This is a genomic window from Floridaenema aerugineum BLCC-F46, assembly GCF_041929345.1.
GTDB lineage: Bacteria > Cyanobacteriota > Cyanobacteriia > Cyanobacteriales > Aerosakkonemataceae > Floridanema > Floridanema aerugineum.
Window position 1 is genome coordinate 57,672 of record NZ_JBHFNQ010000108.1, and the last position, 55,487, is coordinate 113,158.

Annotated in this window: 39 protein-coding genes (1 of these 39 only partly in view); 12 read left to right on the top strand and 27 right to left on the bottom strand. The window is 39.0% G+C overall.

Annotated elements, in window-relative coordinates:
* Both ACE1CC_RS14160 and ACE1CC_RS14165 read right to left on the bottom strand, forming a co-directional pair.
* Window positions 1-794, bottom strand: partial view of a metallophosphoesterase gene (locus ACE1CC_RS14160; protein WP_413271076.1) — the 5' portion only. It extends 43 nt beyond the left edge of the window; only the first 794 of its 837 coding nucleotides appear in the window; its start codon is at window positions 792-794; its stop codon lies off the left edge, out of view.
* A gap of 70 nt (window positions 795-864) precedes the next feature.
* Entirely contained in the window at window positions 865-1,971 is a 1,107-nt protein-coding gene (locus tag ACE1CC_RS14165) for an RNA-guided endonuclease InsQ/TnpB family protein (protein WP_413271077.1), read from the bottom strand.
* Between the two features lie 67 nt (window positions 1,972-2,038).
* On the opposite strand from ACE1CC_RS14165, the gene tnpA reads away from it, so the two are divergent.
* From tnpA to ACE1CC_RS14180, 3 genes are all read left to right on the top strand, one after another.
* On the top strand, window positions 2,039-2,440 hold the full coding sequence (gene tnpA, locus ACE1CC_RS14170) for an IS200/IS605 family transposase (protein WP_459563844.1): 402 nt from the start codon (window positions 2,039-2,041) through the stop codon (window positions 2,438-2,440).
* Window positions 2,441-2,622: 182 nt separating this feature from the next.
* A complete protein-coding gene (locus tag ACE1CC_RS14175; RefSeq protein ID WP_413271079.1) occupies window positions 2,623-3,438 on the top strand; it encodes a pentapeptide repeat-containing protein in 816 nt (271 codons plus the stop codon).
* 231 nt (window positions 3,439-3,669) lie between these two features.
* On the top strand, window positions 3,670-3,861 hold the full coding sequence (locus tag ACE1CC_RS14180) for a hypothetical protein (RefSeq protein WP_413271080.1): 192 nt from the start codon (window positions 3,670-3,672) through the stop codon (window positions 3,859-3,861).
* A gap of 2 nt (window positions 3,862-3,863) precedes the next feature.
* Here ACE1CC_RS14180 and ACE1CC_RS14185 read toward each other — a convergent pair whose 3' ends face one another.
* From ACE1CC_RS14185 to ACE1CC_RS14245, 13 genes are all read right to left on the bottom strand, one after another.
* On the bottom strand, window positions 3,864-5,882 hold the full coding sequence (locus tag ACE1CC_RS14185) for an adenylate/guanylate cyclase domain-containing protein (RefSeq protein WP_413271081.1): 2,019 nt from the start codon (window positions 5,880-5,882) through the stop codon (window positions 3,864-3,866).
* An 83-nt stretch (window positions 5,883-5,965) separates the two neighbouring features.
* Window positions 5,966-7,498: a diguanylate cyclase domain-containing protein gene (locus ACE1CC_RS14190; RefSeq protein WP_413271082.1), complete on the bottom strand. Its 1,533-nt coding sequence runs from the start codon at window positions 7,496-7,498 to the stop codon at window positions 5,966-5,968.
* Window positions 7,491-11,948: a PAS domain S-box protein gene (locus tag ACE1CC_RS14195; RefSeq protein WP_413271083.1), complete on the bottom strand. Its 4,458-nt coding sequence runs from the start codon at window positions 11,946-11,948 to the stop codon at window positions 7,491-7,493. Before ACE1CC_RS14195 ends, ACE1CC_RS14190 begins: the two co-directional genes overlap by 8 nt.
* Window positions 11,949-11,957: 9 nt before the next feature.
* Window positions 11,958-13,934, bottom strand: a complete 1,977-nt coding sequence (locus ACE1CC_RS14200) for a response regulator (RefSeq protein ID WP_413271084.1) — start codon at window positions 13,932-13,934, stop codon at window positions 11,958-11,960.
* A 53-nt stretch (window positions 13,935-13,987) separates the two neighbouring features.
* Window positions 13,988-16,342 carry a response regulator gene (locus ACE1CC_RS14205; RefSeq protein WP_413271085.1) on the bottom strand — a complete coding sequence of 785 codons (2,355 nt, stop codon included), beginning with the start codon at window positions 16,340-16,342 and terminating at the stop codon, window positions 13,988-13,990.
* Window positions 16,343-16,418: 76 nt separating this feature from the next.
* Window positions 16,419-16,814 (bottom strand): response regulator, encoded by a 396-nt coding sequence (locus tag ACE1CC_RS14210; RefSeq protein ID WP_413271086.1) that lies wholly within the window; start codon window positions 16,812-16,814, stop codon window positions 16,419-16,421.
* 24 nt (window positions 16,815-16,838) lie between these two features.
* Window positions 16,839-18,275 (bottom strand): sensor histidine kinase, encoded by a 1,437-nt coding sequence (locus tag ACE1CC_RS14215; RefSeq protein WP_413271087.1) that lies wholly within the window; start codon window positions 18,273-18,275, stop codon window positions 16,839-16,841.
* Between the two features lie 18 nt (window positions 18,276-18,293).
* Window positions 18,294-21,071, bottom strand: a complete 2,778-nt coding sequence (locus tag ACE1CC_RS14220; protein ID WP_413271088.1) for an ATP-binding protein — start codon at window positions 21,069-21,071, stop codon at window positions 18,294-18,296.
* Window positions 21,072-21,316: 245 nt separating this feature from the next.
* Entirely contained in the window at window positions 21,317-21,991 is a 675-nt protein-coding gene (locus tag ACE1CC_RS14225) for a response regulator transcription factor (protein WP_413271089.1), read from the bottom strand.
* Window positions 21,958-22,824: a S1C family serine protease gene (locus ACE1CC_RS14230; protein ID WP_413271090.1), complete on the bottom strand. Its 867-nt coding sequence runs from the start codon at window positions 22,822-22,824 to the stop codon at window positions 21,958-21,960. Before ACE1CC_RS14230 ends, ACE1CC_RS14225 begins: the two co-directional genes overlap by 34 nt.
* 75 nt (window positions 22,825-22,899) lie before the next feature.
* Window positions 22,900-23,823: a S1C family serine protease gene (locus ACE1CC_RS14235; RefSeq protein ID WP_413271091.1), complete on the bottom strand. Its 924-nt coding sequence runs from the start codon at window positions 23,821-23,823 to the stop codon at window positions 22,900-22,902.
* A gap of 365 nt (window positions 23,824-24,188) precedes the next feature.
* On the bottom strand, window positions 24,189-24,809 hold the full coding sequence (locus tag ACE1CC_RS14240; RefSeq protein WP_413271092.1) for a DNA-3-methyladenine glycosylase family protein: 621 nt from the start codon (window positions 24,807-24,809) through the stop codon (window positions 24,189-24,191).
* A 178-nt stretch (window positions 24,810-24,987) separates the two neighbouring features.
* A complete protein-coding gene (locus tag ACE1CC_RS14245) occupies window positions 24,988-25,338 on the bottom strand; it encodes a DUF4342 domain-containing protein (protein ID WP_413271093.1) in 351 nt (116 codons plus the stop codon).
* A gap of 587 nt (window positions 25,339-25,925) precedes the next feature.
* On the opposite strand from ACE1CC_RS14245, the gene ACE1CC_RS14250 reads away from it, so the two are divergent.
* Together ACE1CC_RS14250 and ACE1CC_RS14255 are read left to right on the top strand one after the other, a co-directional pair.
* Window positions 25,926-30,032, top strand: coding sequence for a DUF4912 domain-containing protein (locus ACE1CC_RS14250; RefSeq protein ID WP_413271094.1), 4,107 nt, complete (start codon window positions 25,926-25,928; stop codon window positions 30,030-30,032).
* Window positions 30,033-30,417: 385 nt separating this feature from the next.
* Window positions 30,418-30,951 carry a hypothetical protein gene (locus ACE1CC_RS14255; RefSeq protein ID WP_413271095.1) on the top strand — a complete coding sequence of 178 codons (534 nt, stop codon included), beginning with the start codon at window positions 30,418-30,420 and terminating at the stop codon, window positions 30,949-30,951.
* A gap of 216 nt (window positions 30,952-31,167) precedes the next feature.
* Here ACE1CC_RS14255 and petJ read toward each other — a convergent pair whose 3' ends face one another.
* From petJ to ACE1CC_RS14275, 4 genes are all read right to left on the bottom strand, one after another.
* On the bottom strand, window positions 31,168-31,530 hold the full coding sequence (petJ, locus tag ACE1CC_RS14260; protein ID WP_413271096.1) for a cytochrome c6 PetJ: 363 nt from the start codon (window positions 31,528-31,530) through the stop codon (window positions 31,168-31,170).
* A gap of 40 nt (window positions 31,531-31,570) precedes the next feature.
* Entirely contained in the window at window positions 31,571-32,194 is a 624-nt protein-coding gene (locus tag ACE1CC_RS14265) for a hypothetical protein (RefSeq protein ID WP_413271097.1), read from the bottom strand.
* Between the two features lie 111 nt (window positions 32,195-32,305).
* Window positions 32,306-33,076: an HAD family hydrolase gene (locus ACE1CC_RS14270; RefSeq protein WP_413271098.1), complete on the bottom strand. Its 771-nt coding sequence runs from the start codon at window positions 33,074-33,076 to the stop codon at window positions 32,306-32,308.
* Between the two features lie 96 nt (window positions 33,077-33,172).
* Window positions 33,173-33,562, bottom strand: a complete 390-nt coding sequence (locus ACE1CC_RS14275; protein WP_413271099.1) for a 6-pyruvoyl trahydropterin synthase family protein — start codon at window positions 33,560-33,562, stop codon at window positions 33,173-33,175.
* 144 nt (window positions 33,563-33,706) lie between these two features.
* Here ACE1CC_RS14275 and ACE1CC_RS14280 point away from each other — a divergent pair, with 144 nt between their 5' ends.
* Entirely contained in the window at window positions 33,707-34,333 is a 627-nt protein-coding gene (locus ACE1CC_RS14280; RefSeq protein ID WP_413271100.1) for a TenA family protein, read from the top strand.
* A gap of 12 nt (window positions 34,334-34,345) precedes the next feature.
* On the opposite strand, the gene ACE1CC_RS14285 is transcribed toward ACE1CC_RS14280, so the two are convergent.
* The 5 genes from ACE1CC_RS14285 to ACE1CC_RS14305 form a co-directional block, all read right to left on the bottom strand.
* Window positions 34,346-37,708 carry a PAS domain S-box protein gene (locus tag ACE1CC_RS14285; RefSeq protein ID WP_413271101.1) on the bottom strand — a complete coding sequence of 1,121 codons (3,363 nt, stop codon included), beginning with the start codon at window positions 37,706-37,708 and terminating at the stop codon, window positions 34,346-34,348.
* Between the two features lie 272 nt (window positions 37,709-37,980).
* A complete protein-coding gene (locus ACE1CC_RS14290; RefSeq protein WP_413271102.1) occupies window positions 37,981-39,381 on the bottom strand; it encodes a sensor histidine kinase in 1,401 nt (466 codons plus the stop codon).
* Window positions 39,382-39,519: 138 nt separating this feature from the next.
* On the bottom strand, window positions 39,520-40,866 hold the full coding sequence (locus tag ACE1CC_RS14295; RefSeq protein WP_413271103.1) for a sensor histidine kinase: 1,347 nt from the start codon (window positions 40,864-40,866) through the stop codon (window positions 39,520-39,522).
* Window positions 40,867-41,079: 213 nt separating this feature from the next.
* Window positions 41,080-42,108, bottom strand: a complete 1,029-nt coding sequence (locus ACE1CC_RS14300) for a diguanylate cyclase domain-containing protein (RefSeq protein ID WP_413271104.1) — start codon at window positions 42,106-42,108, stop codon at window positions 41,080-41,082.
* Between the two features lie 184 nt (window positions 42,109-42,292).
* Entirely contained in the window at window positions 42,293-42,769 is a 477-nt protein-coding gene (locus ACE1CC_RS14305; protein WP_413271105.1) for a hypothetical protein, read from the bottom strand.
* A 360-nt stretch (window positions 42,770-43,129) separates the two neighbouring features.
* Between ACE1CC_RS14305 and ACE1CC_RS14310 the strand changes: the two genes are divergently transcribed.
* The 4 genes from ACE1CC_RS14310 (at window position 43,130) to ACE1CC_RS14325 (ending at window position 48,704) form a co-directional block, all read left to right on the top strand.
* On the top strand, window positions 43,130-44,170 hold the full coding sequence (locus tag ACE1CC_RS14310; protein WP_413271106.1) for a permease: 1,041 nt from the start codon (window positions 43,130-43,132) through the stop codon (window positions 44,168-44,170).
* Between the two features lie 77 nt (window positions 44,171-44,247).
* The gene (locus ACE1CC_RS14315) at window positions 44,248-45,045 is read left to right on the top strand and encodes a TIGR03943 family putative permease subunit (protein ID WP_413271107.1); all 798 of its coding nucleotides are present in this window, start codon (window positions 44,248-44,250) and stop codon (window positions 45,043-45,045) included.
* Between the two features lie 146 nt (window positions 45,046-45,191).
* A complete protein-coding gene (locus tag ACE1CC_RS14320; RefSeq protein ID WP_413271108.1) occupies window positions 45,192-46,703 on the top strand; it encodes a hypothetical protein in 1,512 nt (503 codons plus the stop codon).
* 264 nt (window positions 46,704-46,967) lie between these two features.
* Window positions 46,968-48,704, top strand: coding sequence for a pentapeptide repeat-containing protein (locus ACE1CC_RS14325; RefSeq protein ID WP_413271109.1), 1,737 nt, complete (start codon window positions 46,968-46,970; stop codon window positions 48,702-48,704).
* A 6-nt stretch (window positions 48,705-48,710) separates the two neighbouring features.
* Here ACE1CC_RS14325 and wecB read toward each other — a convergent pair whose 3' ends face one another.
* A complete protein-coding gene (gene wecB, locus ACE1CC_RS14330; protein WP_413271110.1) occupies window positions 48,711-49,856 on the bottom strand; it encodes a non-hydrolyzing UDP-N-acetylglucosamine 2-epimerase in 1,146 nt (381 codons plus the stop codon).
* A gap of 351 nt (window positions 49,857-50,207) precedes the next feature.
* Window positions 50,208-50,588: a hypothetical protein gene (locus ACE1CC_RS14335; RefSeq protein ID WP_413261695.1), complete on the bottom strand. Its 381-nt coding sequence runs from the start codon at window positions 50,586-50,588 to the stop codon at window positions 50,208-50,210.
* Window positions 50,589-51,531: 943 nt separating this feature from the next.
* Between ACE1CC_RS14335 and ACE1CC_RS14340 the strand changes: the two genes are divergently transcribed.
* Complete coding sequence (locus ACE1CC_RS14340; protein WP_413271114.1) at window positions 51,532-52,770, top strand: type IV pilus twitching motility protein PilT; 1,239 nt, start codon at window positions 51,532-51,534, stop codon at window positions 52,768-52,770.
* An 88-nt stretch (window positions 52,771-52,858) separates the two neighbouring features.
* Window positions 52,859-53,617, top strand: coding sequence for a circadian clock KaiB family protein (locus ACE1CC_RS14345; protein ID WP_413271111.1), 759 nt, complete (start codon window positions 52,859-52,861; stop codon window positions 53,615-53,617).
* A 55-nt stretch (window positions 53,618-53,672) separates the two neighbouring features.
* On the opposite strand, the gene ACE1CC_RS14350 is transcribed toward ACE1CC_RS14345, so the two are convergent.
* Window positions 53,673-55,199, bottom strand: a complete 1,527-nt coding sequence (locus ACE1CC_RS14350) for a thioredoxin-like domain-containing protein (RefSeq protein ID WP_413271112.1) — start codon at window positions 55,197-55,199, stop codon at window positions 53,673-53,675.
* Between the last annotated feature and the right edge of the window lie 288 nt (window positions 55,200-55,487).

Below are 55,487 nucleotides of genomic sequence, written 5' to 3' on the forward strand. Positions count from 1 at the left end.
CAAAACAATCGCCCAGGTAAGTAAGTTCCTAAACCTCGATTGACATAAAGCAAATTTTTTCCTACTTGGTGTAAGCCTTGTGACCATTCCCAATGTTGAAAAACTTTGTAGCATTTTTTCCTGGCGTAAGGCAAATTTTGCCGCAAAGGTTGAGGGACGAAACGATAGATTTCTGGTAATAGTCCGGGAAGTGGGCCGATTTTAGGGATAATAACTTGACCGCCATGAGTATGACCAGACAATTGTAAATCGACGCGCCAAGATTGTAATTGCTCCGCAGTATCGGGATTATGAGATAAGACAATGCGAGGAATTTTAGAATCGATTTGCGGCATGACTGCGCCTGGGTTAAATTGATGAGAACGGAGATCGGCAAATCCGACTATGGCTAATTCCGAGCCGAGAGGATAAACAATTTGATTCCAAAGAACCTGAATATCAATACTAGCTAAAGCTCGAATAATGGTAGTTTTTGAGTGGGAATGATAAAGATCGTGGTTGCCTAAAACGGCGTAGATACCAAAGCGAGTTGTTAAATGTTTAAGTCGGAGTACTAACTTATGAATTGGGGCAGGATCGCTGGTAACATAGTCGCCTGTGAGAAATACTAAATCGGGTTGAATTTGATTACTCTTCGCGATCGCTTCGTTTAGCAAATTGTCTGACAAGCGGATACCATCATAGTGAAAATCCGAAAGTTGGACGATTTTAATCCCTTGCCAGGATTGGGGTAAATTAGCGATCGGCACTGTTAATTTTTCTAGCTTTAACCTTCCGGTAAGTAATTGGTGCATAAATTTATCTCTTTTATAATTAGGTGTAACATAGTCAACCGCCCCACGCACGAGGGGATGGGGCTTGTAACTAACCAGAAAAACTGGCTGAAACATAAGGGTTATTGACTGAGCCCTGCTCCTCGGTCCCTTGGGTAGAGGAGAGAAAATAATCGTCGCGAATGTTCCAAGCGGCGTTCAAATCGGCATGAGTTTTGTGTCCACAATTTTTGCAGTGGAACCTAGACTTATGCCGATTTGTTTTTTTTATATGCTTACAAATATTGCACTTTTGGGAAGTATAACTAGGAGCGACATGAACTACTTTTTTACCCAATGCAATAGATTTGTAAGTTAAAAATTGTTCCTGCTGATAGAAAGGCCAACTACCCAACCATTTATTTACTTTTTTGCCTCGATTTTGTGTCCGAATACTAGACAAATCTTCAAGCACAAAAACTGTCACATTTGGCTGGTTAGCTAACTTTTTACTTATACAATGATTCGTGTCCCGCATGAACCGCTTCTCACGACCAGACATCGATTTTAATCGACGTTTAGCACTGCGAGTGCCTTTTTGCTGGAGTTGACGACGATTGTATAAGTAACGTCTTTGCACTTCTCTAATCTTAGAAGAACTAAAGAATTGACTATCAGAAGTAACAGCTTGATGGTACAAACCTCGGTCAATTCCTTGAGTTTTTCCATTAATATGTTGTGGACTTGCTGTTTCAAAAACTAAACGTACCCAAAACTGCTTAGTGTGTTTAGTGTAGGTAACAGTTGCACCGCAGAAATCCCAAGTTTCAAACACTTCTTGAAAATATTCTGGGATATCAAGAATTAAACTGACTCGCTTCCCAATGCAACTAAGAGTTAATTGTTTACCTCTTAATGTCATTGTTCGTTTGTCATATCTTAATCCTGACGTGGGTTTCTTCCTGGGAGTGCGCTTAAACTTAGTAGCTTTAACAGCCTCTAATGCGTTATCTCTAACAGTTTGCACCAAAGCAGAAGGCACTTCATGAAATTGCTCTCTCAATGAGCGATACAAATCCTTGTGTGCCTTGTTTTTGTTATAAGTTTTGTTAGCTAATGACCAGTCAATATGAGCATTAAATATTTCTGCACACTGATTCATTAGCGGCAAAAATCTATCGCTTGGTAAATTAACTGGGATGCTAACAGTCCTTTTCATTGCGTTAAACGTTTGTGACGAAAATATGGGATCAAAGTTTATATGTCTTGTCAACACACACCAAATTATGCAAATATTGTCTTCATCACACGCCAAGCACTGCTTAGGCTATCACATTATATTCTGCCCAAAGTACCGTCATCAAGTACTTGAAGGTGCTATTGAGGTAGAGCTAAAGCGGATTATTGGCGAAATTTGTAAACAGTACGAATGGATAATCCATGCACTAGAGATAATGCCCGATCATGTTCATATTTTTGTTCAGACAGACCACACCACTGCCCCAGTAGAAATTGCTAAGACTATGAAATCTATTTCTGCGGTGCATCTTTTCCAGACTTTTAAAGATTTGAAAAAACGCCGTTTTTGGGGTTCTGGTATGTGGAGTTATAGCACTTTTTATTCTTCTGTTGGTGGCGCTTCTTCTGAAGCTGTTAAGCGATATATTGATTCCCAAAAACAACGCTAATTGTTAAAGGAGGGGGTATCGAACCCCCTCCTTTAACCGCGCTTTCATCCCCACCCACAAGGGGATGGGGTTTTACGCACGTTCAATAAATCCTCTACACAAAGGCGCGTTTCGCCGGAAAAAGCTAAATTTACTTGGGGCAAAGACTTGTGTTAATCGCCTTGATTGAGCAAAATTCTGTTATGCAAAAAAGATCCCATAACGTCGCGATCGATAAGCTTATGAAATTCACGCCCATAGCTAGCGCCACTTTACTAACCACATTTACTCTGGCAAATCCCGTACTTGCGGCTAATCCTGAACATACCAGACAGCTACTTGCCACCAGAAAATGTTCTCAATGCGATTTAACTGACGCTGGATTAGTAATGGCTAATCTAGTAGGTGCCGATTTGACTGGTGCTGATTTAAGTCGGGCAAATCTCAGCCGTGCTAACTTGATGGGTGCCGATCTCAGGGGTGCTAACCTGATGGGTGCCAGTCTGCATGGTGCTAATCTTACAGGTGCTAACCTTAGCGGTGCTAATCTCACTGCGGCGGATTTAAGAGGTGCTTATTTATCTCAGGCAAATTTAGTCGGGACAAATTTAGTGAATGCTAATTTGCTGGGTGCCGTTGGACTACCAAATTATACGGGTGGTGCCGAAGATTTTTATCGTTGGGGAATGGCAGAAGCTGAGAGAGATAATCACCAAAGGGCGCTGGAACTGCTTAATCAAGCTTTGGTGATGAAACCTGATTATGCCAATGCTTACTTAGGTAGGGGGATGGTACAGTTTAATCAGGGCGATCGCCTAGCCGCACTCGCTGATACCAAAAAAGCAGCTGAACTCTTCACTGCTCAAGGTAATCAAGATGGTGCTAAAGCAGCAGAACAGGTAATTGCCGGAATTGAACAACTTAATAACCCCAAAGAGCGCCGTCCTAATTTTGGCCTCAATCTGCTGGGCCTGCTTCAAGGTTTAGCAGGTTTAGCCCTTCAGTCTGGACTCTTATAAGTAGTGTTACTGAGGGAACAAAGAACAAATAATTTTTCTTCTTGTTGTCTTTTATTTCCTGTTCTCTTAATTGCTCAGCTTACTACCTAAGTGTGACTTCAATCACTTAATTCTTTGAAAAGAGTCACACTTTTTTAGCGAGTTGAATCACTCAATCTAACCCTGAAAGAACAGATAGTATTACTATCAGCATTAGAGCGGTCTTTTAACCACTCTTGGGGGGAGTTAGAGATGTTAGAAAGACTTTTATTAGCAGCCACAGTTACTTTCGCGATACATTTTCTTTTACCAGCACATTCATCAGGTATTGCTCAGACAGATTGGCAAGTTTTATCGGCAAGAAAGACAACAACAGCACAAACAAATTTAGTAGATAAACAATTGCTAGCTGAAATTTGGCAACCAACAGATTCTCGGCGCTAATTTTACTTTTTACCTGTGAGCAGATAAGTTACCATTTCTCCTTTACCTTTAATAGGGATAGAACCCCGCTTAGTTAACTTGTACTTACCTTTTAACAATTGGTATGTAGTATTACTAACTTGAATAGTACCAGGAATACCTTGAGATTCCATGCGGCTAGCCGTGTTAACTGTATCACCCCATAAATCGTAACTAAATTTTTTAATTCCTATTACACCAGCTACAACTGGGCCTGTATTCATGCCAATTCTGAGGCTAAAACTTGTACCAGTTTTGCTATTAAATTCGGCAATTTTTATTAGCATTCCTAATGCCATTTCAGCTGCGGCTTCTGCATGATCGGGCCGAGAAGTAGGTAATCCAGCAACAGCCATGTAAGCATCACCAATGGTTTTAATTTTTTCTAAACCATACTGTTCGGCTAAGAGATCAAATTCTGAGAATACTATATTTAAGTTTTCTACTAGTTGCTGAGGAGATGTGTTAGCTGACAATTCGGTGAAACCTACTAAGTCTGCAAATAAAACTGTGACATTTTCAAAGCTATCAGCGATCGTATTTTGTTCTATTTTTAATCTCTGGGCAATCGGTTCGGGAAGGATATTGAGCAATAGTTTTTCGGCTTGTTCTTGTTGGTAACGTAGAGCTTCTTGCGCGACTTTACGCACTGTAATATCAGAAACCGTACCTTCATAGTAGAGCAAGTTTCCTGTGGAATCGCGCACTGCCCGTGCATTTTCACTAATCCAAATTACTTTGCCATCTTTACGCCGAATTAATGATTCAAACCCATAAACAGCATGATCTTTTTCCATTTTAGAAACAAACTCTTGGCGGCGATCGGGATCGAGATAAAGTTGATGGGAAATATCACTCAAAACAGAGATTAATTCCGCTGGCGAATCATAACCGTAAATTTTCGCTAAAGCAGGATTAGCGCTGAGATAACGTCCTGAAGGTGTAGTTTGAAAAATTCCATCTACTGCGTTTTCGACAATGCTGTGATATCTTTGTTCAGCTAATCTTAAGGCTTCTTCTGCACGTTTACGTTGAATTAGTGAACCTAATTGTGTAGCCACAGCATTAACTAGTTCTAGTAAATTTGGTTCGATTTTGGTGGGAGTTTTCTTGAAGAAAACTAAAATTGCTAATACTTCATTGGCAAGTACAATCGGAACGCCAAAACAACAATTTAATCCGGCAGCAACAACAATTTCTTGGCGGGAAAAAGTTGAAATTGATTCAGATCTAAGATCTTCGATCCATTCTGGCTGTCGATGTATGCGAATTCTTCCAGGTAATCCGACGTTGTAAGGAAATGTAAAATTGAGGCTTTTTTGTCTAAATATTTCTAAACTTGGTTCACTAGCATACCAAGCGGGAGAACATTCTAAGACTTGGCGATGTTCATTAGGAATCCAAGCTTCGCCAAAATCCCAGCCAATTGTTTTGCAGATTAAATGTAAAATTACTTCGATCGCACTGTCAAAGTTTTCGGCGCGACTAATGGCTTGAGTTGCTGCTAGTAAGAGACGGATTTTGACTTCGGCTTTTTTGCGATCGCTAATTTCCGCTTGTAACTGCTGATTTTTATATTCTAGTTGTTCTGATAATTTCTTTTGATTTAATTGATTGTTAATTCTTGCCAAAACTTCTTCTAGTTGAAATGGTTTAGTAATATAATCCACTCCTCCTACTTCAAAGGCTTTAATTTTATCTATTACCTGATCCAAAGCACTAATAAAAATCACAGGTATTTTAGAACTTTTCGGATTGGCTTTTAAAGCAAGACATACTTCATAACCGTTCATCAACGGCATATTCACATCCAGTAAAATTAAATCTGGGGGAGACATTTCGGCTGCTTTTAAAGCTATTTGTCCGTTAATTGCTTTTCGCACATAATACCCTTGCCCAGCCAGCATAGTAGATAACAGTCGTAAGTTATCCGGGGTATCATCAACGATCAGGATATTAGCTGTTGTTTCTGGAATTGATTGTGGTTCTTGTTGCTGATTCATCAGAAGCGATCGCTTATTCTTAAGTTACTAAGTGGGGAGTATTAACTATTCACCTAAATCTGCCCCTGATCGGAAAACTTTCTTTAACTTTTTTCAACTAAATTTTCTAAAACAATCCGATTTCTTCCTTGCTGTTTAGCCGCATAGAGTGCTTTATCAGTTATGGCAATTAAAATGTCGGGATTAATTTCTGGATTAGGAATAACAGTGGTAACTCCTAAACTTAGGGTAACAAATTCGCTGACACTAGAGGTCGTATGGGTAATTTTAAGAGCTTGAACTTTCTGTCTAATTGATTCTGCTACTTTTAGCGCACCCTTAGCATCAGTGTTGGGCAAAATCACGGCAAATTCTTCACCTCCATATCTGGCTACTAAGTCTGTTGGACGTTTAATACAATTATTAATTGTTGCTGCTACTTGCTGTAAACAAAAGTCTCCTACAAGATGTCCATAAGTATCGTTGTAAAGTTTGAAAAAATCTACATCACATAAAATTAAAGATAAGGGTAATTGTTCCCGATACATCTGTAACCATTCTATCCCTAAATATTCATCAAATAAACGACGATTAGCAACTCCTGTTAAACCATCTTGAGTAGCAAGTCGCTCTAGTTCTTGATTAGCTTTCACTAAAGCTGCTTCGGTTCTTTTTAGCTGAATTAGGGAAGCTAATTGGGTAGCTACAGTATTAACCAAATCAACCAACCTTTGTTCCGGTTGGCTTAATTGTTTTTTATAAAAAACCAGAATAGTCAAAACTTGGTCATTAGCTAAAATGGGAATACCAAAAGCTGTTTTTAACCCAACTTCTCCAGCATCTTTTTGTCTAATAAAGTTTGGTTTATTTTCCGCTGAAATATCTTCTACCCACTCAATTTTTTGGGAAGTCCAAATTCTTCCCGGTAATCCATGATTGGGAGCTAATGTTAAAGACTTACTTTTTTCTATAAACTTTTCCAGGCTTTTTTCACTAGTAAACCAACCAGTACTATATTCTAATTTACTAATTTTATTATTAGGAACCCAAGCTTCTCCCAAATCCCAATTTATGGCAAGGCAAAGTTGTTTAAGTGTAACTTTTAAAGCATCATTAAAATCTCCTGACTTACTAATTAGTTGAGTAGTCGTAAATAAAAATCTAATTTCTTCTTCCACTTTTTGTTTTTCAAAAATTTCTAACTGTAGTTGAGCATTTTGCTGATAAAGTTGCTTTTGCAGTTGATGAATAGTTAATTGATTTTCAACCCGAGCTAATACTTCTTCCACTTGAAAAGGCTTAGTAATATAGTCTACTCCTCCGACTTGAAAAGCTTTGACTTTATCTAAAGTTTCATCTAAAGCACTAATAAAAATCACAGGAATATGACGAGTTTTTTCTCCAGATTTCAGTTGTTTGCAAACTTCATAACCGTTGATTTCTGGCATATTTATATCTAGCAATATCAGGTCTGGTTGGCTTACTTCCACTCCTTTTAAAGCTAACTGACCATTGATTGCTTTTCTTACTTGATAACCTTGGGACATGAGCATATTGGACAAAAGCCGTAAGTTGTCCGGGGTGTCATCAACAATTAAGATATCTGCTTTATACTCTGTTGATTTTGATTTACTCATCAGGGCATTCTCTGCTTAGTTCGATAATTATATCCATCCGAAAGTTATCCACTAATTCTACTAGACCCTGAATTAGCTCGGACTGAGTTGCAGGTATTTTTTGAATCAGTTGAGTTACTTCTTGGTCGTTGATAGCGAGTGCTGCTTTGTGTAGTTTTGTTAACCATTCTTTTGGCATGATGCGTAAGTGATTGGGGTTAATGATTTTTGCTGGTAGTGGATGAATAGCGGTAGTAGATGATGAATCTGCTTGATAAAGATAACGCAATCCTAAATGTTTAGCCATTTTTTCCAATAACATTTCTTCCCGAAAAGGTTTGGGTAGAAAGTCGTCACATCCGGCTTTTAAGATATCTGATTGTTGCTCTTGGAAGGCGCTAGCAGTGAGAGCAATTATTACGGTATCATGACCTTGGGATTGAGATTTAATGTATTTAGTGGCTTCATAGCCGTCCATGATTGGCATTTGCATATCCATCCAAATTAAATGGGGGTGCCAATTTTCCCATAAGGTAATTGCTTGTTGACCGTTTTCTGCTTCGCGGATTTCAAATCCCAAAGGTGTGAGTAATTTTACTACTAATTGTCGATTTTCTTTAAGATCTTCAACTATGAGGATACGGTAGATGGGTTGATTGGGTTCTAAACCAATAATTTGCTTTGTGGAAGAGATGGTATTTTGCTCAAGATGTGAAACTACATGAGCAAAAATGTGGAAGGTGAAAGTAGTTCCTTGACTAAGTTGGCTGCAAACTGTTATGTCTCCTCCCATTAATTTGATGAATTGTTGACTAATGGGTAAACCTAAACCTGTTCCTTGTCCTGTCTGGCGACCTGTTTGGGTTTGGACGAAGGGTTGAAATAAATATGAAAGTTCGTTTGGTGCAATTCCTGGGCCTGTATCTTGGACTATGAAGACTATTTTAGTTTGCGGGGTAGAAGAAGAGTGATGAGTAGTTTCTGTTTCGTCTAAAAGAACTTGCAATTTGACAATGCCAGTGTGGGTAAATTTGATGGCGTTGCCTAGTAGGTTCAGGAGAACTTGTCGTAATTTACTTTCATCTGTTTGGATATATTGCGGTACTTGGGGAGCAATTTCAAATAGTAGTCGTAAACCTTTGGCATTTGCTTTGAGTCGCAGCAGTTCCTCAATTGAATTGAGCAATTCATGGAGGTTAAAAGGATTTTCGTTTAAGGTAACTTTTCCGGCTTCAATTTTTGCCATCGATAAAATATCGTTGATTAAATCGAGCAAGTGTTCGCCGCTGCGATTAATAATTTCTATGTATTCTTGCTGTTCTAAAGAGAGTGAAGGAGAACGAGCCAGGAGTTGACTAAATCCCAGGATGGCATTTAAAGGAGTACGCAATTCGTGGCTCATTTTAGCGAGGAATTGGCTTTTGGCTTTGTTAGCAGCGTCGGCGGCTTCTTTGGCTTTTCTTAATTCTAATGATTGTCTTTGGGTTTGTTCCAATAATTCTGCTTGCTGTAAGGCAACTGCTAGTTGGGTACCAATTTGTACTACTATGTCAATTTCTGCTTCTTGCCATTGTCGAGGGCTAGAACTTTGATAGTTGGCGAGTAATCCCCAAAGTTTATTGCCACGAAAAATAGGTACGGTGAGATAAGCTTTAGCTTGAAATTGTTCTAAAAGATTGATGTAGCATTGAGGAAAGTTGGCTTGATATATATCTGCTACTGCTAGATAGCTAGCACCACGAGTGTAAGCGCCGCCTTGGGTATCTTGTAAGTAGGTGTCTTTGATGATATCTTCGGGAGTATCCCAGGTTTTGATAACGCATCTATCGGATTCTAATGAATTAGTCATCATGTCGGGTTTTCCTTGATTTGATGTGATTAAAGAAACCGAATTACTAGTTACAGATTCAGCAACAAATTCTCCACTCCAGTCAGGGTTAAAGCGGTAAATGGCGACACGATCGCAGTTAAGAACTTGCCTTAGTTCTGAGGTGGTGGCTTTAAATATTGTTTCTAAGTTTAAGGTTTGGCGGATTCTTTCGATGGCTTTGGCGATCGCTTTAGAACGTTCGGCACTTTCTCGTAAGGCGGCTTCTGATTGCTGGCGTTCTGTGATATCAATTGCCATTGCTGCACCACCAATTACTTGACTGTGGTTGTCTACTAAAACTGTGTTATACCATTGGCAAATGATTCGTTTACCATCTTTAGTTAGATTTTCATTAATGTTAGTTTTTTCGCTACCTTCTTGCATTAATTTTTCTAAAAAATCACTAACATTTTCCCGTTGCTCTGGCGGTACTAATAATTCGATCGCATTAAGGTTTTTAATTTCTTCGGCTTGATATCCAAAAATCGCTTCTGCTGCTGGATTCCAGGCGACTATTTCAAAGTTTTTATTCCATTCAATGATGGCTACGGGGGTTTGCTGAACAAAGAATGATAGCCTTTTTTGTGATTCTCTGAGTTTGGAAGAGGAGAGTTTGCGATCGGTAATGTCAAACATTAAACCATGCCAAATAATATCTCCGTTTGGGTGACTTTCTGGTTTAGCAGCTGCTTCTATCCATTTAATTCCTGATGAGGTAACTATTCTACCTTCCCAGCGCCAAGGTTCTAAGGTTTGGGTACAAAGTTGGATGGTTTGATCGTGAATTTTGCGATCGTCGGGATGAATTTTATTGCAAGCTAATTCTAAATTATTTTGAATTTGCTCTGGTTCTAATTCGTAAATTTCTCGGCAAGCCGAACTAATATAAGTTAAATTAAAAGTTCCATCCGGGTTTTGAATGATTTCATAAATTATTCCTGGTACGTTGTCTGCTAATTTTTGGAATCTAGCTTCGCTTTGCTTTAAGGCTGCTTCTGTGGTTTTGCGATCGCTAATATCGGTGGCTGCACCAAGAATTTGTTCCGGCTTACCATCGGGGGTTCTACTGAAGACAATTTCTCGACTAAATAGCCAACGCCATTGGTTGTTTTTGTGGCGAATCCGGTACTCAAAATCAATGGCTTCCCCATCTTTAATTGTTTCCAGTTTGGTAAACCGTTCTCGCATCATTTGGCGATCGTCTGGGTGAATCAGATTCAACCAATCTTTGCTTTGTAAATGTTGTAATTCTTCTGGTGTATAACCAAGTATTCTCACTACTTCTGCGTTAGTGTAAATACTGCTGATTTCAGGTAAGGTATAAATATACAAAAGATTTGGATTAGCATCTGTTATTGCTTGCAACCAACGTTGACTTTTTTGCAATGCTTCTTCTATTTCTTTGCGTTGGGAAATATCTTCAATTATCCCGATAAAATACTGAGGATTTCCTTGGCAATCTCGCACTAATGAAGTACTAATATTTACCCACTTTATTTGACCATCTTTGCGAATTAAACGTTTTTCTCCCGAATAATTGTGAATTTTTCCTGCTAAAAGTTGATTTATATAATTTAAGCATCGAGGTATTTCTTCTGCCAGAGTCCAGTCTTGCCAACACAGTTGTAATAATTCGGGTTCTGGATATCCACTAATTTGACAAAACTGTTTGTTGACTCGGAGAAATTGACCAGTGAGAGATACCTGAGTCATTCCTACCGCAGCTTGCTCAAATATGGCGCGGAAACGCTCTTCGCTTTCTCTGAGTGCTTCTTGTGCTTGTTTTTCTGAGGTAATATCGCGGAAAGTTATAGCTAAACCATCAGCTAATTTAACAGCAGTAATTTGCAACCAGCTTTGGATATTTTCGTGGTTATAATAAATTTTTATATTCAGAGTTTCGCCTGTTTCTACTACTTTTACATAAGCCTCAAACAGTCCGCTTTCTTGATGACCAGGAAATTCTTTTAATAGGTATTTTCCTACCAAATAATCCCCTGGACAATGCTTAATTTTTTCGGCGGCTTTATTTAGTAAAATATATTTGAAATCTATAATATTTCCTTGAGAATCGCGGACAGAAGCTAAGGCAGTTATTCCATCTAAAGAACTGTTTAATATACTAGCTATAAGAGATTGGGTTTCTTGGAGATGTTGATTTTGTGTTTGGAGTTGTTTTTGTAAGTTTTTAATAGTAAGTTGATTTTCGATGCGAGCTAATACTTCTTCTACTTGAAATGGTTTAGTAATATAATCTGTGCCACCAACGCGAAACGCTTTAACTTTTTCAGAAACTTGGTCTAATACACTTAAGAAAATTACTGGTACATCTTTAGTTTGGTAATTTTCTTTAAGTTTCCGACAGACTTCATAGCCATTAATCTCTGGCATCATGATATCTAAAAGTATTAAGTCTGGTGGAGAGGCGATCGCATATTTTAAAGCCAATTCTCCTGAAATAGCTCTTTTAACGCTGTATCCTTTTTGATTGAGAACATCTGACAAGAATCTTAGGTTACTAGGTTGATCGTCAACTATTAAGATTTTTGTCTTGGCATTTTCAGTTTTTCTGTGGTTATACTTATTTTCTGATGGCAACATACCTTTAAACTACTTTATAGCTGAGTTTGTTATACGAACTATTATGTCAAGCCTAAAATCATTAAGCAAATCCCTTAAAGCATCGGCGAGGGTAGCAGACTCAACTGGCAATTGCTCAATTAGCTGAAAAATTAACTCTTCGTTAAGTTCATTAGCTGCTTGATGCAACTGCACTATCCAATTTTGAGGTACTTTAGCCAGTAAGGGTAAAAAGAATGAATCCGATCTTTGGTTAACAGAATAACGCTTGCGATAAAAAACGTTATTTATTTGAGGTAAATCTTCATAAACATATAGGATTCCTAAGTATTCTGAAATCTTGGCAAAGATTACTTCTTCTTGAAACGGTTTGCGGACAAAATCATCACAACCAATTGCTAAAAAATCTTCTTGTTTTTCTTCAAAAGCACTAGCAGTTAAAGCAATAATTATTGTATGAGGTACACAAAATAAAGTATCAAAGATGGAGAATTGGCGATCGCCCATTTCTAGTTGCGTCTCGATTTTTCTCCTTTGGTTTTCTTTGCTTCTAATAGCTTTAGTAGCTTGTAAACCATTCATCACAGGCATTCGTGTATCCATCCAAATTAAGTGCGGTTGCCAACTTGACCACAGGCTAATTGCTTGTTGACCATTTTCTGCTTCTTGCACTTCAAAACCGATCGGTTGTAGTAATTTAACTAACAACAAACGGTTCTCTCTATTATCATCAACCACTAAAATTCGACAAGGTGTTTGTTCTTTCTCTAATCCAATTACTCTTTGCCTTGTTTGCGGCATAATTTCCCCAGCATTCGCCAGCGAAACTTTAATATCAAATTTAAAAATTGTTCCTTTGCCTAAAACACTACTAACAGTAATATTTCCCCCTAATAATTGCACAAATTTGCGAGTAATTGTTAAACCTAAACCTGTTCCTTCAGCACTTTTTCTTCCCGATTCTGTTTGAATAAAAGCATCAAATAACCTATCAATTTCTTCTGGGGCAATGCCTACTCCAGTATCTTCAATTTCAAACTCAAGCCTGCATGATTGATGATTTAACCTAGACTCATTCTCACTAACTAAATTGACGCGCAGAGTAATACTTCCAGATTGGGTAAATTTAATAGCATTACTGAGCAAGTTAATTAAACAGCTGCGTAATTTCTTCTCATCAGTTCTAATATATTGAGGAATTTCTGGTGGTATTATTAAGATCATTTTTAATTTCTTTCTTTCAGCTTTGATTTGAAACATTTCTTCCAAACCATCTAAAAGCCTATAAAAATCAAAGCTGTTTTCATCGATTGAAACCACTCCTGATTCTATTTTGGATAATTCCAAAACATCATTAATCAATTCCAATAAATGTGTACCACTACGATTAATAATTCTCAGGTTTTCTGCCTGATCGCTACTCAGCATACTATCGCGCATCATTACTTGAGCGAAACCTAAAATTGCATTCAGGGGAGTACGCAACTCATGACTCATATTAGCAAGAAACTCAGTTTTAGCTTTAGAAGCGGCGGCGGCGGCTTCTTCTGCCTTTTTGCGTTCAACTATTTCTTCTTGTAATTGCTGATTTTGGGCAATTAGTTGTTTTTGTAATCTACGAATTGTTAGTTGATGTTCAACTCTGGCTAAAACTTCTTCTACTTGAAATGGCTTGGTGACATAATCTACACCCCCAACTTGAAAAGCTTTAACTTTATCTAATACTTCATCAGAAGCACTAATAAAAATTACGGGTATTTCCCAAGTTGAAGAATCAATTTTAAGTTGTTCGCACACTTGATAGCCATTCATATCTGGCATTCTAATATCAAGTAAAATTAGGTCTGGTTGGGCCGATCGCGCTGCTCTTATTGCCATTTTTCCATTAATTACTCCCCGAACTTTATATCCAGAATCGGTTAAAGTTGCTGAGAGAACTTGTAGGTTTTCTGGCGTATCGTCAACAATCAAAATATTTCCTTTATGAAAGTTGTTATTGCTATCCATTAGTTTTAAATTGTTAGTTGCCAACCAAATATTAACTTGTTAATTTTGCTGAATTACTTTCTTTGTTCTTCGATTAAATCGATGATTTTATCACAACGGAAATTGTGAGCTAAATCAGCAATTAATCGACTAATATGGGCAGATTCTGGGGGTACTTGTTGCAGCAAGAGAAAAATTTGTTCATTATCCACAGAATCAGCCGCCTGATATAGCTCATTAATCCATTCGGGAGGCATTACTTGTAAACAGAAAGGCTCAAGATTATGTGATGAACCTATGTTTCCATTTGAACTTTCTTGCCCAATTAATGAAAAACCTGCGGCCTGGTTTTCTTCACTATTTAATGATGAAATTGGTTGCTCATAAATATAACGCACCCCTAAATATTGAGCCATTTTTTCTAAAATTACCTGTTCGCGAAATGGTTTAGCGACAAAATCATCGCAGCCTACTGATAGGATAACAGAACGTTCTTCTTCAAAAGCACTTGCTGTTAAAGCAATTATTACGGTTGCTTGACCTTTTAAATGAGTTTTGATGTATTTAGTAGCTTCATAACCATCCATTACAGGCATTCGCATATCCATCCAAATTAAGTGCGGTTCCCAAGTTGACCATAATTCCACCGCTCGCTGACCATTTTCTGCTTCCTGCACAGCAAAGCCAAGGGATGCTAATAGTTTTACTAATAAAAGACGGCTTTCTAAGCGATCGTCAACTACGAGGATACGATACTCAGGTTGTCCAGGTTCTATTGCTACTACTCTACGGGTTTCTTGAGTAGTTTGGATCTGACTTTGCTCGACAATATTAATGGCAATATGAAATTTAAAAATAGTACCTTTACCCAAGATGCTGCTAACAGTAATGTCTCCTCCCATAAGTTGAACAAATTGGCGGCTTATTGGTAAACCTAAACCAGTTCCTTCTTGCGATCGCCGCCCAGTTTCAGTTTGCATGAATGGTTTAAACAAATTCTCGATTTCTGGCAAAGAAATTCCGGCTCCTGTATCTTCAACTTCAAAAAATAAATAATTTAGTGAATGCTCATTTTCTTTATTTCCAGTTTCATCTGCCAATTTGACTCGCAATGTTACCCCACCTTCGGCAGTAAATTTAATCGCGTTTGCCAGAAGGTTAATTAACACTTGTCGCAATTTACCTTCATCAGTTTCTATATATTGAGGCAGATTTGGAGCGCCATCAAAAATTAATTGTAAGCCTTTTTTCTTAGCCTGTAGTTCCAACATTTCATCTAGGCTCTTTAACAGGTGATACAGGTCAAAAGTATTTTTATCTACTGTTACCCGTCCCACTTCAATTTTAGACATTTGTAAAATATTGTTGATTAGTTGAAGTAAATGTTCTCCACTGCGGTTAATAATTCCTAATTGTTCTTGTTGCTGAGGTTTTAAAGATAAATCGCGCAATAATAATTGAGTAAAGCCTAAAATCGCGTTCAACGGAGTCCGTAATTCATGACTCATATTGGAGAGAAATTCGCTTTTAGCACGGTTCGCTCGATCGGCTGCTTCTTTTGCTTGTTGTAATGCTAATTCGGCTTGTTTGCGATCGGTAATATCTTGGCTAACAGAAATTACGCAAGTTTCCCCACTTATTTCGATGATTTCTGCTGCTAGTAATGCAGTTTTAATATCTCCATCTTTGGTGCGAAAATCAAATTCAAAGTTGCGAATTCTGCTGTTACCAGTTAACAACTGAAACAAGCGGACGCGATCGGATAAATTCACCCATAAATTTAAGTCGAGCGCCGTACTACCTATGATATCTTTGTTGCTGTAACCAATCATTTGGCAAAAAGCATCATTTACTTCAATATGACGACCATCACTGAGTCTGGTAATAGTAATTGGATTTGGAGAGGAGCGAAAAGCTTTGGCAAACTTTTCCTCAGAAAGACGCAATGCTGCTGTACGTTCTTCGACAATACTTTCTAACTTTTGATTCATCCGCTGGAGTTGAGCATTTTGCTCTGCCAGCTGTTGTTCTAAAAAGTAGCTATGTACGGCTTCTTTAACAGTTAGTTTTAAATCTTCGCTTTGCCAAGGTTTAGCGATATAACGATACAATCGAGCATATTTAATAGCATTTCCCACTGCTTCCAAATCTGCTTGACCAGTGAGCATAATCTTGAGAGTTTTAGGAATTAGTTGATGAATCTGCTTTAATAATTCATCTCCTTTTATATCGGGCATGATATAATCACAAATAACCAAAGGAATGTGATAGTTATCTGCTGATAATTCTGCAATTAACTCTAAAGCCTCAGCGCCATTTTCCGCAGTTTCAATCAAATAATCATTGCCTAATATTGCCTTGAGTTCTATTTTTAAACTATCTCGGATCGTTGCTTCATCATCAACACAGAGGACGAGCGGTTTTTTCATAGTTGCTCCCATTTATAAATTTGCTTTATTTATCTGATTTTTTGAAACTATCCAAATAATTTTTTACTAACTCAGCTTATACTCGTTTCAAACCAGATTTAATAGTGTCAATTAATTCATCACTACTCCAAGGTTTGTGTAAGCAATTGTGTAATGCTGCTTTTTCTTTAGCACGTTGAATAGCTGTTTCATCAGCTTGTCCAGTCAGCATAACTTTAATGATGTTGGGATATTTATCATGCACACGAATCAAAAATTCATCGCCTTTAATCCCTGGCATTAACCAATCAGAAACAATCACTAAAATATCCGTTTCTTCTGATTGTAATTCTTCGATAATTTCTAAGGCTTCATCGGCACTTTCGGCTACTTCATAAGTATAAGCATCGCCAAATTCTTTTTTTAGTTGAATTTTTAAGCTGTTTAATACTACTGCTTCATCATCAACACACAAAATTGCTGGTTTAGACATTATTATTTGCTCCTTAATTTTGGTTTAGTCGTTAGTATTGAATGGTAAATTTACAGTGAAAGTGGTTTTTCCTGGCACACTTTCTACTAAAATTTTTCCCTCATGCTTTTGAACTATTTTTTGCACAATGTCCAATCCTAAACCGCTACCTTCTCCGGGTGGTTTAGTAGTGAAAAATGGTTCAAAGATCCTTGGCATTACTTCGGGAGCAATTCCCTTGCCACTATCAGTTATACTAACTACTAAGCTATCACCTTGATGAGTGACGCTAATAGTTAAAGAACCTTTGTAGTCCATTGCTTGAATTGCGTTATGAATTAAATTTGTCCACACTTGGTTTAATTCATCGGGGTAACATAGCAAAGATGGTAAATTAGATTCATAGTTTCTGGTGACTTCTATGCCCTGTTTTAGCTGGTTATTATAAAGAGTTAAAACTGTTTCTATGCCTTCGGTAATTTGCGATCGCACTTTTTCTCCTGAATGATCGTAACGAGCGTAATTTTTTAAAGCAAATACAACCTTGGCGGCTTTTTCAGTCGCTGTTCTAATTGTATCTGTACTTTTTTGAATACTCCCGACTTGGTAAGCTTTTTCTAATATTTGCGCTCCATTTTCATCTTTTAGGAGAGGAACTAGGGGTGAGATGCGATCGTAAATCCCTAAATCAACTAAAGTATCGGCAATAGTATCAGCGTTGCTAATTTCCTCTGTTTCTAATTCTCGGATCAAAAATTTTTTTAATTGGCGCTTCTCTTTACTAGATAAACTAGTTCTTTGCTGACTCGATCTTTGTAATAACTCTAAGAAATATTGCTGAAATTCCGGCGTTAAAGAGTGGAAAAAATCGGGGAATTTCAACAAGTTTTCTTTCAAAAAATCAGCAATATTTTCTACTGATGAACGGATGGCACCCAAAGGAGTATTAATTTCATGTGCTATTCCCGCCACAAGTTGTCCTAAAGCCGCCATTTTTTCTGATTGAATTAACTGTTCCTGAGTATTTCGTAGTTGTTGGACAATTACTTCTAAATCGTGATTTTTAATGGTCAGACTTTTTTGCAATTCACGAATTGCTAAATGGGTTTCAACTCTGGCTAAAACTTCTTCTACTTGAAATGGTTTAGTGACATAATCTATTCCCCCAACTTGAAAGGCTTGTACTTTATCTAACGCATCATCTAAAGCACTAATAAATATTACTGGTATTTCCCTTGTTAATTCATCTTCTTTTAATTTTTGACAGACTTCATAGCCGTTCATTTTCGGCATATTAATATCCAGTAAAATCAAGTCTGGAGGCATAGCTTTAGCGCCTGTTAATGCTAGTTCACCATCCATAACCGGACGAACTTTATAACCTTTTTCGGTTAACATTCCTACTAAAAGACGCAGATTAGCTGGAGTGTCATCAACAACTAAAATGTTAGCCTGATACGGTTTGTTTAATTCATGATTCATCGTTACTTATATTTCTCCTTAACCTGCTGTTAATACATCCAAGATTTTTTCATACTCGAAATTTTCCATATAATGCTTGATTGAGCTTGCTACACTGGGATTATACTGAGAAATTTCTGCAATTATACTGATAGCCGAATCTAGATCAATACTAATTATTGCTTGCTTTAAATTGGCGAGTAATGGCTTAGGTATATTCTCTAAATCATTGGCTGTCAGTACATGATTAGTAACCTCTGATAATGAAGGTGAATCCTCACTCCGATCCTCATAAATATAGCGTACTCCGATATGACGATTCATGATTTCAAAAATTTCTGCTTCCCGGAATGGTTTACGCAGAAAGTCATCGCAACCTGCGGATAACACCACAGTTCTTTCTTCTTCAAAAACGCTAGCAGTTACAGCAATAATAGCGGTAGCTTGACCTTTTGTGGTTGCTTTAATATGCTTGGTAGCAGTGTAGCCATCCATGACTGGCATTCGCATATCCATCCAAATTAAATGCGGTTCCCATTTTTCCCAGATGGCGATCGCTTCCTCACCATTACAAGCTTCCCGCAATGCAAAACCCAGCGGATTTAACAATTTAACTAAAAGTTGGCGATTTAACGCTTTATCATCAACAATTAAAATTCGATAACAGGGTTGATTTGGTGCCAAACCAATAACTTGGCGACTAGACTTATAAGTTGGAACTTCTGCACTATCAACAACTTGAGCTTGGACATAAAATTTAAAAATTGTCCCTTGATTGATTACAGAATTAACGCTGATTTTTCCACCCATTAATTGCACGAATTGTTGGCTAATAACTAAACCTAACCCCGTTCCTTCTTGAGAATCTTTTCCAGTTTTAGTTTGCACAAAAGCCGCAAATAAATTCTCTAATTCCTCTGGTGCAATACCAGAACCAGTATCTTCAACTTCAAAGTAAATCTTTATTTTACCCCCGTTATCACTGGTTGTTTTTTGTGCAACAGATTGCCAATTACTATTATCTAATGACACCCTGACTGACACACCACCCTCTTGAGTGAATTTGAGTGCATTATTCAGCAAGTTAATTAAAATTTGCCGTAACTTGACTTCATCAGTACAAATATACTGTGGTACATTGGGATGAACTTCAAACACTAACTGTAAATTTTTATCGTCAGCCTTTAGATAAAACATATCTTCCAAATCGTTAAGCAGACGATGAAGATCGAAGCTTTTTTCGTTTAAAGCGGTTCGTCCTGCTTCAATTTTAGATAAGTCTAAGATATTATTAATTAGAGTTAATAAATGCTCTCCACTCCGCATAATAATACCAATGTTTTCTCTTTGTTCTGGGGTCAAAGTTTTCTGGCGACTGATAATTTGGGAAAATCCTAAAATTGCATTTAAAGGTGTCCTTAACTCATGACTCATATTAGCCAGAAATGTACTTTTTGCTTGATTCGCCACTTCAGCTGCTTCTTTCGCTTTAACTAATTCTGTTGTCCGTTCTGCCACTCGTTGTTCTAAGTTTGTAAATGATTCTTGTAGTTGTTCTGCCATTGAATTAAAAGATTTAGCTAATTCCCCTAATTCATCAGAACGTTTTACTTCTATGGTTTTTTCCCAATCACCTTTAGCAATATCTTTAGCTGCTGTATTTAAGCGCAAAATTGGTTTAGTCACCCAACGAGCAGTTAAAATCCCAGTAATTATGGCTAATCCTAAAGCTGCTAAACATAACATAATTGTCATGCGGTTATTAGCATCAATTCGTTCCGTAAAATCTGCTTCGGGAACGACTACCACAATCAACCAATCTAAACCATTTCCATCTTGAAAGGGCAAAATTTTTACGAATTGCTGCTTACCATTGACAATAAAGTTTACTTGTTGAGGCAATTGGATTTGGTTTGATTTTTGCAAATTGCTGAATAAATATTGAGCCGTTGCTTTAGTTAATAGGTTACTGCTATCTTCGGCTCTGATTAATTTTCTAGTTTTGTCTGGCTCAATCCGAAAAGGTTTTTCTGCGGTAGAAGTTGCTAGGAGTGTGCCATTTCTTTCGATAATAAATGCTTGTCCAGTTTTACCAATTTTTAAACTATTCAGAAAGTCGCCAACATGATCTAAACGTAAAGCAGTATGTACTACTCCTTGTAATTCATTTCCTTGGGGGTTGTAAACTGGTTCAGTGCCACTAATTAGTAAGGTTGGTTCTAAAATAGAAATAAAAACATCACTCCATGTTGGTTTACCTGCTTTGACTGCGTTTTGATACCAAAACCAAGTGCGGGGATCAAAATCTCCCTTAGTCATTGCCGCAACAGAAGTCCGATCGCCCAATTCATTAGTATGATAAGAAATGAAATCATTATTAACCTTAGTTCCTGCTATATTCATCATTAAATCACCATTAGACATTCTTTCCCCAGAACGATATTCTCCTTTCGCATTAGCTACAGCAGTAAAATTAATGTAAGGATATAATTGAACTTGATGCCAAAGGAACTTTTCCCACGCATCCATTTCTGTCATATTCAAGTAGCCCATTTTAATCATATTGAGCTTATTTTTATTGATAATATGCGGAGTTTCTACGTAAACTTGGAGATTTTGCTTAACTCGATCGCCAACCTCATTCATTAATTGACTAGCTAAATCATTTACTGCTCGTTGACTATTTCTGAAAGAAAGATATCCTACTATTCCTACTGTTCCGAGAATTTGCAACACAAAAGGAACTATTAATACAGTCCTTAAAGGAACTCTTCCCGCAGCTTTGCTCGTCCAGCGATCGATCGATTTGATTATCATACTTTGTTATCTGCTCTTTGATTTATCAATAATAAATGCAACTTCCCCCGATCTCAAATTGGCATTAGTTTCTCTTTTTTAGGTCAAGAGAAACTAAAAACTTAGTCAAATTATATTGTACTTAATTTTCGTTAAAGTTAGGTAAATAAAATTTTGTTTTCCATTCGATTAGATAATACCAAATATATAACACCAAAAAAACTTACCTTTTGCTGCTTTAGGGAACTATTCATTAATATGGTAACTTACAATAAAATTAGCCCTTGACGAGCGCCCAAAATTACTGCCTCAGTGCGGCTAGAGGCATTGAGCTTACTAAAGATTGAGGCAATGTGAAATTTCACTGTATGCTCAGAAATCCCTAGCCGACGGGCAATAGTTTTATTACCCAAACCTTCAGCCAGCATAGTTAAAACTTCAATCTCGCGACTAGTTAAAGCATGATTTAATTTAGTAGGTATAGGTCGAGTATTGCTAGGTAAAACTGATACTAAAGAATCTACCATATCTGGATGTAAAACTGTTAAACCAGTTGCCGTTGCCATAATTGCCTGAATAATTTCCTGGGCCGTCGCTTCAATGGGTAAAACGCCACGTACCCCAAAACGCAAAATTTCCGCCAAAGATACAATTTGCCCATTATTTACTAACAGAACGATCGCCAAATTAGCCAATTCCGGTTCCAAAGAAAATAGAGTCGGAGCACCATCATTTTCCGACTCATCCCACTCCCATAACAACACATCTGGCTGAAGTTGCATCACCTGTTGCGCCAAAGAATCTGAACTAGAGAAACTGCCCACTACATCCAAATTAGAATTAGTAGAAATCAGCGCCTCCAGTCCAGCCCGCATCACTACAGAGTTCGCAACTATCAAAACGCGAATCACGCCGCCTCCGCCGAAGAAACTCTGCTGCATAACACCACATCCGCTACCATTCGCCTACCATCACGCTGAAAATTCAGCGTTATTCCATCACCAACATGAGAATTTTCCAGGATGCGAAATAACTCATTTGGTTTGTGAAAAGGAATTCCTCTGACACCAGTTAACACATCACCAACTTGCAGTTTCGCAGTTTCCGCTGGACTTCCCGCCTCAACTTCGGTAATTAACAAACCAAAACCAGGTCTACAATTAAAAGCAACTAAAACAGGTTGCAAAGTTACACCTAAATAAGGACGATCGGGATAATTACTCACAAATTGTTGCACCACATTGCTAGGTACAGAAAACCCTCGACCATTGACAATCATGGTGTTAATTCCTATTACCTGACCTTGCACATTTGCTAAAGCCCCTCCTGAATTCCCCGGCGCGAGTTTAATATCTGCTTGTATCCAATTGCGCCGACTAAATTCAGTTGAGCCAACACTGTGAATAATCCCCGTAGTTACCGCGCCCATTAATCCCAAAGGATTACCAATTGCTAATACTAATTCTCCAACTCGAAGGTTTTCGGAATCTCCTATTTGCGCCGCCGGAAGGTCTGTAGCCTCTACTTTTAATGCCACTAAATCTCCCTGGGGATTTTTAGCAGTAATCGTTGCCATGAAAACTCTGCCATCAGCGAGTTCTACTTCGGTTTTTCCCCTAGTGCTAACAACATGATCGTTAGTAATGATGACTCCATCACTACTCCAAATTACCCCAGAACCAACGCTTCTTTTACTTCCTCGAATTTGCACATTTGAACGCCGCAATTCTTCCGTTACTGCTGTTAATTCCGCAGCTAAATTTGCCCAAATCATTTCTATTTACCTCGTGACTCTAAATGTGAAAATTCCCAATCCCGTAGGACAGGCATCTTGCCTGTCAGTCGCCCATTATTCCCTTTCCCCGACAATAATTGTTAATTGCGTTAAAGTGCCACCGCGAATAATTTGAGCATTTAAAGGTTTACCGACTCGATCGGGATCGAGCATGGCATGAACATCGCTAACATCATTAATTTGTTTGTCATTTAGCGCCACCAAAATATCACCAATTAATACTCCTGCTTTGTCTGCTGGTGCATCTGCTTCAACGCTAACAATAATTACTCCGCCATTCCCGGAAATATTTAATTGTTTTCGCAGAGGTTGAGGTAGTTGTACGGGTTGCATTCCTAAACCTAAATAACCAGGTTTGCTGCGTTTTCCAGTTAATATTTGCTCAACTACTCGGTTGACAGTAGAAGTAGGAATGGTTAATACTAATTGTCGAGGGCCAGCAGTATTAATCCCGACAACTTTGCCTTGGGCGTTAACTAATGCACCGCCAGAAAAACCGGGATAAAGCATGACTGAAGGACGAATAAATTGGTCTATTTTTCCGCCATGCCAAGTGCGCCAAGTGCCGCCTAAAGCGCTAATTACTCCTAAGCTGGCGCTAATGCCGCTGTCTGGGAAACGCGCGATCGCTAACACCATTTCTCCTACTTTTAATTCTGTACCATCGCTCAAATTTGCTGTGGGTAAAGCCTCGGTTTCTGCTAATCGTAGTAATGCTAAATCAGTGCCGGAGTCGCGCCCAATTAAAGTAGCGGAAATAGTGCGATCGTCCGGCAAAGTAACCGTAATATCTTCATCTCTATTAATTGTATGATCTGCTGTGACTACAATTCCCGATCGCCAATGCACACCCGCAGAAGACATCCGCCTGCGCCCATTCACCGCCACTACAGAACTTCCCGACTGTTCTACAATATCCGCCAAATTGTTCGAGAGTTGTTGTAATAAATTCCCACTCTCTGTTGCTGAAGTTACCATATCATTCCTTTGATGTCGCTTAATTCTAGAATGCAGAATTATCCCCTTTAGCAACATCGGATAAATGGCGAGTTACTTACCTAGAAAAATGGCTAGTAAGTAGGTGTAAATAAATAAAGTGATAATAGTTATTTAAGGATGGGGCAGGCAGGATGCCCACCCCACAAGAAAGCTGTCACTCTTGTGGGGCAGGCAGGATGCCCACCCCACAAGAAAGCTGTCACTCTTGTGGGGCAGGCAGGAGAGCCCGCCCTTGTCTCGTTACCAGGTTCAACCTGGTAACGAAAAACAGAGGCTCTGCCTCTTAGCACTCCGATCTCAGTCAAGGTAAAATTTAATTTTCTGCTTCTACAATAGTCGATCGCCTAAAGTGCCAAACTGCGCCACAAGTAGCGACAAGCAATACTACGATAAGGTTGCCATTTTTGGGCTAATTGTTCGATGGTTTTGGGATCTGGTAATGTGTTTAAATTGTATAGTTTGGCGATCGCACTTCGGATACCTAAATCATTCACTGGTAATACATCAGGGCGATGCAAATGGAAAATTAAAAACATTTGTGCTGTCCATTTTCCTATCCCTTTAACTTGCGTCAAACTTTCAATTACCGCCTCATCTTCCATTAATGTTAATTCTGGTAAAGTCGGTAATCCTTGCTCAATTTTTAAAGCTAAATCTTTTAAATAACTAATTTTGGGGCGGGAAATCCCGACACTGCGAAGTATCTCATCTGGAGTTTCGAGAATTGCTTGGGCTGTTAATTGGCGATCGCACTGCTGATACAATAACACAAACCTTTGAAAAATTTTTGTCGCTACTATAGTAGAAATTTGTTGAAAGATAATTGCTTGGGAAAGTGCTGTGAGTAAATCTAAGTTCTCTTGGTAGTAAGTTAATTCTAAACTTTCAGTACCAATTAGATCAATTACTTTAGCCAATATCGGATCGGATTGCTTTAAGTAAGTAATAGCTTTAATTTGTGCCATTGCTTAAAATTATTAACTTTAAATCGTTTTTTTTTGACTACTAATTTAGGTACGTTGTTGCGCTTTAGCGCTAGAGATAAAAAGAGCGCTAAAGCGCAACAACGTACAACAAACAGCGCTTTCCGGCAACCAAATCGGAATAGCGCTGTGAGATTTAAATACTTAACAAAAGGGAATTTTATTGCTTACGTTCGATCGCTACAGTCACGTTAGCTACTGTTCCGGCTACAGCTACTACCGCCGCCGCCAAGGGAAATACAACTGTACCGACAACTAAGCCTGGAACACCAACTAACAGAGGAACTTCTGTCAAAACTCGACCCTGTTTGTTTTTAACTACTAGGTAACGATTTTCAGTTTTACCAACTACATTTTTGTAGAAATTAGCTACTGTATCACGGTTAATTTTAACTTCTTCTACCCGCACTTTTTCTTGAGTTTCAGTAGCATTTTCCCCTTCTTCAACAGGGGTTGTTTCAACAATTACAGTTGGTGCTTGGTTTTCAATTTTTTCAAATTGTGCAGTCATTTTTGTGTGCAGGTTTAAACCCACTTCCGAATTCAATTAATTCGATCATGCCTGCTTCTTGCGGGAAATTCAGTAGGAAAACCACACTGTTGAAAGTGGTGTTTACCCTACTACAAGTACAGACTGGTAAGTGGGAACAAAGGAATAGGGAGAATTTAATTTAACCTGTACCCTTTCCCCTTCCTGAGAGCGTTCTGTCCTATAGTTAACGCAAGTTGCTAGTTATTAATTTTCAGAAATTTTTCAGGCTGTAGGGTGCGTCAGATAGTAAATTTTTGGATACGATCGCTAATTTTGGCTCTCTGACGCACCCTACTCAATATAACTAGCAACTTGCGTTAGTTAAAGACAATTTACAAAAATCATACATTTAAAGGTATAAGTAGTTACAATTACACAGTAAAAAATTACATATTAAAGGTGAACTTATTGCGGTAAAGTTAATGGCAACCAATAGGTTGATAAATGTTAACTACAGGAGAGTTGACAAAAACCCATTGGTCAAAAGATATTTACTTACAGGTTATCACCATGTTTAATTTTGGTTGTCCCCTGTAAAGTTTTCTAGTATACGAAGGGTTAGATAAATGTCCGGTAAACAAGAGAAACCGTTAGCGGCACTAGCAATAATGCTAGCTTTGGCAACTACCTCGGCTCCGATCGCAGTTAATTCTACAGCCCGTCCCCTGTTAGCGCAATCATCGAGCAGTACTTCCTTTCCGATGCCCAAGGAACTTCCTCGCGGCAAATCATTACGTATCGCTGGTTCTACCAGCATGATCAAAATCAATCAAGCCTTGGAGAAAAATTTTAAAACTAAATATCCGGGTACAGATATTAAATTTTCTTATCAAGGCACCAATGCCGCACTCAAAGCTTTAAGACAAGGAAAAATAGACTTAGCTGCGATTGGTCGCCCCCTGACAAAAGAAGAAAAAGCTCAAGGATTAGTTGCCGTTCCTGTAACTCGCAACAAAATCGCCATCATTGTTGGACGAAATAACAGATTTAACAAAAGTATTACCGCCCAACAGTTTGCTAGAATTTATCGCGGTGAAATCTCCAACTGGTCGCAAGTTGGTGGAAATCCAGGGAAAATTCGCGTAGTCGATCGCCCAGAGACTAGCGACACTCGGCAAGCATTTTTCACCTATTCCATCTTCCAAAACAACCGCTCTAAAATTAGCCCAAACAAGAAAAAAGTTGCTAAAGATAGCACGGAAGCAGTAATTAGCAACTTGGGAAACAACGGCATTGGCTATGCAATTTCCGATCAGGTAGTCAACAACCGCAGAGTGCGAGTTGTGCCGATGCACAATGCTCTACCGAACAGCGTTCGCTATCCCTTCTCTCAACCGCTGAGCTACGTTTACAGAAAATCTAACTTAACTCCAGCAGTAATGGCATTTTTGGGTAATGCCACATCTTCGCAAAACCAAAAGTTAGTTGAAGCTAGTCGAGTTTCTGGGGCAATGGCGGCTATTGATGGGAGCACAACCGCCAAACCTCCAGCCGTCAAGCCTTCTGCTTCCTCTCCACCAGCGGCAAAAGCCAAACCCAAACCAGCGGCTGGTGCAGTCGCCACAGATGAGTCAAAGGGTGGAATTTCGCCTTGGCTTTGGTTGTTGCTGCTGCCTCTGTTTGGTGGGTTAGTTTGGTGGTTGTTTAAAGGTCGAGGTGGCAGAGGTGCTGCCCCTGTTGTTCCGCCTGTAGTTCCAGCCAAAACTCCAGAAAGCCGAATTACTCTTACGCCCGGTAGATCTCAAGATGCTTACGCTCATTGGCAAGTTCCCGATCGCGTCAAGGAAGAAATGCGGCGACAAGGTGGGCAAAAAATGAAGCTGCGTCTTTATGATGTCACGCATATTGACATGGATCGGCAACCACCTCACAGCGTCAAGGAATTTGACTGTAGCGAACAACAACAGGATTTGCAAATGCCGATCGCACTTCCCGAACGCGATTATATTGTCGAACTCGGTTATCTCACCAACGATAATCGCTGGCTGAGTGTAATTCGTTCTCTTCATGCCAGAATTCCAGCTGCTGTACCAACAGATAGCAGTACACCCGCAACAACCCCAGTAGGTGCAGATGTAGCCGAAGTTAATCAACTATCAGAAGCTGTAGACGAAGGTCGATTAATTTTAGTTCCCCAAAGTTCCCAAGATGCAATTGCTTGTTGGGAAATTACCGCAGAACGGAAAGCAGCATTGCAGAAATTGGGTGGCAAAAAACTAGCATTACGAGTTTATGACACCACTGGAGGCATTGACTTAGATCGGCAAACAGCCAATAGTATGTGGCAATATGGCTGCGATGAACAAAGCTCTAATTTGCATATTCTGATCTCTCAATGCGATCGCGATTACACAGCCGAGATCGGTTACATTACTGAAGATGGACAATGGCTAAAAATTGCCCGTTCTTCACCAGTACGAATCAACAGCGAAGTTAAAGATAGTGAAATTCCCACCGTTGCTACAGGTGCATTAGGAGTCGCCGCTGCCGCTGCTGAAACTCCCATCCAAAAAGAAAATCGGTTAATTATAGTACCGAAAAACGCCCAAGAAGCTTATGCTTGCTGGGAGATTTCACCAGAAAAGCAGGCAGAAATACAACAGTTGGGTGGCAAAAAATTAGTATTGTGCCTTTATGACATTACAGGAGACATTGACTTAGATCTGCAACCAGCCCATAGTGAGTGGCAACACGACTGTAACGAAGATCCTAATTTACAGATTCCAATTGCTCAAAGCGATCGCGATTACATAGCCGAAATCGGTTACATTACCGATTATGGACAATGGCTAAAAATTGCCCGTTCTTCACCAGTACGAATCAACAACGAAGCACAAGATAATGGAATTTCCCCCGCTGCCTTGTCTGCGTTAGCTGGTACGATCGTTGAAAAAGAAACCTCTGAAACTCCCGTCCAAAAAGAAAGTAGGTTAACTCTCTTGACGAGAAACTCCCAAGAAGCTTATGCTACCTGGGAAATTACAAGAGAAAAGCAGGCCCAACTGCAAGAATTGGGTGGGAAAAAATTAGTATTGTACCTTTATGACATTACAGAAGACATTGACTTAGATCTGCAACCAGCCCATAGTGAGTGGCAATACGACTGCGACGAACAAAGTCCGAATTTGCAGATTCCAATTGCTCAAAGCAATCGCGATTACATAGCCGAGATCGGTTACATTACCGATTATGGACAATGGCTAAAAATTGCCCGTTCTTCACCAGTGCGAATCAACAGCGAAGTTAAAGATAGTGAAATTCCTGTTGCTACTGGGTTAGCTGGTACGATCGTAGAACAACCAACTTCTGAAACTCCCGTCCAAAAAGAAAATTGGTTAATTCTAGTACCAAGAAACTCTCAAGATGCTTACGCTTGTTGGAAAATTCCCCCAGAGAAACAGGCAGAATTACCAACATTGGGTGAGAAAAAACTAGTATTGCGACTTTATGACACCACTGGAGGCATTGACTTAGATCGGCAACAAGCTCATTGTGTGCGAGATTATGAGTGCAACGAACAAAACACAGATTTACATATTGCACTTCCCCAGATCGATCGCGATTATGTAGCCGAGTTAGGTTACATTACCGATGATGGAAGATGGCTAAAAATTGCCCGTTCTTCACTAGTGCAAATCAAAAGCGAAGTCAAAGATAGCGAAATTCCCGCCACAGGTACAAGCATTGCAGGTGCAACTCCCGTAGTTTACAAACCAACTCCCACCACAACAGAAACTCTACTATGGTTAATAGTCCGTGACTTGAAAAGTGCAGATGTTTACTGGGAAATTTCCGCAGCACAAAAAGCCGAGTTGCAAACAGTTGGGAAAACTCTGCGGCTGCGAGTTTACGACATTACAGGGATTGACTTCAACAAACAACCAGCGAATAGCTTGCAGGAGTACGAATGCGATCCCAACTCTACTAATTTACGGGTGGTGATTCCAGTGAGCGATCGCGATTACATCGCCGAATTAGGCTACATTACTAATGATGGTGAATGGCTAAAATTTGCGCGTTCTGCTTCCCTGCGAATTGTTAGTCCACCAAAAGAAGTTTCTGTAGAATCGATCGACGCTAAAATCACACCCCCAAAAGCACCATCCGGTTTTATCGGTAACGTCGCGCAAGTCATTTCCGAAGGGGTGAACAATGTTGCCAAAGTAATAACCAACGTCGTGGCAGATACCAGCAAAACAACCACCAATTTAAATGGAAATGCCTTGACAGTTGATGCCACAGTTAACGGAAGTAAAGCCGCAGTTGCAAAACTAGGAACAGCTGCTACAAATAATACTGGCACAAATGGTAAAGCGGCGAGCAAGAGCGAATGTCGGATTATTCTTGTACCTTTTAATGCTAAGGATGCTTACGCTTATTGGGAAGTTTCCGAAGATTATAAGATAGCTCTGAGGCAACAAGGTGGGAAAACCTTTATGCTGAGAGTTCATGATGCCACTGATTTGGATATCGATCGTCAGCAACCGCACAACACTCAAGAGTATCTGTGCGAAGAAACACAACAAGATCGGCACGTTTCTGTTCCGGCACCCGATCGCGACTACATTGCAGAAGTCGGTTACTATACCGATGATGGTCGCTGGTTGCGCTTAATTCGCTCTTTCCATGTTCGCATACCTCTAGAAGGTAAATCCAAATGGGTATCCGTCTAAAGCCGGACGTAGAGTCGTTGTAAATCATGTAGAGACGTTGTAAATCATGTAGAGACGTTATATATAACGTCTCTACATGATTGCACCAAGGCTAAAAACCTGGAGGTGAGCAAATAGCTAAACCTGAAAGCATAGATTTTTCGTCAACAAACCCGGTTTTTCAAGTCTGATTACTCAGATCTTGCACAACTAGGAGGTGGAACCTCCCACATCTTCGTTCCCCGGTTCAACCAGGGAACGAAAAATAGAGGCTCTGCCTCACAAGTGCAAGATCTGAGATTATAGAGATGTTATATATAACGTCTCTACATAATATGTAATCAACCGGACTATCATCAGCAATCCCTAAAAATTTAGTCAATTATTTAAGCCAGGAAATGAAAAAATGGGACTATTCTTTGAGATTCTTAGCTCGATCAACAATCCTCAGCAGCGAGGTAGTGTTTCTCACTTAGAATACTTTCTCAACACTGTAAACCAGTTGTCAGCAAATCGCGGAGTTAATCCTTCTCAAATGCAAAAAATAATGTCAACTTTAGGCAGTTTACTCCGCCCAGTACTAAAACAACAACAATCACTAGCAAGTGGCGGTTTGGAAAGTCTCATGAATCAAGTGATTGGTGCTAATGGTAATGTCGCGACGTTGCCATCTTTAATCCCGCCTCAAGAGCAGCAACAAATGGTTGAAAAAATTGCTCAAACAAGTGAATTAAGCACAACTCAAATTGAAACAGCTTTACCTATACTAATTTCTGGTGTAATTAGTTTGCTGAATATGGGAGCAAGTCAACCAGGAATTCCAGGTGGGGAAAATCAAATTTTAAATGCGTTTTTAAATGCAGATAAAGATAGTGATGTAGACCTTGGCGAAGTGATGAAATTTGCCTCTCGATTATTAAATCCTTATCAAGCAGCTTAACTCAAATCTTGCTCCTGAAAGGAGGTAGAACCTCCTAGATCTCGTTCCCAGGTTGAACAAATGGAACGAGAAAATATCATGTCAGCTTGATTACCCATAATGTAGAGACGTTATATATAACGTCTCTACATTATGGGTAACGTCTCTACAAGGTTTTGTATTAACAATACCCCATCTCCCCATCTCCCCATTCCCCCATCTCCTCTGCCTGACAACTCATTGCTGCCAACCTTTTTCGGCTTGTGCTAATACGTAAGCTGCTACATTTTCGATTTCTTGTTGAGTTAAACGGTCTTTGTAAGCTGACATATTGGCTTTACCGTTGGTGACAATGGATGCGATCGCCTCCACATCAGCATAACCATTTTTTTGCAAAGCTTTTAACTTTAAGTTTTTTCCTCGGCGAATTATGTTCCCACCATTAACATGACAGCCTACACAATTAGCTTGAAACACTTTTTCGCCATTCTCTAAATCTGCTGCCCAAGCTTGGGGTACAATGCTGAAAAACAGTAGGCAACATATTATTAAATATAGCCCTGTTTTCTGAATCCAACTTAGCCAATTTTTTGCTTTCATTTTTAATCTGTTTCGTCTGAACTTCAATCCTAATTTACCCTCAAGCTTCTTTAACCCAAATTGCTAAACCGCCGCCTCTTCCCCTGGCCGCAATGTAATTTTCATTTATGGCGAAGAAGGCGAAGAAAGGTAAATCTCTGATATGTTTTTGCTGAAAATATTGGTTTTTCTTTTGACCACCACGAAAGTTGCCACTATAAACAGTAAAACCTAAGAAGCCTACTTGAATTTGGGTAAAGTCAAAAGCTAAAAGGTTTTTTTTGCCCAAATACTTGGCTGGCCCATTAAACTTAAATGAGATGGTGCCAACTTGCAATTGATTGCCAATTTTTAGCTGATTTGGATTAAGGCTGTTATCTGCTTCTGCTGGAGAAAAGGAAATTTGGGCTTTGACAAACTTCGGTAGATAAAAGCCATTCCCCATTTTAATTCCTGAACGCTGACTTGATTTTTTCGGTGAGACAACAAAATGCAGTCGCCAGGAACCTATTAAAGTTTCTAAAGGATAATTTATTCGTTGTTGTTTGGTAAGTTTTTCAGCTTCTAATAAAGCTTGAACGACCTCTGCTGCTTTGGGTCGATCGCTTTTTTGCTCCCAAGCAGCTGCTTTAGTTAAAGTCTCTAAAAAATCCGGTGAGGTAGGCGATATTAGATTAGTTGACATAAGACGAACAGATTAACTATAACCATCAATACTATAGCTTAAATAATACCAATACTCGACTGTTTGAGATCGCCAGAGCAAAATAAATTCAGGACTTACGCAACAACATACCTAGCGACTTGAGTTATCACTGTGCAAAAGATGTAATAATGCTAAATCTACATATTTAGCTGTTATTTCTGGAATATTTCCAGCTAAAAACTCGCATGGTAAATCCAATTCGCCTAAATGATTTACTACCAAACAAGCCGCACTAAAATCTTGATTCTTAGTATAATCATTCACTGTCACAATAGTTCTTAAACCCGCCCCAATAGCTGCTTGTAAACCATGATGCGAATCTTCAAAAACTAGACATTCATTAGCTGTTAATCCCATTTTATCTAAGACATAATTATAGATATCTGGTGCGGGTTTTTTCGCTGGAACAATATCGCCAGCAGCTATAATTTCAAACCAATCAGGATCGAGAGTTTGTTCTAACAAAGCTGTGGCATTTGGTAAAGCACTAGTAGTGGCAATAGCTAAACGCAAACCTTGTTCTTTTGCTTCTTTAATTAACCGTTTTACTCCAGGTCTTAGGGGAATTGCTGCATCTTTAAGCAATTGTTGGTAATATTTGGTTTTTAGTTTATGCAAACTTGCCAAAAATTCTGACCATTCAGATGGAGGTTGAAAATTTGGATAATGTTGCTTTAAATAGTATTGAATTCTTTCTTTTCCCCCGGCAATAGCCAATAATTCGCCATATAATGTTTCTGACCAATTCCAATCAAAACCTTGTTCAGCAAAAGCTTGATTGAATGCAATTCGATGACCATCTCGTTCTGTATCAGCTAAAGTACCATCAACATCAAAAATTAAAGCTTGTAATTTTGTCATGTTTGATTTTGGCTAAGTTTGGCTAGGTTTTGCGATCGCTCTCACATTTAAAAATTTACAAGGTTATGGTCATCAATGGCAAGCTTACAAGCTACTTTAGTCATCTTCATATTCAACCCAAGAATTAGGAGTTTCTGATACAGCTACTTTTAATTGTACATCTTCGGGCAATTTTTTCTTAGTTTGGTCATAAATAAACTTAGCAATCATCTCCGCTGTAGTTTCGTAACCTTCTGGCATTACTTCATTCAAAATTCCATGATCTAACCCGCCTTTAGTAACATCTTGTTTCGCCCAACGTAAAGTGCGAAAATCAGCTACCATCACCGGATGAGGACAAAATTCCGATGAGTGAAGTTTCGCAGATGTCGCTTCAATTCGCACTTTATAAGTGTGTCCGTGCATCCGACCGCAAGGGCCATCATAATCTCTGATATAATGGGCGCTATCAAAGGTAAATTCGGTGACAAGTTTCCATTTGGGCACTTTGTTCTCCTGGTTTATAGATGAACTCACACTAAAATTTTAAAGGGAAAAATAGCGATCGTGTCTAAAACTATTAAAATGATTATCACAACCTTCTCTGTTTCCTTTGCGTCCTTTGCGTCCTTTGCGGTTCATTAAAAAAATATGACTCTTTCTGAACAATTATGGCAAGCCAATCAAGAATTAGCACAAGCTTGTTTAGCACATCCATTTGTGCAGGGAATTGCCACAGGTACATTACCGAAAAATAAATTTGCTTATTATGTAGGACAGGATGCTTTTTTCTTAGAAGCTTTTGCCAGAGCTTATAGTATAGCCGCAGTGCGATCGCCTAATTGGGAAAGCTTCTTAGTTTTTCACAACTTAGCTGGTGGGGTTTTAGAAGAACTAAAATTACATCAGAATTATGCTACACAATGGGGAGTGAATCTGCAAAAAGTTTCTCCTTCTTTAGCTACTCGTCGTTATACAGATTTCCTATTAGCTACTGCTTGGAATAATCCAGCAGGTTTAACAGCTGTAGCAATGGCTCCTTGTATGCGATTGTATGCTTTTTTAGGGCAAGAATTAGCTAAAAATGGCATTCCTGAACATCAGTATAGTGACTGGATTAGCACTTATAGTTCCGCAGAATTTGTACCGCTAGCAACAGCATTAGAAACTTTAGTCGATCGCTATGTTGAAACTAAAGAAACAGCAGAACCAATCTATCATTATGCCATGTTGTGTGAATATGAATTTTTTCAATCAGCATGGGAGTTTTCGGCATAAAATTAATTGTTATTATTCACCAAAAGTTTTTAACACAATGCGATCGCGTCCTTGGGATTTAGCTTCATAAAGCCGCAAATCCGCCGTTCTAATTAATTCTTGATACGAACCATGTAAGGTAGGTATAGTCACAGCTACACCTAAGCTTAAAGTGACATATTTACTAGTTTTAGATTCTGCATGAACAATCTGCAAAGCTGCTACATAAGCGCGGATTTCTTCTGCTACAGTTAATGCGCCTTCAGCGTTAGTATTAGGCAGAACTATGGCAAATTCTTCGCCACCATAACGTGCTACTAAATCCGCTGGACGTTTAACTGCACGCTTAATCGCATCAGCAACTTGTTGCAAGCATGAATCTCCTGGTAAATGTCCATAAGTATCATTGTAAAGTTTAAAATAATCAATATCACATAAAATTAAAGCTATGGGATTTTGCTCTCTAATCATGCGTCGCCATTCCCTTTCTAAATATTCATTAAAGTGACGGCGATTTGCTACTTGAGTTAAACCATCTAAACAAGCTAATCGCTTTAATTCAGCATTAGCTATTTCCATTTGTTCTACTAATAAAGCTTGTTGAATGGCAATACCTAATTGAGTAGCTAGTTGTTGCATTAAACTGATTTCTGACGTTTGCCAATGACGCACTTTTCTACATTGATGAGCAATTAATAATCCCCACAAATTTTCTCCTGCCATTAGTGGGACTACTAATTTAGCTTTGACTGCTAATTCTTGCAAAAATTCCACTAAACAAGGTGCTATTTGCGCTGAATTGCGATCGCTCATCGCATAAACTCTACCTTGGGAATAAAGTTGATGATATTCTTGGGGAAACACTTCCACAGGAAAAGTTCTCCCTAAGATTGATTCACAATCAGAAACTACTGCTTCTGTTACTACACAACCTGTTCCGTCAGGCCAAATGCGGTAAACTAAAACTCGATCGCTATTAAGTAATTCCCTAATCTCTCTGGTTGTCGTATTTAAAATTTCTTCTAAATTTAAAGATTGGTGAATTCTTTGGGTAATAGTTACTAATAGTTTCTCTCTTTCTATTTGTTGACGTAAACTTAATTCTGCTTGCACGCGATCGCTAATATCCTCTGCCAAACAAGTAACACCCATATAGTTACCATCCTCGGCAATTAAAGGCGTGTTATACCATTCACAAATAATGATTCTGCCATCTTTAGTAAGATTTTTATTAGTACAGCGATTTCCCCCTGTTTGGTTAAGTAATTTATGCCAAACTTCACTTACGAAAGCTTGCTCATTTTCTGGTATAAGTCTCCAACCAGGATATCCGATTATTTCACTTTTTTTATAACCAAAAATCTTTTCAGCAGCCGGATTCCATTCAACAATTGTAAAATTTAAGTTGTATTCAATTACAGCTATAGGAGTATTCTGGACATGGAGAGAAAGTTTTTGTTCTGATTGTTCTAAAGCTCTTTCTGTTAGTTTTTGCTCGGTAATATCGCGAGTTACAGCTAATATAGTTTCCACTTCTCCTTGCTCAGAAAATTCCGGGACTATTCTGGCGTGATAGTACCTAATTCCTGCCGGAGTATTGTATTTAAATTCCATCTCTGTTTCTTTACCTGTAGCAAATACATCCTCCATACATTTGTCCCAATAATTTACTAATTCCCTTGGCATCCCTACTTCTCGATTAGTTTTGCCAATAAAAATTTCAGGAGACATTCCCGTTACTTTTTGGGCCGCTGCATTAATGTAGAGATGGCGTAAATGGCGATCGAATCTCGTAATAATATCTGGAGCATTTTCGATCAATTCCTTTAATTCTTGTTGATATTGACGCAGTGCTATTTCCGCTTGCCGACGCTGAGTAATATCCATCCCATAACTGATAATTCCGGTGATTAAACCCTGGCTATTTTTCACTAATGAAAGAGATAGATGTACATCTACTTCTTCCCCTGATTTTTTGCGTAATTTTTGTTCAATTTCATAATTTCCCTTAGCTAAAACTGGGATAAATAGCTCTTCTTGGACAATTTTATGGGATTTATTGGGATAAAAAATTGATATATGTTGACCCAAAGCTTCAGCAGCTAAATAACCATAAAGTCTTTGAGCACCTTGATTCCAAGTAGTAATATATCCACTTAAATTCATCGTAATTACAGCATCATGGATCTGATCGATAATCTGTGCTTGCTGTAGTAACGAAGCTTCCGATTTTTTTTTCTCTGTAATATCACGAATAATTGCTATTACTTCCTTCTCGCTACTCAGAATCATTCTACACTCACGGCAATACCAATTACCATTAATGGGAATTTTATACTCCCAAGTTTGCATTTCTTTTGTAGACTGAGTTTTTTGGATGTTAATTTTGAATTGTTCCCCTAACTGAGTTGGTAATATTTCATAAATATTACTCCCAACTTTCATTTTGGATAACAGCGGCATTGAGCTATTTTTTCCGGTTTTACATTCTAAAATTGTCCCATCTTGATTAAGAGAAATTACTAAGTCTGGAATGGCATCTAACAAAGCCTTAATTTTTGCTTCCCTATGCCTAACTTCTTCTTCAATTTGTTTATTTTCACTAATATCTGTCCAAGTTCCTACATAACCTAAAATTTTACCATCGCTATCCTTTTCTGTTACTATTTGCCCTAATACCCAAATAATTTTTCTGTCTCTTCGCTGTAAACGAAACTGTAATTTAAAGGAGGTATTTTTCCGCCTCGCTAGGTTAAATCCTTGGAAAACTCGCTCTCTATCATCAGGATGAATAGCTTTTATCCAGTCTTTTTGTAATGCTTCTTCCAGGCTAATACCTGCTATTTCACACCATCTTTCATTGGCGTATAAAAAATTTCCTTCTATGTCAATGCGAAATATCCCCACTGGTGAAAATTTAGTCAGCGTGTAATAGCGATACTCACTTTCTTGTAAGGCTAATTCTGCTATTTTGCGATCGGTAATATCAAAAATTGCCCCGTCTAAATATTCAAGTTCTCCTAAATTAGAAAGAATCGCCTGTCCTTTTTCATAAACCCATTTAATACTACCATCAGCATGAATAATTCGATATTCTAAAATATAGGGTTTGCCATGAGTAATACTTTCGTACATACTTTGTTCGATAATTTCCCGATCGCCAGGATGAATAATACTCGCAAAACTTCTAATTTGATTATCTATAAAATCAACAGCAGCATAGCCAGAAATATCTGCGATCGCATCACTAATAAATTCGATCGTCCACTCCCGATCGTATAGCCGCCGATAAATTGCTCCCGGTATATTATTAATCAGACTTTCTCTTGACAATTTGCGCTCTTTGATTACTGATTCTGCTATTTTTCGCTTATTGATTCTCTTTACAAAGGTCATCTTTTTCACCTCAAATAAATTACCTAAAAACCGCTAATAATTATATGTAATTATTAATACTCCTGTTTAACTTCTGACTTATAATTAATTTAATTTACTGGTTTAAAAAATTATAAATCATTTTTTAAGCAATGCTTATTATTTAATGATTTTTAATAAAAATGCTTACATATTTATTGTATTCACTCAAACTCAGCACACACTATTTGCTGTTAGTTAGTGTAATATTACTCTTAACTTTGTTTAAACTCAAAATATTAAAGTTGATAACATTAGACTAGAGGCAGGAGAATTTCAAACTCTCTGCCCATAGTAGAAAATAGTTCTGAACTTAAATTATTTTTCCTGTCTGGCGAACGAACCAACAAATTCCCCCCATGTTTAGCAGTAATAATTTGGTAACTAACTGCTAAGCTAGTTTCCTTTTCCGCCCGTTTTTCCACAGAAAAAGAATCTAAAATTTGCTTCAGTGCTTTAGGCGATAAACTAGGGCCATTATCTGCAATAATAATGGAAATCCAACGCGATGCTAAAGATTCTGGATTAGATGCTGCTTGAGGAGAAAAAACTGTAGTTTTAATTATAATCCGGGGTTTGTGAGTGAAAAATTTTTGTCTGTCACCACGCCATTCTTTTGTAAACTCTTGGTAAGCTGCTTGATTTAATAAATTATCCACAGCATTACTAAGAATATTCATGAATACTTGATTTAATTGTCCGGCAAAACAACTTATTGGCGGTAAATCACCATATTGTTTAACAATTTCAATTTCACTCTTTAAGCGACTTTGTAACAATAAAACTATACTATCTAACATAGCGTGTAAATCAGCAGGTTTAGGATAAACTTCATCAATATGACAAAAGTTTTGTAAACTACTGACTAACTTTTTTAATCGCTCCGCACCACCTTTGACACTTTTAATTGCTCTGGGCAAGTCTTGTTTTAAAAACTCAAATTCTATCTCTTCTTTTAATTCCTGAATCTCTTCTGTTTCTTCGGGAAAAGACCTTTCATAACCAGCAATTAAATTCAATAAACTTTCGGTATAAGTTGAAATATGGCTTAAATTTCCCCAAATAAAACCTACCGGATCTAAAATTTCGTGAGCTACTCCATCCACCAAACGTCCTAAATTAGCCATTTTTTCACTTTGAATTAATTGCACCTGTGTCCTTTCGTAACGTACTTGAGTTTCAATTCCCCGAATTTGCCAATGAGCAATGTTTAACTCATGAATATCTAATAAAAGATGGTTTTGTGTTTCTGATTGCACAACGATCGGTTCTCCCAAAAGTTCTGACGATCGCCGCAGTGCCATTTGTGCAGCTGCTAAAATTGGCGTAGTCTCAGGAAGAATTAAAACATCAGTGCGAGCGTAGTTATAAAGAAATTGTAGTGTTTTTTTGAGAAACAAGTCTTGTTTCTCAGATAATACTAAAGTTTCTAGCAGACGCAACCGTGAAATCATGCCCACAAACTTACCTCGATCTAATAAAATAACTCCCGGTAGTTTGCTGTGTTTCTCAAAAATTTCTACAACCTCAGCACAAGGGCAGTTGACATCTGCTGCAAATGAGTATAAGGGTAGTACCCCCAAGGTGGAGTCAATAGAGAGATCTTGATTGTCTCCTTCCCACAAATAAGGAGACGAAATAAATTCTTTTGACACAATCTCTAATGAAAGTTAAATAACTCTAATGACAAGCTATTACTAGTCCAGCCAATAGCCTACCACTTTCACCTATTTTAGCTACCGATAAATTATTGAGTTTTAAAATATTTGTTTTGCTAGCTCTCCCCTGCTTTCTCAAGCTAATGGCAGCATAATCTCGAACTCAGTATTAATACTGCAAGAAAAATCTTCTAATTTGTTACTTTGCGATCGCACATTCAACTTACCGCTATGGTTTTCTGTAATAATTTGATGGCTAATAGCCAATCCTAACCCAGTTCCTTTACCTACTGGCTTAGTAGTAAAAAAAGTTTCAAAAATTCGCCCCTGAATTTCCAAAGCAATACCTGGGCCATTATCACTAATGCGAACAAGTACCCACGATCTACCTTCAGCTTCCACAACTTCTGTACTAATAGTAATCTGTGCTTGCCATGTCTTAGGCGCAACAGACACCTTTTCCATTAACGCATCAATAGCATTGCTAATAATGTTGACAAAAACTTGACTTAACTGCCCAGAATAACAACTAACAGGCGGTAGTTCGCCGTAATTTTTAACTAATTCAATGCTGTACTTAATCCGATTATGTAATATTAATAACGTACTTTCTAAGCATTCGTGTATATCTATAGGTTTTTTTTCTCCATCCCCGATATGGGAAAAGTTTCGCAAACTATTAACTATTTTCACTAATCTTTCTGTACCTAATTGCATACTATTAACAATTTGCTTTATATCATCTTTTAAAAAATCAAGTTCTATCTCTTCCCGTAAGTTTCTCACCCTCTCAGGTAGAGGATTAACTTCTGTTTCATAAGCGGCAATCAATTCAATTAAATCTTGACTGTAATTGGCTAAATATTCTAAATTTCCCACAATAAAATTAACCGGATTTAAAATTTCATGAGCTACTCCCGCTACCATTTGCCCCAAACTTGCCATTTTTTCTGTTTGCAACATTTGCGACTTAGTTTGTTCATTGATTAAATTAGTTGCTAATTCATGAATGTGCGATTGAGCAACGAGTAATTGATGAATATCCAACAAACGGTAAACTTGCGACTCAATTTCTACTACTATTGGTTCATCAACTAACTCTGGGGAACGCTGCAAACACCGTTTAGCTGACTCCACAATTAACGTATTACAAGGAATAACTAAAGCATCGGTAGGAACTAATGAATATAAAGATTTAATCGGTCTTTTCATAAATATTTCTAGCCCATAAGGTCGGCTCATACATTCTAAAAACTTGCGTCGGGAAATTATCCCTAAAAGCTGACCTTTTTCTAACACAATAACTCCCGGTAGTAACGGATTTGCTTCTAAAGCTTTTGCTACATCTTTTCCAGGTTGACTGCTTTCTATAGTCAAATCATATAACGATAACTCTTGGAGAGTAGAATCTAAAGACAATTTCTCCATTCCAGGTAATGATAAATTTGGTAATTCGTTGGCTAAATGTTTTAATGTAAACATGAGCAAATCTGTTGATTGGTTTACCCAAAAATTTTCATCATATATTGGATCTAATTTAGCATCTGAATCTTATAAATAGATAATAGACTTGTTAAATTTTATGCAACCTAAATTTTAAATTAAAGACAAACTTTTCTTAACCTAAATTTAAATTAAAGATAGAATATTTGGCTCTATATATAACCTTGTAAAAATTACCTAATAAAAATTAAGTTATTGTAAATGTATTTTCTCTTCTCTTAGTGAAGAGTGTAAGATATAGCGATCGCGCCCCGAAGACTTCGCCGCGTAAAGCGCCCCATCTGCTAAAGCAATCAAACTAGCTGGAGTCATTTCTTTTTCAGGAATTACACTAGCCGCACCTAAACTAACACTTACAAAAGATGAAACAGCAGATTTTTCATGGACAATTTCTAACTTTCTCACATTCTTAATTATTTTTTCTGCCAATTGAAGCGCACCTTCAGCAGAAGTTGCAGGTAAAATCACAGCAAACTCTTCTCCGCCATATCTTGCTACTAAATCAGTTACACGCTGCACGCTACTTTTGATTGCTTTGGCTACCTGTTGTAAACAAAAATCACCCGCCAAATGTCCATAACTATCATTGTAAAGTTTAAAATAATCCACATCTATAATAATCAGCGATAGCCAATCTATCTGCCGTCGCATTTGTTGCCATTGTTGGGATAAATATCGATCGAATTGCCTGCGATTAGCCAAATTAGTTAGGCTATCAACATCTGCTAATTGCTGTAATTCTTGATTAGCTGTTTCTAGTTTTTGGTAAAGTTCGTTAATTAGTAAATTAGCTAATTCATGAATCTCTGATTGTGCTACCAATAATTGATGTATATCTAACAGTCGATATTCCTTCGGTTCTATCTCTACGATAACTGGTTCATAAACTAATTCTGGCGATCGCCACAAAGACTGCTTCGCAGCTGCCACAATTAGAGTATCGCCCGGTAAAATCAAAGGTTCTTGTTTAGATAAAGTATATAAAGTAGTAACTGGTCGTCGCCAGAATAATTCTAAACCATAAGGGCGACTCATTCGTTCTAAAAATTCCCGACGCGAAATCATTCCCCAAAGTTGACCTTGTTCAGTGATAATTACACCAGGTAGTAAATAATTAGTTTCAAAAGCTTTAGTTACTGCACTGCTTAAAGTACTACTTTCTACAGTGAAATCATATAGATTTAGGTCTTGCAAAGTAGATTCTAAACTTAAAGGTTGCATCTCAGATAGTGAAAAACTAATTGGTTAGTAAAAAAGGCTGATTTACTAGCTTTACAATTACCTTGCCATTAGTTCTGAGAATGCTTTGGGGAGAAATTTTTCTAGAGATTGATACCTAAGTAATTGACTAATCTAACAAATTAATAATTTAGTAGAAGCACCCATTGAATCAACCAATACCCGTTTAAGCTATTCCCAGAAAGCAAAAATCTGACAAAGTAAATGGAGTACAAGAGTGGATCTCCACTCTAGTAATGCCTCTTTGCTTTGATTTTAACCAGGTAGAGCGAATTTTTGTTTGTGTAGTAGATGACACCATTAGCGGAACATCAGCTGGCTTACTGACCCGATCGAGTAAGTTATCATCAGAGTCATAAGTAGTTAAAACGATCGAACCACTACCACATACTAAAGCCCGAACTAAAGCAACGGGATTTTTAAAGAAGGTTGTTATGAGCATTTTATTTCCCTGGGGCATCAACACCACACCATCAGACAGAGGAAAAAACTCTGGATTAGAGGGTTTTAAGGCGATCGCCCCTTGAAATTCCACCCCCAAGTGCTTATATTGAGCCATGACAGGCTCAAATAGCTTTAATTGATCGAAACTGAGTTCAATCAGCCTTGAAGACCTGCGATTCAGTTCAGCTAATTGCGCCATAATATTCTGAATGTAAAAATTTTTCAGATACTTACACAAACTAAGGTAATAATTTCTAGTGACCAGCGTCAATATATTTTTGTGACAACAGTCACGTCTAAAAGTACTATCTACCTTATGGCAGAGAAATAGATCCCTCGTAAGGGTGAAGATTTACACTTGGACCAATCACAAACCGAAAACCACCATGCTCATCTTCAGCCTAGAAACGCCTTTAATCAATCCTATCCCCTTGCAGCAATTTCTATTTCCTACTATATTGCCGTTGTCAGCAGATATACCGTTTTGAGACTAAGGCGGCATTCGTTAAAATATCTTGACAAACTCCACTGGTAAACAACGCCCTCCGCCAGAAACCCAATGAATCAATTGCACAATGCTTTTACCCTATTTCTCAGCTTGCTAGTAGAAGCCCTACCCTTCTTACTACTAGGAGTGTTGTTCTCCGGTTTGCTACTGCTGTTTGTTGACGAACGCAAGTTGACAAACGCTTTACCTCGGAACCCCCTATTAGGTGCTTTCGTTGGCAGTTTAATCGGTTTCCTGTTTCCAGTTTGTGAGTGTGGTAACGTACCCGTAGCCAGAAGGTTAATCACCCAAGGAGTATCGGCACCAGTAGCGATCGGCTTTTTGCTAGCAGCACCTACCGTTAACCCCATAGTCATTTGGGCAACTTGGACAGCTTTCCGCGATCAACCAGAAATTGTAGTTCTGCGCGTGATCTTTTCCCTGTCGATCGCCACTATTATTGGCTGGGTATTTAGCGCCCAAGCAGACTTACGACCTCTACTACAAACATCGATCGCCAACTCCATGCCTACCCCAACCAAAAAACCTCGTGGTTATTGGTCAGAGTCTGGGCAGGAAGAACCTGTCCCAGCTTTATTGCAGTCAGGAACCTTCTTACTTTCCGGTTCAGGTCAAACTATTCGGATGGATGCCGCCACCCTCCCCATGACCGCTACTGTCGGTACTACGAAATCTTTTAAATCGGTGAAATATCGGCTAGGTTTGTTTTTAGATAATAGCGTCCAAGAATTACGCGAACTTGGGGCAGTTTTGATCGTCGGAAGTGCGATCGCAGCCATCATTCAAGTTACCGCCCCCCGCGAACTCATCCTCAGCTTAGGACAAGGGCCAATTACTTCCATCGTTGCCATGATGGTATTAGCCGCAGTCGTCTCTATCTGCTCCACAGTAGACTCATTTTTCGCCCTCTCCTTCGCCTCAGCATTCACCCCCGCTTCCCTATTAGCATTTTTAGTTTTTGGCCCGATGATTGACCTCAAAGCCATTGGCTTAATGTTGTCAATCTTTAAGTCGAGAGCCGTAATTTATATCTTTGCTTTAGCAGCGCAACTCACATTTCTGTTCACCTTAATTTATCAAATGATTTACTAAAAACTCATACTTAATTTAAGGAGCATCTATCTCAATCACCTACTCATTTCGTCCTACTAACTATCAGCTGTTCCCCGATGACTTCCACATTCAACAAAAAACTGAAAATCAATCAATCTCTTGTACCCTGGCTAGATGTAATCGCCATTATCGCTTGGGGCATTTTGCTGTTAAGATATTGGCTCACAGACCAACTCGGTTTACTAATTCACCCCGATTATTTTTGGTTAGTGATTTTCGGTGGCTTTGGGTTATTGACGATCGGTGGCTGGAAAGCATGGCTCATGCTCAAGCCATATCTGAAAAAAAGACCCTATCGGAAAAATTTTATTCCCCCACAATCAGAGCAGCATATCACCCTATTTCCCCCTGGTATAAGTAGTATCATCTTAATTACAGCGGCAATGTTAGGATTTTTAATTTCCCCCCGGATATTTACTAGCCAAATAGCCTTAGAACGAGGAGTTACTGACACTTTGTTAATGACTCGCGCTCAACCTAGAGAATTTAAAACCGCCAAAAATCCCGAACAACGTACCTTAATTGATTGGGTAAGAACCTTAAATGTTTATCCCGAACCAGACGCTTATACCGAACAAAAAGTAAAAGTAGAAGGATTTGTCATTCATCCCCCACAACTGCCAGATAATTATCTGCTAATATCTCGGTTTATAATTACTTGCTGTGCCGCAGATGCCTATCCCGTAGGTTTACCAGTTAAACTTACCTCATCCCGCAGCACTTTTGCTCCTGATACCTGGTTAAATGTCCAAGGAGAAATGATTACAGAAACTCTATCAGGTAAACGTCAGTTGGTTATTAATGCTAACTCCCTAACTCCTATTCCTGAACCGAAAAATCCTTACGATTATTAGACGAAAAAATTAGTGCCAGATGGCACAAACAACTATAGCTTCAACAACTGTTGAAATTTTGGGTTAGCTTTCTTGCCTTGGAACCTTGCAGCCTTGCAGCCTTCCACCTTCTGCCCTCTTGCTTCGTCCTCTATCACCAATTACCAATGATCAATCGCACGATCAAAATCAAATCTATTCAATCCCTCGATCGCATCGCCATTACACTGATCGCGGGACTGACTATAGCAATATTCATTCTCCTATTTCAAGGCGATCACTCTGTACCTCGCGTGCGAAGTTTCACCTGGCAAGATAAACAAATTGGTGTAGAACACGATCGTTTTGTGATTACCTTTACTCGTCCAATGGATCGCGTCAGCGTAGAAACAAATTTACACATTAATCCACCTTTACCAGGAAAATTTAGTTGGGCAGGACGCAGGTTAGTTTACACTGTAATTTCCCCGGCACCTTATGGGACAGAGTATCAACTCAATTTACAAAACGCTACTGATAAATATGCTAAATCGGGAAAAGCCGGAGCAATCTTACAACCATTTAATGCGAAATTTCGCACCCGCGATCGCGCCTTTGCCTATATAGGTGTAGAAGGACAAAATTCCGGGCAATTAATGTTAGTTAATCTCAGTTCTTCCTCACCTAAACCAATAGTCTTAACACCACCAGATTTAGTAGTATCAGACTTTAAACTCTATCCCCAAGGCGATCGCATCTTATTTTTAGCTAACGATCGCAACTCCCAACGTCAAGGAACTCTACAACAAAAACTTTATGAAGTTACAACTGGTATTCATAATAATTCACCAGAGCCAGAACCAGTCTCTAAAGAACCAGCCGGAAAATTAAAGTTAGTTTTAGACAATAAAGATTATCAAATCTTGAAATTCGATTTATCTCCTGATGGGGAAACAATCGTTATGCAACTCGTAAGTCGGCGCAACCCTGGCGATTTTGGCATCTGGACTTTACAGGCTAATTCTGCACCAAAACCTTTACCAGGACAACCAGGAGGCGAATTTTTAATTACCCCAGATAGCAAAGCTTTAGCTGTTACTCAAGGACAAGGATTAGCGATAGTTCCCTTAACAGGTTCCCAAGATCAACCATTAGATTTTCTGCCCAAATATGGCTCGATTTTAGCCTTTTCTAGAGATGGTTTAGCCGCAGCAACAGTAAAATTTAACCAGGACTTTACCCGATCGCTATTTCTCGTCAACACTCAAGGTACAGAACAAGAATTACAACGCATTAATGGCTCAATACTCGATGCCCAATTCGACCCCACAGGCGAAACCCTTTATTGTCTGTTAACTAAACTTGTCGCCAGTGAACAATATCAAGAACAGCCATATATTGTCGCTATTAACCTTAAAACCAGAGAAACTAAAAAGCTGTTAGAATTCTCCCCTAATCAGCGACAAGTACAAATAAATTTATCTCCTGACGGCATAGCTTTATTATTTGATCAACCATTAATCTCACCTCAACCCGCAGCCGGAATCTCTGACGCAGTGCGAACAGATGATAACGCCGCAATTATTACTAGTCGTTTATGGTTACTACCGATTTCTGCAATTAATACCACCGACGCATCAACAATTCCCCAACCAGAAGAACTCCCAATCACAGGAGTTCGTCCTGTTTGGCTACCTTGATTAAAAAAATCTTTTCCCTAACATCCTTTACCGAAACGATCGATCCCGATCGGGTAACAAATATTTGTTCCTTGTTGCCTATTCCCTCATTGCCTAAAATTAGGTATAACACCCTACATCAATAAATCCAAGGAATACGGGTAGACTAAAGTTGACCTACGGTATCAGGAAAGTTTTTGGTTTTGCATTTTTAGATTTCAGCAAAAATTTCCCTCTCTGAACTAAATAATCAAAGCTAGAAACTTTTCTTTTTCAAGGGAAGCAATGGAAATACAGGAATTTCTCACTCGCTATAAACAGGGAGAACGCGATTTTGCTGGTGTCGATTTAAGTAGAGCTATTCTTACAGGTATCAACTTACAAGACATCAACCTCACTGGCGCTAATCTCACAGGTGCTAATCTCAGCTGGTCATTTTTTAATCGTGCTCAATTAGCTAACGCTTGTCTTCGCCAAGCAGATCTCCGCCATGTTACTTTTACTAGTGCTAATCTCAGTCAAGCAATTTTAAGTGGTGTAAACTTAACTAAAGCAGATTTACATTTCGCTAATTTGTCAAATTCTGATTTAAATTGGGCAGTCTTAGAACAAGCCGATCTCACTAGCGCAAATCTCCAAGGCGCGAAACTAGATCAAAGTAATTTGGAACAAGCAAAGTTAATTCAAGCGCAATTAATGCAAGCCGAATTAATGGAAGCAAATTTGCGAAGATCGCAGTTAATTAATGCTAACTTAAATGGGGCTAACTTGCGGGAAGCTAATTTAGAATTAGCCGACTTACGAGATGCAACTTTAATCGGGAGTAATTTAACTGAAGCCAACTTAAATGGCGTTTGTTTGCGGGGTGCAGATTTGAGCGAAGCAGATTTACATCGGGTAATAATGACTGGTGCAGATTTGAGTGATGCTTGTCTGAGTAGTGCAGATTTAAGTCGGGCTAATTTAGCTGGTTCCTATCTATTAAAAACTAGTTTTAGAAAAGCTTATTTATTAAGGGCTATTCTGGAAAATGTGTTAATGTTACGCGCTGATTTAAGTGAAGCAAATTTTCGCGGCTCTAACTTAAAAAGAGCCGATATCAGTGGTGCTTATTTGTGTGATACAACTTTGAGTGAAACTGATTTAACAGAGGCTTTGTTCTTGGAAAGCAGTTTGATTCGGGTAAAATTGGATCGATCGCAAATGACAGGCTGTTGTATTTATAATTGGCAACTAGAAGATGTGGATCTTTCCCAAATTGATTGTGATTATGTTTATACTGGGTTTAATTATGCTACTAAAAGCCCAACCGATCGCTATCCCAGCGGGCGCAATTTAAAACCCGGAGAGTTAGCACAGCAATATCGGGAAGAGAATTCCTATATCAAAATTAACTTTAAAGAAGCACCCTCTTGGGAAGCCTTAATTTTTTCACTAGCTAAACTTGAACAAGATTTCCCTAACCTAAAACTCACAATTAAATCTTTTGAATCAGTCGCAGGCGGTTATCTATTAAAGATTAGTTGCAATCGCCCCGTAAATAGCAAAAATTTGCGATCGCGTTGGGCAGATACTTACTTAAATATGTTTCAAAAACTTCAAGTAAAACGCCAGAAAATCCTCACGTTACTAAATATAATAGAAGACAAGACTCAGCATATTCTAACACCAAAAAAATCAATAGTAACAACACCACCCCCAGAACCAATGAACGAAGAAAATCTTAATTTGTACCGCGAAGTAGTCCAGCAAATTGAAATAATTATTATGTCTCAAACCCCAGAAAAATTAGTTGAAAGTATCCAAAGGTTACTGAATTTTATTAATGTAAAAGGCATTGCCACCGAAGAAATTACCAACAAAATTATTGGTCAAGCAATCCTACGTCGCGCCAAACAAGATCAACCCTTTCAAAAACAACTCATACAGTGGGAAAAAAGCGCTGCACCAGCAATTCGTCTTTCTCCAATAGGTTCAGCCATCAGATCGGCGATCGCCATCCTCTGGCAAGAATCCCAATAAATTTAATTAGGTTCGTTGTAGAGACTTTAGTCTTGAAATTGTTTGACAATACTTTTCCACTATCTGTAAAATCCGTTCAGAGGCATGACCATCACCAAAAGGATTAACAGCTGTTGCCATTGCTTGATATGACTCCCGATTACACAATAATTCAGTAGTAGTAGAAAAGATCCGATCGGGATTAGTACCAACTAATTTAGCTGTACCAGCTGCGATCGCCTCTGGACGTTCCGTAGTCTCTCGCAAAACTAACACAGGTTTCCCCAAACTCGGCGCTTCTTCCTGAAGTCCACCAGAATCAGTTAATAACAAATAACAACCCTGAATCGCTGCCACTAATTCTGTATAATCCAAAGGTTCTGTCAAGAAAACTCGCGGATGATTCCCCAAAATTTCCTTTAACGGTTCTCGAACAATCGGATTCCGATGTAAAGGTAATAATAAAGCAGTGTCAGGAAACTTCTCTAAAATTAACAAGAAACCTTTAGCAATATCTTTTAAAGGTTCACCCCAATTTTCCCGCCGATGAACTGTGGCTAATAAAGTCCGATATTTCTGCCAATCTAAATTCGGAATATTACAAGTAGGATTTTGCTTCGCTACAGTTAATAAGGCATCAATTACTGTATTCCCAGTTTGGTGAATTTCTCCTACAACTCCCGATCGCTGCAAATTTTCCACCGCTAAAGCAGTCGGCGCAAAATGTAATTGCGTAATTTGGGAAATTAACCTTCGATTCGCTTCTTCTGGATAAGGATTAAATAAGTCATCCGTTCTCAATCCCGCCTCCACATGACCAACAGGAATCTTTTGGTAAAATGCGGCTAACGCAGCAGCAAAAGCAGTGCTAGTATCTCCTTGAACGATCGCCAAATCAGGCTGTACTTCTGTAAATAAACTTTCCAACCCTGACAAACTACGACAAGTAATATCCGTCAGCGTTTGCTGATGTTGCATAATCGCTAAATCGCGATCGGCATCAATTTTAAACAACCCCATCACTTGTGCCACCATCTCTCGATGCTGACCTGTTAACACTACTTGTGTTTTAAAAGCAGGCGATCGCTTCAACTGTTGAATAACCGGAGCTAGTTTAATCGCTTCTGGTCGCGTTCCTAAAATAATACAGACTTTGTAGACAGATTCAGGCATAAAAATCCCAAGTTAGTACAAGTTGGCAGAAGGCTCCAAGCAAAGAAGGTTTTTACAACAGCCTTTTCACTTATTTTTAACTGAATAGTTATTTCTGCCACGCTACGCTAGTTATCGGGTGAACTACCCGATCGTATATCTTATAGCAACTGCCAAACTGAATCTTGAAATTATTAATTGTCTTCGACTGCTACACTTCCTTCAACTTCAAAATGCAAGCCAAAGCTCAAAACTTCCCCTCTATCCTGTCTTAACTTAAAACTCTCTCACTCAACACAAAAAATTTTCCATGAAAAAACCCGGCTGCTACCGGGCCTTAGAACCGTTATCAGAAACGGCTAGCTAGGGTCCTTAGATGGAAGAATCAACATCACAAGTCAAAGGACAAGCTGCATACACAGAACTATGACTTGGGTTTTCATCTCCACGCAACCAATTTAACCAAGATACTTCTTGGGGATTCACTCCTTTAAAAGAAAGCATCGCTGCGCCAGCAATAATTGTTAACACATTCAAACCAATTAAACCGCCAGCAACTAACAAAACCGCACTAACTGGCATGATTGATTGCAGAGCGATCGACAACACCGATCCCACTACCACCATCAACATCACGATCGGGAAACCTACTACCAACAAGCAAACCGATAACGTAAACGTCCAAATCAGAAAACTTTTAATTGTGCCAAATGAATAAGACTTGGTTGAGTTGAGGCTTTTTGCTAAAACCATACCCATCTCTCCTTGAGTAATCTCAAATTATTGGACTTGGCTAAAATCTCGTACTGTGCATCCCAGCTTCTTTACCTGGTGGTTCTAAGTATATATTAAAGTTTTGATGAAGATGAGCGATCGTTCAACAAACTTTACATTCGCCAGTTGACATTTATGTTCCTGCAAAACCGTCACAAATTTTCAGCTGAAAATGCTGATAAACCATTAAATTTAAAAGTACCGCTTCTGTGTGGCATCTCTCTACAGATAGACCCTGCCGTAAACCTATTTCCCCCGCCATCCAGCAATCATTAGAAAACTATTTACTTAACATTTCTTATACTTTATGACAGTTGTTCTCATAATTTGTTTATGAAAATTACAACAACCAACCCAAGCCGCAACAGAGAGCACAGCAGACAAGAGGACTCTTGAGAATCCTTCTTTCACCGCATCAGGAGCGTCAGAAGCGTCCCCCTTGCGCGTTCCCTTACCTAAGCAACAAACCATCAGCCAACTTTACCTAAAATTTAAAAATTAATGTTGCTCAACAGAAATTTTTGGGAAAACTTCATATAGAAGAGATATGGGCTGTCGGCTCTATCCCAAGACCAAAGTTTCCTATTCTCATAAATCCAACAGACTTATGACAGACTCAAACCGCCCACAAACGCCTCCTCCACCCGGTTCTCGCCCCCTTCCTCCCGGAGGAATGCCGCCAGCAGCCAGGAGAGTGCCACCCGCACAAGCAACTCCCGGAGCAGCCCAGCGGTATACAGATGAAACCATGCCCTTGCCTCCCGGTGCCAGACCACCCGGAGTACCACCAACCAACCCAGGTGTACCTCCTCGCACCCCAGGAGCAGGGGCAACACAGCAAGTGGCGCGGACTCAGGGTAACGGAGCAACACAGCAAGTGGCGCGGACTCAGGGTGCAGGTGCAACACAACCAATGGCGGGAATGCCAGATACCGCTGCTACACAACCGCTATCTTCAGCACCACGCACCGCACCACCCTCAGCACCACCCTCAGCACCACCAAGAACACAGCAAACTCCTCCCCCATCAGCACCACCAACTGCACCAGCACAACTGGCTTCAGTTGCATCTTCTGGCAATGGTTTTGGCCCTTCACCTGGACAACCCACCCTAGCAGAAATAGTGAAAAACGCCTTTGAAAACGGGATTTCCGATATTCACGCTGGTGTGGGAGAAAAGCCCCGTTTCCGTAAGCGGGGCGACATCAACGCTACGGATTACCCCGAAACTGATTACCCCACCTTTATGAGTTGGTTACAAGAGGTGATGACAGACGAGGAAATTCAGAAATTTGAAGAACATCTGGATTTTGACGGCGTAACTCAGTACGAGTTCTCCCGCGCCCGGATCAACGTTTTCGGCTCAATGAAAGGCCCAGCCTTGGTAATGCGCTTAATTCCCAACAATATCTTGTCAATGGAGCAGTTAAATTTGCCTCCAGTGTTTAAAGATATCTGCCATTACCACAAAGGTTTGATCTTGGTGACAGGGCCAACTGGATCGGGTAAATCCACCACGATGGCAGCGATGATCGATTACATCAACAAGAACATGGCTAAGCACATTATCACGATCGAAGACCCGATCGAATTTGTGCATACCAGTCGAATGTCTTTGATTAAACACCGCGAAGTCGGACAACATACCCGTAAATTTGACAACGCCTTGAAAGCAGCTTTGCGGGAAGACCCAGACTTGATTCTAGTCGGTGAAATGCGGGACAAAGAAACTGTGAACACCGCTCTCAAAGCTGCCCAAACAGGTCACTTAGTCGCAGGTACCCTGCACACAAATAGCGCGGTGAAAACAATTGAGCGGATTCTTAACCTATACTCCGCAGAAGAACAACCCTCAATGAAAGTTGCGATCGCAGAATCCCTAGTCGCAATTGTCGCTCAAGGATTGTGCAAAACCACAGACGGCAAACGTGCCGCCTATCACGATATCCTCATCAATACCGACGCGATTAAAGAATACATTATCCAAGGTAAGTACGAAGAAATTAGTGGGATAATGCTGAAGTCCAAATTCGACGGAATGCAAACTATGAACCAAGCACTCTTAGCTTTGTATCAAGAAGGTCGCATTACTGAAGAAGAAGCTTTGGAAAAATCACCCACTCCTAACGAAATGGCTCAATTCCTCCGAGGTCGTGTTTAGCACTAAAATTAAAAAGGCAAAAGGAATGATATTTTATCTATTCTTTTGCCTTTCTCCTTCCTCTTTCTGCCCTTTTTGAATAGTTGCCTTGAACCAAAATCATCCTCAGTTGCCGGAACTTTTTAAAGGCATTGCACTGTTTACTCCAGGTGGAGATCTCATTTATTGCATTGACCCCAATAAACAAGGTCGATGGCATTTAGATTTATGTGCCGGGTTACAGGAAATGCTCGGACTGTCAGAACCTCCACATTTTTTAGTACCTTGCTACACTGCTACTATTGATAAATGGTTAGACCCGCGCCGTCAAAAATTACGCATTTCTGCCGAAGCTTACCCTTTAGTAATGCGACATCAAGCATTACTAAATGCAGTCTTTGGCATTGATAATTTAGTTTGGCAACTTGCACCTTGGCAAGAAGGTCTTTGTGACTCAATTGTTTTGGGTACTTATCGGGAACAATTTCCTCAACTTTGGGAAGAAAATGACTTAGTAGTGCGGTTTGAAAGGAATGGTTTAATTAATTATTTTCAACACAAAAACGATGGCTCTCATCTTTTACCTCCAGAATCTCAAGGTTATGTGTTGCGTTTGTTTGTGTCAAATTACAGTGTAGCGACAGAAAGAATTCTGCAAAATTTATATAACTTGTTAGAAGAATCTCTTAATTGTCCCTATACATTAAAAGTAATTGATGTTTTTAAACATCCAGAACAAGCTGAAGCCGACCAAGTTTCTGCTACACCAACTTTGGTAAAAGTATGGCCTAAACCTATTAAAAGAATTGTTGGTGAAATAGAAGATATGAATAAAATTTTACGCTTGTTGTTGCCTCCAGATGTTTAAAAATAGTTCGTTGTAAGCACTGAAGTGCTTAACGACTGAAGTCGTTACAACGAACCTAAATGATTGTTTTGGGGATGCAAACATCAGGGGAACATAAATTGGGAAATTCCATAGTGGTTACTTTTAATGTGTCTAGTTCTACCCGCCGAATTACATGATTGTTTGTATCGGCAATAAACAAAAGAAAACCTGCTGCACTTAAACCACTTGGCTCAAAAAACCTGGTGTTTTTTCCTTGACCATCTTGATGTCCGGCAACTCCATCTCCTAACATAGTTTGACATTTACCTGTGTGAGGGTCTACGCGCTTAATTTTGTGATTGTAAGTATCGGCTATCCAAAGATAATCTGGGATATATTTTACTCCCAAACAATGTTGTAATCTGACTTCGGAACCAATACCATCAACATCCCCAAATCCAAATAATTCTCCACTACCACAGACTGTCCGTACTTCGTCTAAATCAGCTAAACCTACAGCCCGAATTGAACTAATTTCGCTATCAGCAATGTACAATTCTCTCTTGTCAGTTGTGATTCCACTAGGTTGGGCAAAAGCTGAGTTACTTAGAGAACCATCTACGCAACCTTCTCCACCTGTGCCAGCATAAGTGCGAATTATACCTGTTTCTAGTTCCATTTCCCAGATTTGGTGTGGCCCTGCCATAGCAATATATAAGCTATTACCGATTTTTTCTAAATCCCAAGGGGAGTTAAGGGCGGTTTCTAAAGCTTGACCACTCTGAGGACTGATATAATGACCTTGTTCGCCTGTTCCGGCTATGGTTTTTACTTGTTGATTTTTTAGGTCTACTTGTCGTAAAGTATTGTTTTCTGTGTCAGCAATGTAGAGAAGTTGTTGTTCTTCATCTAATGCCATTCCTTGGGGGGAAAAAAATTGTGCTTGGGTAAAATCACCATCAGTTAAACCAGATTTACCATTACCAATTATGTGTAATAGTTCCCCTTCTAAGGTACTAATAATAATGCGATGATGTCCTGTATCAGCAATAAATAGTCGATTTCCTTCTCCGTCAGCTAGTACTTTTCCGGGAAAGGCTAATGGTGTGGTTAAGGGGTGTTTTTGTTTTTCTAAATTTACTGAGAACTCTTGAAAGTTGAGGCTTCCCTGTTCTTGATATGCTTGAATCATTTGGGAAATTAATTCCTCTAAAGCGTCGCGGTGGCCTTCTCCAGATACACTACTTATACAATAAGTTTCGGGATCGATGATGACTAAAGTAGGCCAAGCACGCACGGCATATTGTTGCCAAATTTCAAAGTTTTGATCGACTATTACTGGATGTTCGATATCGTAACGCAGAATCGCTTGACGAATGTTTTCGACTTCTTGTTCGTTGTCGAATTTGGCGGAGTGAACGCCGATAACGGTAAGAGTGTCTTTGTATTTCTGCTCTAAGTATTTTAATTCGGGTAGGACGTGCAAGCAGTTAATGCAGCAATAAGTCCAAAAATCGAGAATTACTATTCGCCCTTTTAATTCCTTTAAGGATAAGGGTCGATCGGTATTTAGCCAAGTAAAGTTTTGGGGTAATTCTGGCGCTCTGACGCGAGGTGCCATAGTTTCTCCTTATGTAAGGTTTTGTAAGCGCGATCGCATCCAAGTTACTCCATTCTTAAGCCTATCACTCAATCTGACAATTACGCTAATAGGAAAAAACAGGAGACAAGATAAAGGAAACAGAAAATTATTCTGTTTTCTGTAGAGACGTTGTATACAACGTCTCTACTGGGTATACAACGTCTCTACTGGGTATACAACGTCTCTACTGGGTATACAACGTCTCTACTGGGTATACAACGTCTCTACTGGGTATACAACGTCTCTACTGGGTATACAACGTCTCTA

What these genes read in the sequence shown, in the direction of transcription:
- ACE1CC_RS14180 (WP_413271080.1), top strand. Translation starts at nt 3,670, where the DNA reads ATGTTAGAAAGACTTTTATTAGCAGCCACAGTTACTTTCGCGATACAT.
- ACE1CC_RS14200 (WP_413271084.1), bottom strand. Translation starts at nt 13,934, where the DNA reads ATGGATAGCAATAACAACTTTCATAAAGGAAATATTTTGATTGTTGAC.
- ACE1CC_RS14190 (WP_413271082.1), bottom strand. Translation starts at nt 7,498, where the DNA reads ATGAGTAAATCAAAATCAACAGAGTATAAAGCAGATATCTTAATTGTT.
- ACE1CC_RS14240 (WP_413271092.1), bottom strand. Translation starts at nt 24,809, where the DNA reads ATGGCACAAATTAAAGCTATTACTTACTTAAAGCAATCCGATCCGATA.
- ACE1CC_RS14235 (WP_413271091.1), bottom strand. Translation starts at nt 23,823, where the DNA reads ATGGTAACTTCAGCAACAGAGAGTGGGAATTTATTACAACAACTCTCG.
- ACE1CC_RS14350 (WP_413271112.1), bottom strand. Translation starts at nt 55,199, where the DNA reads ATGGCACCTCGCGTCAGAGCGCCAGAATTACCCCAAAACTTTACTTGG.
- petJ (WP_413271096.1), bottom strand. Translation starts at nt 31,530, where the DNA reads ATGAAAGCAAAAAATTGGCTAAGTTGGATTCAGAAAACAGGGCTATAT.
- ACE1CC_RS14225 (WP_413271089.1), bottom strand. Translation starts at nt 21,991, where the DNA reads ATGCAGCAGAGTTTCTTCGGCGGAGGCGGCGTGATTCGCGTTTTGATA.
- ACE1CC_RS14255 (WP_413271095.1), top strand. Translation starts at nt 30,418, where the DNA reads ATGGGACTATTCTTTGAGATTCTTAGCTCGATCAACAATCCTCAGCAG.
- ACE1CC_RS14335 (WP_413261695.1), bottom strand. Translation starts at nt 50,588, where the DNA reads ATGGTTTTAGCAAAAAGCCTCAACTCAACCAAGTCTTATTCATTTGGC.
- ACE1CC_RS14285 (WP_413271101.1), bottom strand. Translation starts at nt 37,708, where the DNA reads ATGACCTTTGTAAAGAGAATCAATAAGCGAAAAATAGCAGAATCAGTA.
- ACE1CC_RS14315 (WP_413271107.1), top strand. Translation starts at nt 44,248, where the DNA reads ATGACTTCCACATTCAACAAAAAACTGAAAATCAATCAATCTCTTGTA.
- ACE1CC_RS14175 (WP_413271079.1), top strand. Translation starts at nt 2,623, where the DNA reads ATGCAAAAAAGATCCCATAACGTCGCGATCGATAAGCTTATGAAATTC.
- ACE1CC_RS14320 (WP_413271108.1), top strand. Translation starts at nt 45,192, where the DNA reads ATGATCAATCGCACGATCAAAATCAAATCTATTCAATCCCTCGATCGC.
- ACE1CC_RS14185 (WP_413271081.1), bottom strand. Translation starts at nt 5,882, where the DNA reads ATGAATCAGCAACAAGAACCACAATCAATTCCAGAAACAACAGCTAAT.
- ACE1CC_RS14295 (WP_413271103.1), bottom strand. Translation starts at nt 40,866, where the DNA reads ATGTTTACATTAAAACATTTAGCCAACGAATTACCAAATTTATCATTA.
- ACE1CC_RS14310 (WP_413271106.1), top strand. Translation starts at nt 43,130, where the DNA reads ATGAATCAATTGCACAATGCTTTTACCCTATTTCTCAGCTTGCTAGTA.
- ACE1CC_RS14305 (WP_413271105.1), bottom strand. Translation starts at nt 42,769, where the DNA reads ATGGCGCAATTAGCTGAACTGAATCGCAGGTCTTCAAGGCTGATTGAA.
- ACE1CC_RS14280 (WP_413271100.1), top strand. Translation starts at nt 33,707, where the DNA reads ATGACTCTTTCTGAACAATTATGGCAAGCCAATCAAGAATTAGCACAA.
- ACE1CC_RS14245 (WP_413271093.1), bottom strand. Translation starts at nt 25,338, where the DNA reads ATGACTGCACAATTTGAAAAAATTGAAAACCAAGCACCAACTGTAATT.
- ACE1CC_RS14195 (WP_413271083.1), bottom strand. Translation starts at nt 11,948, where the DNA reads ATGTTGCCATCAGAAAATAAGTATAACCACAGAAAAACTGAAAATGCC.
- wecB (WP_413271110.1), bottom strand. Translation starts at nt 49,856, where the DNA reads ATGCCTGAATCTGTCTACAAAGTCTGTATTATTTTAGGAACGCGACCA.
- ACE1CC_RS14250 (WP_413271094.1), top strand. Translation starts at nt 25,926, where the DNA reads ATGTCCGGTAAACAAGAGAAACCGTTAGCGGCACTAGCAATAATGCTA.
- tnpA (WP_459563844.1), top strand. Translation starts at nt 2,039, where the DNA reads ATGCAAATATTGTCTTCATCACACGCCAAGCACTGCTTAGGCTATCAC.
- ACE1CC_RS14210 (WP_413271086.1), bottom strand. Translation starts at nt 16,814, where the DNA reads ATGTCTAAACCAGCAATTTTGTGTGTTGATGATGAAGCAGTAGTATTA.
- ACE1CC_RS14205 (WP_413271085.1), bottom strand. Translation starts at nt 16,342, where the DNA reads ATGAAAAAACCGCTCGTCCTCTGTGTTGATGATGAAGCAACGATCCGA.
- ACE1CC_RS14340 (WP_413271114.1), top strand. Translation starts at nt 51,532, where the DNA reads ATGCCAGATACCGCTGCTACACAACCGCTATCTTCAGCACCACGCACC.
- ACE1CC_RS14325 (WP_413271109.1), top strand. Translation starts at nt 46,968, where the DNA reads ATGGAAATACAGGAATTTCTCACTCGCTATAAACAGGGAGAACGCGAT.
- ACE1CC_RS14215 (WP_413271087.1), bottom strand. Translation starts at nt 18,275, where the DNA reads ATGAATCATGAATTAAACAAACCGTATCAGGCTAACATTTTAGTTGTT.
- ACE1CC_RS14230 (WP_413271090.1), bottom strand. Translation starts at nt 22,824, where the DNA reads ATGATTTGGGCAAATTTAGCTGCGGAATTAACAGCAGTAACGGAAGAA.
- ACE1CC_RS14165 (WP_413271077.1), bottom strand. Translation starts at nt 1,971, where the DNA reads ATGAAAAGGACTGTTAGCATCCCAGTTAATTTACCAAGCGATAGATTT.
- ACE1CC_RS14265 (WP_413271097.1), bottom strand. Translation starts at nt 32,194, where the DNA reads ATGTCAACTAATCTAATATCGCCTACCTCACCGGATTTTTTAGAGACT.
- ACE1CC_RS14300 (WP_413271104.1), bottom strand. Translation starts at nt 42,108, where the DNA reads ATGCAACCTTTAAGTTTAGAATCTACTTTGCAAGACCTAAATCTATAT.
- ACE1CC_RS14220 (WP_413271088.1), bottom strand. Translation starts at nt 21,071, where the DNA reads ATGATAATCAAATCGATCGATCGCTGGACGAGCAAAGCTGCGGGAAGA.
- ACE1CC_RS14270 (WP_413271098.1), bottom strand. Translation starts at nt 33,076, where the DNA reads ATGACAAAATTACAAGCTTTAATTTTTGATGTTGATGGTACTTTAGCT.